52 protein-coding genes, 2 tRNA genes and 1 pseudogene (1 of these 55 running past the window's edge) are annotated in these 55,739 nt (G+C 72.7%); 20 read left to right on the forward strand and 35 right to left on the reverse strand.

Annotated elements, in window-relative coordinates; genetic code table 11:
- Positions 1–132 precede the first annotated feature (132 nt).
- The 8 genes from ABD419_RS17385 to ABD419_RS17420 all read right to left on the reverse strand — a co-directional run bounded on the left by ABD419_RS17385 (position 133) and on the right by ABD419_RS17420 (position 9,298).
- Positions 133–666 (reverse strand): RNA polymerase sigma factor, encoded by a 534-nt coding sequence (locus ABD419_RS17385; RefSeq protein ID WP_344488682.1) that lies wholly within the window; start codon positions 664–666, stop codon positions 133–135.
- 91 nt (positions 667–757) lie between these two features.
- A complete protein-coding gene (locus ABD419_RS17390) occupies positions 758–1,525 on the reverse strand; it encodes an isoprenyl transferase (RefSeq protein WP_344488685.1) in 768 nt (255 codons plus the stop codon).
- A 63-nt stretch (positions 1,526–1,588) separates the two neighbouring features.
- Positions 1,589–3,460 (reverse strand): phosphoenolpyruvate carboxykinase (GTP), encoded by a 1,872-nt coding sequence (locus ABD419_RS17395; protein WP_425556101.1) that lies wholly within the window; start codon positions 3,458–3,460, stop codon positions 1,589–1,591.
- A gap of 580 nt (positions 3,461–4,040) precedes the next feature.
- Positions 4,041–4,595, reverse strand: a complete 555-nt coding sequence (locus ABD419_RS17400; RefSeq protein WP_344488688.1) for a hypothetical protein — start codon at positions 4,593–4,595, stop codon at positions 4,041–4,043.
- 93 nt (positions 4,596–4,688) lie between these two features.
- Positions 4,689–5,375, reverse strand: a complete 687-nt coding sequence (locus ABD419_RS17405; protein ID WP_344488691.1) for a hypothetical protein — start codon at positions 5,373–5,375, stop codon at positions 4,689–4,691.
- A gap of 8 nt (positions 5,376–5,383) precedes the next feature.
- Complete coding sequence (locus ABD419_RS17410; RefSeq protein WP_344488694.1) at positions 5,384–8,221, reverse strand: FtsK/SpoIIIE domain-containing protein; 2,838 nt, start codon at positions 8,219–8,221, stop codon at positions 5,384–5,386.
- Between the two features lie 2 nt (positions 8,222–8,223).
- Positions 8,224–9,018 (reverse strand): hypothetical protein, encoded by a 795-nt coding sequence (locus tag ABD419_RS17415; protein ID WP_344488697.1) that lies wholly within the window; start codon positions 9,016–9,018, stop codon positions 8,224–8,226.
- 13 nt (positions 9,019–9,031) lie between these two features.
- Positions 9,032–9,298 carry a hypothetical protein gene (locus ABD419_RS17420; protein ID WP_219926995.1) on the reverse strand — a complete coding sequence of 89 codons (267 nt, stop codon included), beginning with the start codon at positions 9,296–9,298 and terminating at the stop codon, positions 9,032–9,034.
- Positions 9,299–9,533: 235 nt separating this feature from the next.
- Here ABD419_RS17420 and phoH2 point away from each other — a divergent pair, with 235 nt between their 5' ends.
- The 3 genes from phoH2 (at position 9,534) to ABD419_RS17435 (ending at position 12,322) form a co-directional block, all read left to right on the forward strand.
- The gene (gene phoH2 / locus ABD419_RS17425) at positions 9,534–10,817 is read left to right on the forward strand and encodes an RNA 5'-3' helicase PhoH2 (protein WP_344488706.1); all 1,284 of its coding nucleotides are present in this window, start codon (positions 9,534–9,536) and stop codon (positions 10,815–10,817) included.
- A gap of 69 nt (positions 10,818–10,886) precedes the next feature.
- On the forward strand, positions 10,887–11,570 hold the full coding sequence (locus ABD419_RS17430) for an aggregation-promoting factor C-terminal-like domain-containing protein (RefSeq protein ID WP_344488709.1): 684 nt from the start codon (positions 10,887–10,889) through the stop codon (positions 11,568–11,570).
- A gap of 80 nt (positions 11,571–11,650) precedes the next feature.
- Entirely contained in the window at positions 11,651–12,322 is a 672-nt protein-coding gene (locus ABD419_RS17435; RefSeq protein WP_344488712.1) for an aggregation-promoting factor C-terminal-like domain-containing protein, read from the forward strand.
- 78 nt (positions 12,323–12,400) lie between these two features.
- On the opposite strand, the pseudogene ABD419_RS24990 reads toward ABD419_RS17435, so the two are convergent.
- Positions 12,401–12,976, reverse strand: a pseudogene (locus tag ABD419_RS24990) (DUF998 domain-containing protein); the annotation flags it as partial.
- A 143-nt stretch (positions 12,977–13,119) separates the two neighbouring features.
- Here ABD419_RS24990 and ABD419_RS17445 point away from each other — a divergent pair.
- From ABD419_RS17445 to ABD419_RS17460, 4 genes are all read left to right on the forward strand, one after another.
- Positions 13,120–14,886: a thioredoxin domain-containing protein gene (locus ABD419_RS17445; RefSeq protein WP_344488718.1), complete on the forward strand. Its 1,767-nt coding sequence runs from the start codon at positions 13,120–13,122 to the stop codon at positions 14,884–14,886.
- Between the two features lie 88 nt (positions 14,887–14,974).
- Complete coding sequence (locus ABD419_RS17450; protein ID WP_344488721.1) at positions 14,975–16,660, forward strand: ABC transporter transmembrane domain-containing protein; 1,686 nt, start codon at positions 14,975–14,977, stop codon at positions 16,658–16,660.
- On the forward strand, positions 16,660–18,408 hold the full coding sequence (locus ABD419_RS17455) for an ABC transporter ATP-binding protein (RefSeq protein WP_344488724.1): 1,749 nt from the start codon (positions 16,660–16,662) through the stop codon (positions 18,406–18,408). Before ABD419_RS17450 ends, ABD419_RS17455 begins: the two co-directional genes overlap by 1 nt.
- A 124-nt stretch (positions 18,409–18,532) precedes the next feature.
- Positions 18,533–19,432, forward strand: coding sequence for an alpha/beta fold hydrolase (locus tag ABD419_RS17460; RefSeq protein ID WP_344488727.1), 900 nt, complete (start codon positions 18,533–18,535; stop codon positions 19,430–19,432).
- A 50-nt stretch (positions 19,433–19,482) separates the two neighbouring features.
- On the opposite strand, the gene ABD419_RS17465 is transcribed toward ABD419_RS17460, so the two are convergent.
- The 4 genes from ABD419_RS17465 to ABD419_RS17480 form a co-directional block, all read right to left on the reverse strand.
- Positions 19,483–19,555, reverse strand: a tRNA-Ala gene (locus ABD419_RS17465).
- 66 nt (positions 19,556–19,621) lie between these two features.
- A complete protein-coding gene (locus ABD419_RS17470) occupies positions 19,622–21,172 on the reverse strand; it encodes a dolichyl-phosphate-mannose--protein mannosyltransferase (protein ID WP_344488730.1) in 1,551 nt (516 codons plus the stop codon).
- 22 nt (positions 21,173–21,194) lie between these two features.
- Positions 21,195–23,336: a transglycosylase domain-containing protein gene (locus ABD419_RS17475; protein ID WP_344488733.1), complete on the reverse strand. Its 2,142-nt coding sequence runs from the start codon at positions 23,334–23,336 to the stop codon at positions 21,195–21,197.
- 240 nt (positions 23,337–23,576) lie between these two features.
- Positions 23,577–24,344 (reverse strand): hypothetical protein, encoded by a 768-nt coding sequence (locus ABD419_RS17480; RefSeq protein ID WP_344488737.1) that lies wholly within the window; start codon positions 24,342–24,344, stop codon positions 23,577–23,579.
- Between the two features lie 155 nt (positions 24,345–24,499).
- Here ABD419_RS17480 and metG point away from each other — a divergent pair, with 155 nt between their 5' ends.
- Complete coding sequence (metG, locus tag ABD419_RS17485) at positions 24,500–26,290, forward strand: methionine--tRNA ligase (protein WP_344488740.1); 1,791 nt, start codon at positions 24,500–24,502, stop codon at positions 26,288–26,290.
- 56 nt (positions 26,291–26,346) lie between these two features.
- On the opposite strand, the gene ABD419_RS17490 is transcribed toward metG, so the two are convergent.
- Positions 26,347–27,462, reverse strand: a complete 1,116-nt coding sequence (locus ABD419_RS17490; RefSeq protein ID WP_344488742.1) for a hypothetical protein — start codon at positions 27,460–27,462, stop codon at positions 26,347–26,349.
- 340 nt (positions 27,463–27,802) lie between these two features.
- On the opposite strand from ABD419_RS17490, the gene ABD419_RS17495 reads away from it, so the two are divergent.
- Complete coding sequence (locus ABD419_RS17495) at positions 27,803–28,660, forward strand: TatD family hydrolase (RefSeq protein WP_344488744.1); 858 nt, start codon at positions 27,803–27,805, stop codon at positions 28,658–28,660.
- Positions 28,661–28,730: 70 nt separating this feature from the next.
- Here the strand turns inward: ABD419_RS17495 and ABD419_RS17500 are convergent, their stop codons facing one another.
- Complete coding sequence (locus tag ABD419_RS17500; protein WP_344488746.1) at positions 28,731–30,431, reverse strand: copper resistance CopC/CopD family protein; 1,701 nt, start codon at positions 30,429–30,431, stop codon at positions 28,731–28,733.
- Positions 30,432–30,500: 69 nt separating this feature from the next.
- Here ABD419_RS17500 and ABD419_RS17505 point away from each other — a divergent pair, with 69 nt between their 5' ends.
- Positions 30,501–31,244, forward strand: a complete 744-nt coding sequence (locus ABD419_RS17505; RefSeq protein ID WP_344488748.1) for a DsbA family protein — start codon at positions 30,501–30,503, stop codon at positions 31,242–31,244.
- A gap of 60 nt (positions 31,245–31,304) precedes the next feature.
- Here the strand turns inward: ABD419_RS17505 and ABD419_RS17510 are convergent, their stop codons facing one another.
- The 4 genes from ABD419_RS17510 to ABD419_RS17525 are packed head-to-tail and all read right to left on the reverse strand — an operon-like array spanning position 31,305 to position 33,892.
- Positions 31,305–32,057: an energy-coupling factor ABC transporter ATP-binding protein gene (locus ABD419_RS17510; protein ID WP_425556102.1), complete on the reverse strand. Its 753-nt coding sequence runs from the start codon at positions 32,055–32,057 to the stop codon at positions 31,305–31,307.
- Complete coding sequence (gene cbiQ, locus ABD419_RS17515; RefSeq protein ID WP_344488754.1) at positions 32,054–32,815, reverse strand: cobalt ECF transporter T component CbiQ; 762 nt, start codon at positions 32,813–32,815, stop codon at positions 32,054–32,056. The genes ABD419_RS17510 and cbiQ overlap by 4 nt, the downstream gene beginning before the upstream one ends.
- Before the next feature lie 22 nt (positions 32,816–32,837).
- Positions 32,838–33,182, reverse strand: coding sequence for a PDGLE domain-containing protein (locus ABD419_RS17520; RefSeq protein ID WP_344488757.1), 345 nt, complete (start codon positions 33,180–33,182; stop codon positions 32,838–32,840).
- Positions 33,179–33,892, reverse strand: coding sequence for an energy-coupling factor ABC transporter permease (locus ABD419_RS17525; RefSeq protein ID WP_344488759.1), 714 nt, complete (start codon positions 33,890–33,892; stop codon positions 33,179–33,181). Before ABD419_RS17525 ends, ABD419_RS17520 begins: the two co-directional genes overlap by 4 nt.
- 231 nt (positions 33,893–34,123) lie before the next feature.
- On the opposite strand from ABD419_RS17525, the gene bcp reads away from it, so the two are divergent.
- Complete coding sequence (gene bcp, locus ABD419_RS17530) at positions 34,124–34,597, forward strand: thioredoxin-dependent thiol peroxidase (protein WP_344488762.1); 474 nt, start codon at positions 34,124–34,126, stop codon at positions 34,595–34,597.
- 46 nt (positions 34,598–34,643) lie between these two features.
- On the opposite strand, the gene ABD419_RS17535 is transcribed toward bcp, so the two are convergent.
- From ABD419_RS17535 to ABD419_RS17575, 9 genes are all read right to left on the reverse strand, one after another.
- A complete protein-coding gene (locus ABD419_RS17535) occupies positions 34,644–35,177 on the reverse strand; it encodes a hypothetical protein (RefSeq protein ID WP_344488765.1) in 534 nt (177 codons plus the stop codon).
- An 11-nt stretch (positions 35,178–35,188) separates the two neighbouring features.
- Complete coding sequence (locus tag ABD419_RS17540) at positions 35,189–36,394, reverse strand: ABC transporter permease (protein ID WP_344488768.1); 1,206 nt, start codon at positions 36,392–36,394, stop codon at positions 35,189–35,191.
- The gene (locus ABD419_RS17545; RefSeq protein WP_344488771.1) at positions 36,391–37,089 is read right to left on the reverse strand and encodes an ABC transporter ATP-binding protein; all 699 of its coding nucleotides are present in this window, start codon (positions 37,087–37,089) and stop codon (positions 36,391–36,393) included. The genes ABD419_RS17540 and ABD419_RS17545 overlap by 4 nt, the downstream gene beginning before the upstream one ends.
- The gene (locus ABD419_RS17550) at positions 37,089–38,243 is read right to left on the reverse strand and encodes an efflux RND transporter periplasmic adaptor subunit (protein WP_344488774.1); all 1,155 of its coding nucleotides are present in this window, start codon (positions 38,241–38,243) and stop codon (positions 37,089–37,091) included. The genes ABD419_RS17545 and ABD419_RS17550 overlap by 1 nt, the downstream gene beginning before the upstream one ends.
- Positions 38,244–38,445: 202 nt before the next feature.
- Positions 38,446–39,888, reverse strand: a complete 1,443-nt coding sequence (locus ABD419_RS17555) for a sensor histidine kinase (protein ID WP_425556111.1) — start codon at positions 39,886–39,888, stop codon at positions 38,446–38,448.
- Between the two features lie 41 nt (positions 39,889–39,929).
- A complete protein-coding gene (locus ABD419_RS17560) occupies positions 39,930–40,637 on the reverse strand; it encodes a response regulator transcription factor (RefSeq protein WP_344488780.1) in 708 nt (235 codons plus the stop codon).
- Positions 40,638–40,724: 87 nt separating this feature from the next.
- Complete coding sequence (locus ABD419_RS17565) at positions 40,725–41,798, reverse strand: efflux RND transporter periplasmic adaptor subunit (RefSeq protein WP_344488783.1); 1,074 nt, start codon at positions 41,796–41,798, stop codon at positions 40,725–40,727.
- Between the two features lie 45 nt (positions 41,799–41,843).
- Positions 41,844–42,053: a hypothetical protein gene (locus tag ABD419_RS17570; protein ID WP_344488786.1), complete on the reverse strand. Its 210-nt coding sequence runs from the start codon at positions 42,051–42,053 to the stop codon at positions 41,844–41,846.
- A gap of 69 nt (positions 42,054–42,122) precedes the next feature.
- On the reverse strand, positions 42,123–43,529 hold the full coding sequence (locus ABD419_RS17575; RefSeq protein ID WP_344488789.1) for an aminotransferase-like domain-containing protein: 1,407 nt from the start codon (positions 43,527–43,529) through the stop codon (positions 42,123–42,125).
- Between ABD419_RS17575 and ABD419_RS17580 the strand changes: the two genes are divergently transcribed.
- The gene (locus ABD419_RS17580) at positions 43,528–44,445 is read left to right on the forward strand and encodes a DMT family transporter (protein WP_344488792.1); all 918 of its coding nucleotides are present in this window, start codon (positions 43,528–43,530) and stop codon (positions 44,443–44,445) included. The two genes, ABD419_RS17575 and ABD419_RS17580, sit on opposite strands and share 2 nt — an antisense overlap.
- A 45-nt stretch (positions 44,446–44,490) precedes the next feature.
- Here the strand turns inward: ABD419_RS17580 and ABD419_RS17585 are convergent, their stop codons facing one another.
- Together ABD419_RS17585 and ABD419_RS17590 are read right to left on the reverse strand one after the other, a co-directional pair.
- On the reverse strand, positions 44,491–45,150 hold the full coding sequence (locus ABD419_RS17585; protein WP_344488795.1) for a hypothetical protein: 660 nt from the start codon (positions 45,148–45,150) through the stop codon (positions 44,491–44,493).
- Between the two features lie 250 nt (positions 45,151–45,400).
- Positions 45,401–45,482: transfer RNA gene (locus ABD419_RS17590), tRNA-Leu, on the reverse strand.
- A gap of 111 nt (positions 45,483–45,593) precedes the next feature.
- Between ABD419_RS17590 and rph the strand changes: the two genes are divergently transcribed.
- Positions 45,594–46,325: a ribonuclease PH gene (gene rph, locus ABD419_RS17595; RefSeq protein WP_344488798.1), complete on the forward strand. Its 732-nt coding sequence runs from the start codon at positions 45,594–45,596 to the stop codon at positions 46,323–46,325.
- Positions 46,322–46,906, forward strand: coding sequence for an RdgB/HAM1 family non-canonical purine NTP pyrophosphatase (gene rdgB, locus ABD419_RS17600; protein WP_344488801.1), 585 nt, complete (start codon positions 46,322–46,324; stop codon positions 46,904–46,906). The genes rph and rdgB overlap by 4 nt, the downstream gene beginning before the upstream one ends.
- Before the next feature lie 57 nt (positions 46,907–46,963).
- On the opposite strand, the gene ABD419_RS17605 is transcribed toward rdgB, so the two are convergent.
- Positions 46,964–47,416, reverse strand: coding sequence for a peroxiredoxin (locus ABD419_RS17605; RefSeq protein ID WP_344488804.1), 453 nt, complete (start codon positions 47,414–47,416; stop codon positions 46,964–46,966).
- A 192-nt stretch (positions 47,417–47,608) separates the two neighbouring features.
- Here ABD419_RS17605 and ABD419_RS17610 point away from each other — a divergent pair, with 192 nt between their 5' ends.
- The gene (locus ABD419_RS17610) at positions 47,609–48,745 is read left to right on the forward strand and encodes a lytic polysaccharide monooxygenase (RefSeq protein WP_344488807.1); all 1,137 of its coding nucleotides are present in this window, start codon (positions 47,609–47,611) and stop codon (positions 48,743–48,745) included.
- A gap of 134 nt (positions 48,746–48,879) precedes the next feature.
- Positions 48,880–49,764 (forward strand): CHAD domain-containing protein, encoded by an 885-nt coding sequence (locus tag ABD419_RS17615; RefSeq protein WP_344488810.1) that lies wholly within the window; start codon positions 48,880–48,882, stop codon positions 49,762–49,764.
- 52 nt (positions 49,765–49,816) lie between these two features.
- Here ABD419_RS17615 and ABD419_RS17620 read toward each other — a convergent pair whose 3' ends face one another.
- The 3 genes from ABD419_RS17620 to ABD419_RS17630 are packed head-to-tail and all read right to left on the reverse strand — an operon-like array spanning position 49,817 to position 52,478.
- A complete protein-coding gene (locus ABD419_RS17620; protein WP_344488813.1) occupies positions 49,817–51,463 on the reverse strand; it encodes a DUF885 domain-containing protein in 1,647 nt (548 codons plus the stop codon).
- A 50-nt stretch (positions 51,464–51,513) separates the two neighbouring features.
- A complete protein-coding gene (locus ABD419_RS17625; protein ID WP_344488816.1) occupies positions 51,514–52,005 on the reverse strand; it encodes an NADH-quinone oxidoreductase subunit J in 492 nt (163 codons plus the stop codon).
- Positions 52,002–52,478, reverse strand: a complete 477-nt coding sequence (locus tag ABD419_RS17630; protein WP_344488819.1) for a 4Fe-4S binding protein — start codon at positions 52,476–52,478, stop codon at positions 52,002–52,004. Before ABD419_RS17630 ends, ABD419_RS17625 begins: the two co-directional genes overlap by 4 nt.
- Positions 52,479–52,684: 206 nt before the next feature.
- Between ABD419_RS17630 and ABD419_RS17635 the strand changes: the two genes are divergently transcribed.
- Together ABD419_RS17635 and ABD419_RS17640 are read left to right on the forward strand one after the other, a co-directional pair.
- Positions 52,685–53,161: a hypothetical protein gene (locus tag ABD419_RS17635; RefSeq protein ID WP_344488822.1), complete on the forward strand. Its 477-nt coding sequence runs from the start codon at positions 52,685–52,687 to the stop codon at positions 53,159–53,161.
- Complete coding sequence (locus tag ABD419_RS17640; protein ID WP_344488825.1) at positions 53,162–53,923, forward strand: class F sortase; 762 nt, start codon at positions 53,162–53,164, stop codon at positions 53,921–53,923.
- On the opposite strand, the gene ABD419_RS17645 is transcribed toward ABD419_RS17640, so the two are convergent.
- Positions 53,920–54,261, reverse strand: coding sequence for a hypothetical protein (locus tag ABD419_RS17645; protein ID WP_344488828.1), 342 nt, complete (start codon positions 54,259–54,261; stop codon positions 53,920–53,922). The two genes, ABD419_RS17640 and ABD419_RS17645, sit on opposite strands and share 4 nt — an antisense overlap.
- Before the next feature lie 359 nt (positions 54,262–54,620).
- On the opposite strand from ABD419_RS17645, the gene ABD419_RS17650 reads away from it, so the two are divergent.
- The gene (locus ABD419_RS17650; protein WP_344488831.1) at positions 54,621–55,466 is read left to right on the forward strand and encodes a helix-turn-helix domain-containing protein; all 846 of its coding nucleotides are present in this window, start codon (positions 54,621–54,623) and stop codon (positions 55,464–55,466) included.
- 37 nt (positions 55,467–55,503) lie between these two features.
- Positions 55,504–55,739, forward strand: partial view of a DUF397 domain-containing protein gene (locus ABD419_RS17655; protein ID WP_344489202.1) — the 5' portion only. The gene runs 46 nt beyond the window's last position; 236 of the gene's 282 nt are visible here — the first part of the coding sequence; its start codon is at positions 55,504–55,506; its stop codon lies off the right edge, out of view.

Here is a 55,739-nt window from a genome sequence, read left to right on the forward strand (position 1 = left end):
CGGCGACGGCGGTGCGTGCGGCGCGGCGGCGCTTCGCCCTGCGCCACAGCGGGCCGGTGCCGGCGCCGCGGACTTCGGCGGTGGTCTGGTCGGTGTAGTCGGCGAACACGGTCGCCACGGGGTCGGGGGTGTTCACGGCTGCTCCTTCGGGTCTTCGATGCGGAGGCGCTCGGCGAGGGCGGCCCTGCCTCGGGCGAGCCAGGTGCGGACGGTCGACTCGGCGACCCGCTCCTGGTCGGCGATCTCCGCGGCGGTGAGGCCCGCGATGTAGTGGAGGACGATCGCCTTGCGGTGGCGCTCGCCGAGTTCGGCCAGCGCGCGTTCGAGGTCGACGCGGTCGGGCTGGGGCCCTTCGACGTCGGCGATGCGCTGGCGGCGCAGGAAGCGCTTGGCGAAGGCGCCGCGGCGCAGCCGGGAGGTGGCGAGGTTCCAGGCGACGCGGCGGACCCACGTCGCCGGGTTCTCGTAGGCGCTCACGGTCTTCCAGCGGGTGAGCGCTCGGGTGAACGCCTCGGCGGTGATGTCCTCGGCTTCGGCGTGGTCGCCGGTGTAGGCGCGGATCTGCGCGGTGATCTGCCCGATGTTGCGGGCGTAGAAGGCGTCGAACTCGGCCCGGCGGTCGGGGGCCGCGCGCGCTCTGGTGGTCGTGACGGTGACCGCGTCCATGGGGCTCCTCGGTGCGGGGGGTGGGGTCGTTCACCCTTCACACGAACGAGGGGCCCGGGGCGTCCCACCCGGGCCGGGGTTTTCTCGGGGGCTACTTGCCGTAGCGGCGGTCGCGGGTCGCGAAGGAGCGGACGGCGCGGAGGAAGTCGACGCGGCGGAAGTCGGGCCAGTTGGAGTCGCAGAAGTAGAACTCGGAGTACGCCGACTGCCACAGCAGGAACCCGGAGATGCGCTGCTCGCCGGAGGTGCGGATGACGAGGTCGGGGTCGGGCTGCCCGGTCATGTAGAGGTGGCGGGCGATGGAGTCGGCGTCGAGCGCCTCGGCGGCCTCTTCGAGGCCGGCGCCGGCGGCGGCCTGCTCGAGCATGAAGGAGCGGACGGCGTCGGCGATCTCGCGCTGGCCGCCGTAGCAGACGGCGAGGTTGACCTGCATGCCGCGTTTGTCGGCGGTGCGCTGCTGGGCGCGTTTGAGGGCGGCCTGGTGGTCCTCGGGGAGGAGGTCGAGGGCGCCGACCATGCGCAGCTGCCAGGGCTGGTCGTCGTCGGCGAGTTCGCCGGCGAGTTCGTCGATGATGTCGAGGAGGGGGTCGAGCTGGTCCTTGGGCCGGGTGAGGTTCTCGGTGGAGAGCAGCCAGATGGTCACGTGCTCGACGCCGAGTTCGTCGCACCAGCCGAGGAACCGCTCGATGTGCTTGGCGCCGGCGCGGTGGCCGTCGTTGGGGTCGGTCAGGCCCATGTCGCGGGCCCAGCGCCGGTTGCCGTCGACCATGACGCCGATGTGCCTGGGCAGCGGCTGGCCGGTCAGCTCGCGTGCGAGCCGACGCTCGTATATCCGGTAAAGCAGGTTCGAGATCGCCACAACCGGCAATTGTAGGCCGGGGCCCTGCGGGCCCCGGCCCTGCCTACTGCCGGTGACGCCTGGTCACCGCCCGTCGAGGCGCTGCTTGAGGGCGTCGAGCTCGGCCCACAGGACGGTGGGGAGGCGGTCGCCGAAGCGCGCGAACCAGCTTTCGACGAGCGGGACCTCCTCGGCCCACTCGGCGGGGTCGACCTCGAGGGCGGCCCGGAGGTCCGCTTCGGCGAGGTCGAGGCCGTCGACGTCGAGGGCCGCGGGGGTCGGGCAGTACCCGATCGGGGTCTCGACGGCCTCGGCGCGGCCTTCGAGGCGTTCGACGACCCATTTGAGGACGCGGGAGTTCTCGCCGAAGCCGGGCCACAGGAAGCGGCCGTCGTCACCGCGGCGGAACCAGTTGACGTAGAACACCTGCGGCATGAGGGCCTCGTCGGTGGCGGACTTGCCCATCTCGATCCAGTGGCCGAAGTAGTCGGCGGCGTTGTAGCCGATGAACGGCAGCATCGCCATCGGGTCGCGGCGGACGACGCCGACCTTGCCGGTGGCGGCGGCGGTGGTCTCGGACGAGAGGGTGGCGCCCATGTACACGCCGTGGACCCAGTCGCGGGCCTGGGTGACGAGCGGGACGGTGGTGGCGCGGCGGCCGCCGAAGAGGATCGCGTCGATCGGGACGCCGCGCGGGTCGTCGTACTGGTCGGCGAGGACCGGGCACTGCTTGATCGGCGTGCAGAAGCGGCTGTTGGGGTGGCTGGAGGGCTCCTCGGAGTCCGGGGTCCAGTCGCGGCCCTTCCAGTCGGTCAGGTGGTCGGGGGCCTCGCCCATGCCCTCCCACCAGACGTCGCCGTCGTCGGTGAGGGCGACGTTGGTGAAGAGGGTGTGGCCCTTCGCGATGGTGCGCATGGCGTTCGGGTTGGTGTGGTAGTCGGTGCCGGGGGCGACGCCGAAGAACCCGTACTCGGGGTTGGAGGCCCACAGGCGGCCGTCCTCGCCGAAGCGGAGCCAGGCGATGTCGTCGCCGAGGGTCTCGACCTTCCATCCGGGGACGGTGGGTTCGAGCATGGCGAGGTTGGTCTTGCCGCAGGCGCTGGGGAACGCGCCGGTCACGTGGTAGACCTTCCCTTTGGGGCTGGTCAGGCGCAGGATGAGCATGTGCTCGGCCATCCAGCCCTCGTCGCGGCCCATGGCGGAGGCGATGCGGAGGGCGTAGCACTTCTTCCCGAGGAGGGAGTTGCCGCCGTAGCCGGACCCGAAGGACCAGATCTCGCGGTCGCCGGGGAAGTGGGAGATGTACTTGGTCTCGTTGCAGGGCCACGGGACGTCGGCCTGGCCGGGGGCGAGCGGCGCGCCGACGGAGTGGAGGCACTTGACGAAGTCGGCGGTGCTGCCCATGCGCTCGAGGACCGGCGTGCCCATGCGGGTCATGATGTGCATGGAGGCGGCGACGTACGCGGAGTCGGTGAGCTCGACGCCGAACATGGGCCGCTCGGCGTCGAGGGAGCCCATGCAGAAGGGGACGACGTACATGGTGCGCCCGCGCATGGAGCCGCGGTAGAGGCCGGTCATGGTCTCGCGCATGTAGTCGGGCGCGGTCCAGTTGTTGGTGGGGCCGGCGTCCTCGGGGTCCTCGGAGCAGATGAAGGTGCGCTCCTCGACGCGGGCGACGTCGCCCGGGTCGGTGCGGGCGAGGTACGAGTCGGGCTTGGCCGGGACCGGGACGAGGGTCCCGAAGGCGACGAGCTCGGCGGTCAGGCGCTTCCACTCGGCCGGGGAGCCGTCGCACCACACGATCTGGTCGGGGTTCGTCAGCTCGGCGACCTCGCCGACCCAGGCGAGCAGGCGGTGGTGGCGGGTCGGCGGGTCGGTGAGTCCGACGGCGGGGTCGTCGGCGGTGGCGGCCGCGGGTGCGGCGGCGGTGACGCCGGTGGCGACTTCGATGCTCACGGTGGCTCCTTCGGTCGGCTGCTGGGCACGGACGCGGGCGCTCCGGCCGGGGCCGGTCCTTCGGACGCTACGGGAACCCGCGCGAACGCGCAGGAACTCGTGCGTGATTGAACGGCTGTTGAACAGGCGTTCCGTCTAGCGGTTCCCCGATGCTGCGCATTCAAGCTCGGAACAATCACAACTACTTGCACTTTCTGCGTCACCGCGCAGCATCGATCATCCGAGCGCGAATTTGACCGTTGCTCTCAACTAATGCGATCGATTTCGATCATGGAACGAGCGCGTTAGATCGTTGTCGCAAAACGGTTACCGGCGCATGGCAGACCGTTTTACCGTGAATCGCCCCACAGCGGGGCGTCTTGGGCGAAGATGCACAGGCAGCAACACAGCGACGAACCGTTGGAGACGCCGATGGCGCACCGTGAACCGGAACCGCAGCCGGGCCGCACGAAGACCGGGGTCGTCGCCTTCTCGGTCGCGATCGTGGTCGTGATGGCGATCGTGCTGGTCTACTTCCTGCTGCGGTGAGCACACGCCGCGGGCGGAGGCGCGCTGCGCCTCCGCCCGTGATCGATCGTGCTCAGACCGAGGGGCCCCGCCGGCGCAGCTCGTCGACGCTGACCATCGCCTCGCGCAGCTCCTTCAGCCAGTCCTCGGCGTGCTGCTCGACCAGGCGCACGCACCACGCGAGCGCGTCCTGGCGCGACGCGGCCACGCCCGAGCCCACGAGCGTGTCGAGGACGAGCCGCTCGGGCTGGCGCAGCCGGGTCGTCACCGGCAGGGACTGGTGGGTGAAGACCATCGTGGTGGACCCGCAGCGCGCGCCCCACGACGCCTGCCGGTGGTAGCGGTACTGGAGCTGCTGCGCGATCTGGACCCGCATGTCGCGCGTCGCCTCCCGGAACCGCGAGATCCGGCCCTCCTCGGTGGCGGCGCGGTCGGACTCGGTCGCGTCCCCCGGGTGGTCCGGCGTCGGCAGCGGGCAGATGATGATCATCTCGTCGCGGTCGACGGTGACGTCGGGCATCCCGGCGATCCAGCCGTCGGGGACGATCCCGAAGATCCAGGCCGGGGCGTCGTCAGTGGACGGCAGCGGGCCGTAGTGCCACGAGCCGGTGTCGTCGATGGCGGCCATTGACGGGTCTCCTCACGTTTCAGGAACGCTCCAGGTGTACCCCATCGAGTCAAGCAGCGCCAGCCGAGGGCCGCAAGCGCCGCCCCGGGGCCGTCACAGCCCGCGCATGAAGAAGCCCGCGAGCGCGCACACCGCGAACACCGCGGCCCCCACGCACGCGAGGGTCTGACCGGGCCGCGGACGCACCCGGTACTGCCACGACAGCCACACCCCCAGCACGATCGGACCGGTCGCGATGCCCAGGAACAGGGTCAGCGCCGCAAGCGCCTGCCGGACCGCGGTGTCGTCCGCGCGCAGCACCCCCAGCGCGATCGCGACCGCCAGCGCGCCCGTGGCCGCGCCGATCGCGGCGGCGGTCGCCTCGGTGTGGCGGGGCGCCTCGATCGGCAGTTCACCCTGCCGGGCGAGCGCGAGCAGCCGCCCGGACCGCTCCAGGCGGGCCCGCACGCGCTCGGTGTCGGGATCGGGATCCGGTGCTCCCGCAGGGGGAGTCGGCCCGGTGCGGCGGTGCCCGACGAAGTCGCCGAGGGACCGCCACAGGATCGCGACGGCCTTGTCGGTCTCGGCCACGAGCGTCGCGGCGGCCACCGAGGAGCGGTTGGCCTCGTCGCGGGAGGTCCGCGCGGACTCGACGGCGTCGGCGAGCTTCGCGGACTCGTCGCGGTAGGCGGTGTCGGCGGCGCGGATCTCGGCGTCGGCGTCGGCGCGGTCCTTCAGGTAAGCGGCGACGGCGCTGGCGTAGCCGCCGGTGGCGCGGTCGGTGGTGGCGCTGTCGGTCATGGCGCTCCTCATGGCAGGTCGAGCACGGCCGACGGGTTCGGCAGCAGCGCGGTCGTCCGGTACGGGATGACGACCTGCGGGACCCGGTGCCGGGCGCGGTCGAAGTAGAGGCCGCGGCGCGCGCGCGGGTACCAGGCGGGGCCGCCGCTGGCGGGCGAGAGCGGCGCGAGCTCGGGGCCCTGCACGTCGAGGGCGAGCCAGGCGTCGACGGCGTCGAAGCGGGCCGAGAAGCCGCCGAGGTCCTCGCGCAGGCGCGGTACGGACCGCCACCAGCCGAGGGTGTGGAGGTGGCGTTCGGGGCCGTCGATGAGCATGGCGCGCAGCCGGGCGGTCCCGGGTGCGTCGAGGCGCGCGGACCCGGCGTCGACGGCGTGGATGAGGTTGAGGCGGAGCATCCCGTCGCAGCGGGACTCCCAGTCCTTGCAAGCTGAGTCGAGGTCGTCGTGCCAGTCGACCTCGGCGCCCTCGGTCTCCAGGGCCGCGGCGAGCGCGAGCGCGGAGGCGGCGGCGTCGGGTTCGAGGCAGCAGATGTCGACGCCGATGCGCTGGCCCCGTTCGTGGGCGCCGCGCGCGGCGGTGAGCGCGGCGGAGGCGAGGATGTCGGCGGCCTCGCCGGTGCGGGTGCCGAGGATCGCGAGGTTGCGGCCGGGGGCGCGGTGGAGGGCGAGTTCGGCGCCGCGGGAGGCGACGTCGATGGTCTGGCCCAGGAACGCGGTGTCGGGCGCGGGGACGGCGTTGGTGAGGTCGGGGACGTGGTCGCCGTCGAAGAGCGCGGGCGGTTCGTTGTCGCTGCCGCGGGCCTCCCAGAGGCGCTGCTGGAGGGGTTCCCAGGCGTCGGCGTGGCCGGCGTTGGGCACGGCGACGATGCGGTTGGCGCCGGTGTGGCCGGACTCGTCGTTGACGACGGCGTGGAAGCGGGCGACGGTGTCGGCGGCGTGGTTGGACTCGGCGAGGACCCTGCGGGCCTTGGGGAGCGCGATGCGGAGCGTGAACTGGGCGACGAGGCTGGGGCGGCCCCAGAGGGCCTCGATGCCGGCGATGTCCTGCGAGGCGAGGACGAGGTGGATGCCCTGGCTGCGGCCGCGGCGGGCGAGGTCCTCGAGGAGCTGCACGGCTTCGTCGGTGACGGCGTCGCGGGCTTCGAGGAGGACCTGGAACTCGTCGACGACGGCGACGATGCGCGGCCAGTGGCCGTCGGGGTCGGCGTCGCGGAGCTCTTCGAGCTTGGTGGCCTCGTGGGCCTTGGCGGCCTCGGCGCGGCGGCGCAGCTCGTCCTTGAGGTGGCGCAGGAGCGCGAGGCCGAACTCGCGGTCGTCGTTGATGTTGACGCCGACGAGGCGCACGTGCGGGAGCCAGGTGGGGTCGCGGCGCCCGGAGGCGAAGCGCGCGAAGGAGACGCCCTCCTTGAAGTCGAGGAGGTACAGCGCGAGCTCGTCGGGGCTGTAGTTGGAGGCGAGCCCGGCGATCCAGGCGTAGAGGAGGTTGGTCTTGCCGGAGCCGGAGGGGCCGCCGACGAGCGCGTGGGGCGGGTTGTCGCCGAGGGCGAGCCTGGCGACCTCGCCGGCGGCGGTCTCGCCGATGGCGGCCTGGAGCCCGGTGGCGGAGGAGGCGTTCCACAGCCGCTGCGGGAGCAGGTCGACCAGGCGCGCGGGTTCCCTTCCGGCGCGGTGCTTCTCGGCGATGAGCTTGGCGGCCTTGGTGACGATGGCGGCGGGCGGCGGCGGGTCGAGTTCGATCGGCGCGCCGGGGAGCGCGGTCGCGCCGGTGGCGGTGAGGCGCGGCAGGTCGGCGGGTCCGGCGTCGTCGTCGCCGACGATGACGAGGTGCACGCCGGCGGCGACGCCGGTGCGGCGCAGCCGGGCGAGCTGGGCCTGGTCGTGGGCGGGCCAGGCGGCGAGGTCGGCGTTGAGGAGGACGAGGACGCGCCAGGGCTCGGGCCGGCGCCCGGTGGCGGCGGCGAGCGCGGCGAGCGACTCGTGCTCGCCGGCGAGCACGTCGGCGTTGACGCGGCGCACGGTCTCCACGAGGGAGTCGAGCTCCTCGCGGAGCCCGGAGGGCCCGACGAAGGACAGCAGCCCGGCCTTCCCGAGCGCGGCGAACGCCGAGAGCGAGCCGCCGAGGTGCTCGGGGTCGTACATGTGCAGCCGCACGAGCCCGGCCGGCACGGCCCCGACCGCGCGCAGCAGCAGGCCCGGGAGCGCATGGGCCGCTTCGGTGTCGATGCGCAGGTGCGACCGGTCGAGCAGCGGCATGAGCGCAGGGAGTGAGGTCTCGGTCACTGAGGGTCCTGGATTGTCACACCCCCCTGCCACAATGGACGAGCCGGCTGATGCAGTCGCGGCCCCCGGAGGGATCCCTCCGGCGGCGGCGAGGTCATCGCCACGCTCGACCGGAGCGCGCCCGGTCGAGGCGGTATCCGGCATGGCGGTGGAGGTGGTGGGTGGGGTGGGGGGGAGGGAGGGCCCCCGGAGCGGCGCGGCGCTGTTGGCGATGCGGCCGACCCGCAGCAGCGGCGCGTGTCCGCGCCCGAGTCCCGACTCCGGCCGCCATTCGCTCCACAGTGCCCCGGCGGCCGCGGGTGCGGCGTCGGCGGCGGCTTGGAGTGCCGCGCGGTGGCCGCCTTCGACGGCCGCGGACTTGCGCGCCTCGAGCGTGGCGATCATCTTCTCGTGGATGTTGCGCAACTGCGTCTGCTTGCGACTCGCGTCGCCGATGACCTGCTCGGCGCGGCCGCGCTCGGTCTCGGCCCGCTCGGCGGTGCGCTCGGCGAGGAGGCGGGCCTCGCCGCGGGCGCGGGCGAGCTCGTCGCCCATGGCCGCCACCAGTCGTCTGCGCCAGCTGCTCATGGTCAGGCCCTCCGCTCGGTCTTCGGGTGCTCGTCTTGCGGGCCCTGCCGGGGCAGGCGGTGCATGGCGGCGACCAGCACGGGGCCGATCGCGGCGGTGCGGGCCGCGTCCTCGCCGGTGCCGACGCCGAGCGTGCACGCGGAGGCGAGCGCCTCGGCCACGTGGAGCGGCTCGGCCTTCGGCACGAGCGCGCGGACCTTGGCGACGCACTTGTCGCGCAGGACCGGAACGTCGCTCGCGTTCGGGTTGCGGCCCAGGTGCTCCGCGGCGAGGCTGCGCACCAGCGGCCACGCGAGGCCGGGCAGCTTCACGCCGGTCTCGGGCCCGGCGTCGCGCAGGCGCTTGCAGTAGGCGTCGGCGTTCCCCTCCCCCGCGGCCTTGAGCAGCTCGTTGAAGAGGCGGGTGGGCGGGACCTTCTCGGGTTCGGCGTCGCCGCTGCGGTCGCACAGCTCGTTGACGCGGTCGGTCCACCACCGGCGGGGATCCACAGGGGGCGGTGCGGCGGCGGGGACGCCGGCGGCCGGCGCGGTCGCGGCGGCGGGCCCCGTGCCGGCGCCGATGGCCGCGAGGTAGTCGTCGAGGGCCTCGGCGACCTCGCCGAGGCGGAGGCGGGCCGCGTCGAGGCGCTCGCGGGCGGCGCCGAGCTTGTGGAGGCCCACTTCGGCGTTGGACTCGCGCGAGGCCTCCTTCAGTTCGGTCTGCGCGGCCTCGAAGTGGGCGTCGGCGGCGTCGAACGCGGGGAGGGGGAGATCGGCGGCGAGGGCCTTGAGGCTCCCGGCGAGGGCGGCGACGTCCACAGGGGTCTCCGTTCTAGAGGGTCGCGGCGTACGCCTCGGCCTGCTCGGCCGCGGCGAAGGTCGCGGCCAGGGACTGCTCCAGCTCCGCGGCGGCCTGCGCGAGCGCGGCCTGCGCGGTGGCGACGGAGTCGTGGCCGGACCCGGCCGTGACGGCGGTCAGGCCGCCTTGGGCCGCTTCGATGTTCTGGCTGGCGGCGGTGATGGCGGCCTGCCCGTCGCGGACCTGCTGGAGGGCGGCGGCGATGGCGGACTTGAGTTCGGCGACGCTCACGGTGGACACGAGCCCATTCTCGCGGAGATCCCGCCCACTTTCCGTGATGATGTCGCAACCCGGCGTGTCTGGTTTGTCGGATTCCCGACTGTCCAGTGACAACCAGTGTTGCTTTCGATGCATTTTTATGTGGCGGAGTGACGTACCTCCCAACTACAGTGTGAGTACCAACAGGGCTGAACCGATTGCGGTTCGCAGGCTTCACCGAGGCCAGCCCCCATACATCGACACCCGGGAGGCGACCGTGCCAGTGCAACGCACTTACGTCCTCGACACTTCGGTTCTGCTGTCAGACCCAGGAGCGTTCTCACGGTTCGACGAACACCACGTGGTCATCCCGCTCGTCGTAGTCAGCGAGCTTGAGGCCAAACGCCACCACCCCGAGCTGGGCTGGTTCGCCCGGGAGTGCCTCAGGCGCCTCGACGAACTCCGCATCAAGCACGGTCGTCTCGATCAGCCCATCGACATCGGGGACCACGGCGGTTCCATCCGGGTCGAGCTCAACCACGTGGACACCTCCGGTCTTCCGGCCGGGTTCGCCGTGGACACGAACGACTCTCGCATCATCGCCGTCACCCGGGCCCTCGGGCTCGAGGGCGCCGACGCCGTCCTCGTCACCAAGGACATGCCGCTGCGGGTCAAGGCCTCCGCGGTCGGCATCCCCACCGAGGAGTTCCGGCACGGCCAGGCCGTCGACCCGACCTGGTCGGGCATGGCGGAGGTGTCCGTGTCCGACGAGGTCATCGACGCCCTCTTCGACGGCGGCGACGTCGACCTCCCGCACGACCTGGAGCTGCCCTGCCACACCGGGCTGGTGCTCACCGGCGCCAGCTCGAAGGCGCTGGGCCGCGTCACCGTCGACAAGAAGATCCGCCTGATCCGCGGCCGCGAGGCCTTCGGGATCCACGGCCGCTCGGCCGAGCAGCGCGTCGCCATCGACCTGCTGCTGGACCCCGAGATCGGGATCGTCTCGCTCGGCGGCAAGGCCGGCACCGGCAAGTCCGCGATGGCGCTGTGCGCGGGCCTGGAGCAGGCGCTGGAGCGCGAGGTCTTCAAGAAGGTCATCGTGTTCCGTCCCCTGTACGCGGTCGGCGGCCAGCAGCTCGGGTACCTGCCCGGGTCCGAGAACGAGAAGATGAGCCCGTGGGGCCAGGCGGTGTTCGACACCCTCGGAGCCGTCACCGACGACAACGTCATCAACGAGGTGGTCGAGCGCGGGATGCTCGAGGTCCTGCCGCTCACGCACATCCGCGGCCGCAGCCTCCACGACGCGTTCGTCATCGTCGACGAGGCGCAGTCCCTGGAGCGCGGCGTCCTGCTCACGGTGCTCTCACGCATCGGTCAGGGCTCCAAAGTGGTCCTCACCCACGACGTCGCCCAGCGCGACAACCTGCGGGTGGGCCGCTTCGACGGGGTCGCCAGCGTCATCGACGTGCTCAAGGGCCACCCACTCTTCGCGCACGTGACGCTTACGCGCAGTGAGCGTTCGGAGATCGCGGAGATGGTCACCAACCTGCTGGAAGGCTGACCGGCCAGCTCTGGCATGCTGTGTCCCGGGCGTCTGTCCACAGACGCCCGGGACACAGGAGTAGAGCGAATGATCCCACTGCTGACCCGCTACGGCGCGAAAGTCGCCGCCGTGCTCGTCCTGGCATTGGGGGCCGTCATAGCCGTCAACGCCGTGACCGACGACCCATCCGAGCAGGACGCCCAGCATCCCAGTCAGGCCGCCGCCGAGCAGCAGGCCGACGCCGAGGAGGCGTACGAGGAAGTCCGCTACCTGCACGTCAACTACATCGCCGAGACCGCCGGCGCCGACGTCAGCGTCAAGGCCGACGCGCTCGCCGACTTCGCGGCGGACCGGGCCGAGAGCCTGAACAGCGCCCAGGAGGACGCCGACCAGGCGGAGGCCGAAGCGGAGGCCGAGGCCGAGGCGAACACCAACCCGACGTCGGTCGACGTCCCGTCGGACTGCTCCGACTACTCCGGGAACAAGGCCACCGGCTGCGCCATGGCGCTCGAGCGCGGCTTCGACCTCGAGCAGGTCGGGTGCCTCGTGGCCCTGTGGAACCGCGAGTCCGGTTGGAACGAGTACGCGGCCAACGGGATCGGCGCCTACGGCATCCCGCAGGCCCTGCCCGGCGACAAGATGGCCAGCGAGGGCTCCGACTGGGAGACCAACCCGGTCACCCAGATCAGCTGGGGCCTCGGGTACATCGAGGGCCGCTACGGCACGCCGTGCGAGGCGTGGAACCACTCCGAAGAAGTCGGCTGGTACTAGACACGGGGAACGGGGCGGGCGCTCAGGCGCCCGCCCCGTTCCGTCCCTCCCCCTGTTCTCCCCTCCCCCAGGAGCCCCCTTTGATCCCCAAGCTGACCCGCCATGCCGCCCGGATCGCCGCGGTGGTCGTGCTCGCCCTCGGGGCCGTGATCGCGGTGATCGCCGCGACGGACCGGCCCTCGGACGAGGACGCGAAGCATCCGAGCAACGCCGCGGCCGAGCAGCAGGCCGATGCGCAGGACGCGTTCGACGAGGCGCGCGGGCACCATCTGGACTACATCGCGGCGACCGCGGGCGCGGACGTGACGGTGAAGGCCGCGGCGGTGTCGGAGTACGCGGCGGACAGGGCGCAGGGCCTGGACGACGCCCAGGAGGACGCCGACCAGGCCGCCGAGGAGGCCGCGATGCACACGAATCCGACGTCAGTCGACATTCCGTCCAGTTGCGACGAGTTCTCCGGGAACCGGGCCACGGGGTGTGCGATCACCCTGGACCGGGGGTTCGACCTGGAGCAGTTCGCGTGTCTGGAGCTGCTGTGGAGCAAGGAGTCCGGCTGGAACGAGCTCGCCGAGAACTCGATCGGCGCCTACGGCATCCCGCAGGCCTACCCGGGGTCGAAGATGGTCAGCGAGGGGGACGACTGGGAGACCAACCCCGTCACGCAGATCCGCTGGGGCCTGGGCTACATCGAGGGCAAGTACGGGACGCCCTGCGACGCCTGGGCGTACTCCGAGGCCGAGGGGTTCTACTGAGCGGGTCTTGAGGTAGCCGCCGATGACAACGAGGGCGACGATGCCGGAGGCGATGGTGAGGCGCTGGAGGAGGCCGCCCATCTCCAGCCACGGCGGGCGGGGGACGCCCCACCACTCCAGGACGTACGGCAGCGACGTGAACGTGAGGACCGCGACGGAGAACCAGGCGCAGCCGATGACGGTGTTCGCGCGGCGGGCCCGGTCGGGCTCGGTGCGGCGGAGCCAGCGGCCGAAGACGATGCCGAGGATCGCCATGATGCAGAAGGCCACGAACGCGGCGTAGCGGTGCACGTAGTGGTGCATGGTGAAGTCGGTGACCCCGTCGCGGTCGGAGGGGACGATCGCGACGACGGCGATGGCGGCGGCCCACGCGAAGAGCGACCACGAGAGCCACGGCGGCGCTCCGACGTTCCGGGCCTGGAGCCCGTAGGCGGCCGCGCCGAGGGAGAACAGACCGAGCGCGACCGGCAGGAGCCAGCCGAGCGGGGTGTACAGGTGGATGCTGATGACCTTGTAGAGCGGGTTGAGTCCGGAGGTGGCGTGGAGGACGACCATGGCGACGAGGCCGGCGAGCATCGACGCGTTCCCGAATCCCACGAATCCACTGGGGACCGACACTGCGGCCCGGTTCGCTGCGGGGGCAAAAGAAACCATGTAGAAAAGGATCGCGATTTCCGGGTCCGGAATCAGTCACGCGGACACCCGAATCCCTCCCCCCGCCAGCACCCGGGGCGAGGTAGCGCCTGCCCTACCGCGGACCCTCCCCCGGCGGTGCGCGGGTGTGCGAGGCTTGCGGCATGAACGAGTTGGCCGGAGCGCTGTCCCCGTACCTTCGCCAGCACGCCGGGAACCCGGTGGCGTGGCGCCAGTGGGGGCCGGGGGCGCTCGCCGACGCCGCGGCGCGGGACGTGCCGCTGCTGATCTCGATCGGGTACTCGACGTGCCACTGGTGCCACGTGATGGCCCACGAGTCGTTCGAGGACCGGACGGTGGCGGCCGCGATCAACGACCGGTTCGTCGCCGTCAAGGTCGACCGGGAGGAGCGCCCGGACCTGGACGCGGTGTACATGCAGGCGACGATGGCGATCACGGGGCAGGGCGGCTGGCCGATGACGGTGTTCGCGTTCCCGGACGGGACGCCGTTCTTCGCGGGCACGTACTTTCCGAAGGCGCACTTCCTGCGGCTGCTCGACGCGGTCCACGAGGCCTGGGGCGGCCAGCGCGAGGAGCTGCGGCACCAGGGCGCGGCGATCGTGGAGGCGAGCGCGAAGGGCGGGCCGGCGTTCGCCGACGTGACGGTGGCGTGCCCGCTGGACGGGCCGTGCCCGCCGGCGCCGCCGATCCGCGAGTCGCTGCTCGACCGGGCCGCGGATTCGATCCTGGCGTCGGCGGACACCGTGCACGGCGGGTTCGGTTCGGCGCCGAAGTTCCCGGGGGTGCCGTCGCTGCGGTTCCTGCTGGACGCGTACGTGCGCACCGGCGACGAGCGGCTGCTGGGCCATGTGCGGCTGACGGCGGAACGGATGGCGCGCGGCGGGATCTACGACCAGCTCGAAGGCGGGTTCGCGCGGTACAGCGTCGACGCGGCGTGGACGGTGCCGCACTTCGAGAAGATGCTGTACGACAACGCCGAGCTGCTGTGGCTGTACGCGCGCCTCGCCGGCGAGGGCGAGCTGTTCGCGCGGGTCGCCGACGAGACGGCGGCGTTCCTGCTGGAGCGGTTCACGACGCCGGAGGGCGGGTTCGCGGCGGCGTTCGACGCCGACACCGACGGCGTGGAGGGCCGCACGTACGTGTGGACGTTCGCGGAGCTGGAGGCCGCGCTCGGCGAGGACGCCGTGTTCGCGGCGGAGGCGTTCGGGGTCGACCCGGCGCGCCCGAACTTCGAGCACGACGCGAACGTGCTGGAGCTGCCGGCCGACCCGGCCGACGGGGCCCGCTTCGCGGCGGTGCGGCACCGGCTGCTGGAGGCGCGGCGGCGCCGGGCCCAGCCCGCGCGCGACGACAAGGTGGTGGCGGCGTGGAACGGGCTCGCCATCGGCGCGCTCGCGGAGTACGCGTCGCGCACCGGGCACCGGGACTCGCTGCTGGCGGCCGAGCGGGCCGCGGCGTTCCTCGCGGAGCGGCACCTGGGCGCGGACGGGCGGCTCGCGCGGGCCTCGCTGGGCGGGGAGGTGTCGGAGGCGCCGGGCGTCCTGGAGGACTACGCGGCGGTCGCGCTGGGGTTCCTGCGGCTGGGTGGCGAGTGGACCGACCGGGCCCGGGCGCTGCTGGAGCAGGTGCGGGCGCACTTCGGCGACGGTCTCGGGGGCTTCTTCGACACGGCCGCCGACGCGGAGCGGCTCGTGTCGCGCCCCGCGGACGTGCACGACGGGCCGACCGCGTCGGGCTGGGCGCTGGCGGCGGCCGCGCTCCTGGAGGCGTACGAGGCGACCGGCGACGAGACGTACAAGGACGACGCGTGGCGGGCGATCGCGCGGGCGGAGCCGGTCATGGGCGGGAACCCGCGGTTCACCGCCGGGCTTCATGCGGCGGCGGAGGCGCTGGTCAGGGCCCAGCGGTAGCGGTCGGCCGATTGGGCCGGGAATCACAGCCGCTCCCACCGGAATTCGCCTTGCCGGTCGACTAGCGGCCCGCATACGTTTGAGCGTTGTGAAGCCCAACCCGCTGCGGCCCCCGAGGCTGTCCCCGGACGACATCCCCGCCGACCCGTGGCGGTACCTGCTGTTCATCGCGAAGGAGCAGCGCGGGCCGGTCGCGCTCGGGTTCGTGCTCTTGAGCGTCTCGGGCGCGGCGTGGGTGCTGCTGCCGTGGACGATCTCGCAGATCATCGACGAGGTGCTCGTGGCGGGCACCGCCGAGCCGCTGCTGCCGTGGGGCCTCGCCCTGGGCGGGGTGGCGATCGCGTCGTCGTGGGTGTTCGTGGCCGGGTACCGGGCGCTGTTCATGGCGGAGTCGCGGGCCCGCGTGCGGACCGTGGAGAACCTGACCGACCACCTGAACCGGGCCGGCACCGGCGTGCGCGGCGCGGTCTCCCCCGGTGAGATGGTGAACCTGTCCACGCAGGACGCCCACAAGACGGGGTCGTTCGTCTTCCAGCTGGGCTTCGGTTGGATGGGTGTGGTCCAGATGGTCCTGGGCGCGGTCCTGCTGTGGGACGCGAGTCCGGCGCTGGGGCTGGTCCTGCTCGGCGGCGTCGTGGTCATCGGCTTCGTCGTCGGCCCGGTCCTGGGCCGCCTCCAGCACCACCAGATCGCCTACCGGGCCTCGGTCGCCACGCTCACCGGGCAGGCGTCCGACGTCGTCGGGGGCCTGCGGGTGCTCCGCGGCGTCGGCGGCGAGGAGCAGTTCTCGCGCCGCTACCGGGACGCCTCGACGGACCTGCGGGACGCCGGGTACGGCGTCGCCACCGCGGACTCGTGGGTCCAGGGTCTGCGCACCAGCCTGCCGCTCGCGCTCATCGCCGCCGTCACCTGGGTCGGCGCGCGCCTCGCCCTGGACGGGTCGATCTCGATCGGCGAGCTGTCGGCCGCGTTCGGCGTGACCGCGCTCGTCGCCCAGCATTCGGGCGCGATGATCGGCATGGCGCAGGCCGTCATCGCCGCGCAGGTCGCCTCCCGGCGGCTCACCGCGTTCTTCGCGACCCGCAGCGACATCGCCGACGAGGGCGCCGGCCGCGGCGCCGCCGGGCCGCTGCGCGACCCCGAGTCCGGGCTCGCGATCGAGCCCGGGCGCCTCACCGTGGTCGTCAGCGCCGAGGCGAAGCCCGCCGAGGCCGCCGTGGAGCGCCTCGCGCGGTACCGCGAGTCCGGCGCCGAATGGGGCGGCGACCGCCTCGACGCGCTGGCGCTCGACGAGGTCCGCGAACGGGTCCTCCTCCTGCGCGAGGACTATTTGTTCGCCCAGTCCCTGGGCGAGACCCTCCGTGTCGACGGGGACCGCGCGCTCGCGGCGATCGCGGCCGCCGGCGCGGGCGACGTCCTCTCCAGCCTCGGGTCCACGCTCGACGGCGAGATCACCAACGGTGGCCGGAACCTCTCCGGCGGCCAGCGCCAGCGCCTGCGCCTCGCGCGGGCTCTCGCCGCCGACGCGGAGGTCCTCCTCGCGGTCGAGCCGACCAGCGCCGTCGACGCGCACACCGAGAACCTCATCGCCGAGCGCGTGGCGGCGGCCCGCGCGGGGCGCACCACCGCGGTCGTGTCCGCGTCGCCGCTGTGGCTGGCCCGCGCCGACCGGGTCGCGTGGATGGTGGACGGCAAGGTCCACGCCGTCGGCTCGCACGCCGCGCTGTCGGCGCACGGCGAGTACCGGTCCCTCACGTCCAGGCAGGAGTCCTGATGAGCGCCTTCGACAACGCCCGCCTGCCGGTCGCCGACCGGGCGGCGATGACGGAGGCGATCAAGCGCCTCGTCGCCGCCGACCGGCGCTCGTTCGCCGCGGTCCTGGTCCTCTACGTGGCGGCCGCGGGCGCCGGGGCGGCCCTGCCGGTGATGCTCGGCTCGGTCATCGACGGCATCGGCACGGGGTGGACGGCGACGCGCGTCGACCTCATATGCGGGGCGATCGTCGCGTGCGTGGTGCTGCAGCTGGTGCTCATGCGCACCGGCCGGCGGCTGGGGTACCGGCTGGGCGAGCGGGCCGCGGCGCGGCTGCGCGAGTCGTTCGTCGACCGGGTGCTGCGGCTGCCGCTGGGCACCGTGGAGCGGGCCGGCACGGGCGACCTCGCGACGCGCACCTCCGGTGACGTCGGCGCGGTCGCGGAGCTGCTGCGCAAGACCGCGCCCGAGGTCGCCGTGGCGATGATCGAGGGCGTGGTCATCATCGTGGCGGCGTTCGTGGTGGACTGGCGGCTCGGGCTGCTGTTCCTGGCGGGCATGCCGATGCTGTTCGTGGCGGGGCGGCGGTACCTGCGCCTGGCGAGCCCGGTGTTCCTGAGCGAGCGGGCGGCGATGAGCGAGATCGCGGAGACGGCGACGGCGTCGGCCTCGGGGGCGACGACGGTGGCGGCGTACCGGATGCAGGGCGAGCGGCGCGACGCCGGCTACGCGCGGGCGGCGACGCACATGGACCGGCTCAAGGGCATCATCCGGCTGCAGACGTGGTTCTTCCCGGCGACGGACCTGACGTTCCTGACGCCCGCCGTGGTGGTCACCGTGGTGGGCGGCCTGTGGTACCTGGAGGGGTGGGTCTCGGTCGGGGAGGTCGTGGCGGTCGCGATGCTGACGCTGCGCCTCGACGGGCCGGTGTTCCGGTCCATGATGTCGCTCAGCGAGTTCCAGATGGGCGGGGCGGCGATGGCGCGCGTCGAGGGCGTGCACCTGATGCCCGACGAGGTCCGCGACGCGGCGCCCGCGGGCGCGGAGGTGCGCCTCGACGACGTGGTGTTCGGGTACGGCGACGGCCCCGACGTGCTGCACCGGTTGAGCCTGCACCCGCGGCGCGGCGAGCGCCTCGTGGTCGTCGGCCCCTCGGGGGCGGGGAAGTCCACGATCGCGCGCCTGGTGGCCGGGATCGACCGGCCGCGGTCGGGCGCGGTGACGCTCGGCGGCGTGCCGGTCGCGGACGTGCCGCTGGAGGTGCTGCGCCGCAAGGTCGTCCTGGTGACGCAGGAGCACTACGTGTTCACGGCGACGCTGCGGGAGAACCTGAACCTGGCCGCGCCGGAGGCGAGCGACGGGGCGCTGCTCGACGCGCTCGCCCTGGTCGACGCCCGGTGGGCGGCCGACCTGCCGGAGGGCCTGGACACGATGCTCGGCGAGGAGTTCCACGGGCTGAACCTGGCGGAGTCGCAGCAGCTCGCGCTCGCGCGCGTGATCCTCGCGGACCCGGACGTGGTGATCTTGGACGAGGCGACCGCGGGGATCGATCCGGGCAGCGCGGGGAACGTGGAGGCGTCCCTCGCGGCGGCTCTCCACGGCCGCACCGTGATCGCGATCGCGCACCAGCTGCAGGCGGCCGAGTCGGCCGACCGGATCGCGGTCGTGCAGGACGGCCGCGTCGCCGAGGAGGGCGCGCACGCGGACCTGCTGGAGGCGGGCGGCGTCTACGCGGGCCTGTACCGGGCGTGGAAGGGCGTCGCGGCCTGATCCCACCTGTTCGAGGGATATGCGCGCAGCAACGCTACAAAATACCAGAAATTCGCATTTGCGACACTAAGGTGGTCTCCCGTACCTGCGGCGCCCTTGCCGCGCATCTGGAACGGGAGCCACCATGCCGCGCACTGCCTTCCCCCCGCACGTCCGCAAGCACCGCTGGGCGGGCTACACGTACTGGTCGCGGATGTCCTGCGCCGAGGCCCCGCGCCTGGACCCGGTCGTGCTCATCGGCGGTGCGCTGCACCGCAAGGAGGACTGGGGCCGCGTCGAGCAGGGGATGCTCGCGGTCGCCGACGTCCTGTGCCCGGACCTGCCGGGGTGGGGCGAGGCGGACCTCCTCCCGCCGTACCTGGGCCCGGACGTCCCGGTGGAGGCCCTGGTGCGCCTCCTCGACGACCTCGGCATCGAGCGGGTCAACGTGTTCGCGGGCTCGTACGGGTCCTCGGTGGGGTACCGGCTCGCGCAGACCCACCCGGACCGGGTGGCCCGCATGGTCCTGGCGGGCACCATGGGCGGCATCCCGCTCGAGTCCCGCCCGATGATGCGCGCCGCCGTGGCCCTGGCCGAGTCGGGTCCGCGCGAGCGCTTCGGCCCGGCCGCGATCGAGGCGCTCATGAGCCCCGAGCCGGACATCGCCGGGAAGGCCGTGGTGCGCCGCATCATGTCGATGCGGTTCGGCTCGGCCGACGACGCCGACCTCGCGAAGTTCATCGCCAACACGCACCGGCTGCTGTCGCGCCAGCTCATCGACCCGTCGATCCCGCCCGCGGCCCCGATGCTCTTCACCACCGGCGAGCACGACAACCTCACCCCGCCCGCGCTCTGCCGCGACCTCGCGTTCACGTGCCCGGAGTCCTGGTACGTCGAGTTCGCCCGCGCCGACCACCTCATCCACCTGGAGCGCCCGGCCCAGCTGGTCGACCTCATGACCCGCTTCTTCTCCCTGGAGGAGCTCGGCGACCTCCCCTACGCCACCGCGGTCGAGGACCTCCGCCGCGTCCCGGTCCCCGTCTAGCGCAACGCAAAAGGGCCGGTCTCCCTCTCGGGAGACCGGCCCTCGGCCTGTGGAGCTTAGGGGATTCGAACCCCTGACCTTTTCATTGCGAACGAAACGCGCTACCAACTGCGCCAAAGCCCCTTGCGGCGACAAGATTAGCACGGCCGGGAACGGGGCCCGCAAGGGAGTTGTGTGGGGCGGGTCTCGTCAGATCCAGGAGTCGAGCCACATGCGGGCCTGCCACTCCTCGCGGGGGAGGGCCTCGCCGGTGTAGATCGGCCAGAAGTAGGCGAAGCAGAGGACGACGACGGCGACGAAGGCCCCCGCGATGAGCGCGCCGGTGAGGCGGCGCTCGGGGGACGCGAGGGAGGTGCCGCCGCGGCGGTGGCGGCCGACGATGAGGCCGAGCGCCCAGGTGACCGCGCCGATGAAGAAGGGGACGGCGGGGGCGGTGTAGAAGAAGAACATCGTCCGCTCGGGGTAGAAGAACCACGGGAGGAGGCCCGCGCCGATCCCGGTGAGCAGGAACCAGGCCCGCCAGTCGCGCTTGGCAACCGCCCACACGAGGAGCGCGAGCGTCGCGGGCACGAACGTCCACCACAGCAGCGGCGTGCCGAGCAGGAGCACCTCGGCGGCGCAGTCGGCGGCGCCGCAGTTCACGTCGCCGCTCCAGTAGAAGACCACGGGCCGGAGGTTGAGGAGCCAATCCCACGGCCACGACTGGTAGGCGTGCTCGGACGAGAGGCCCTCGTGGAACTGGAGGACGCTCAGGTGGTACTCCCACCAGTTCACGAGCGCGCCGACGACGGGCGGCTCGGGCTCGCCCTGGTCGGCGAGCCAGTGCCGGTAGGAGCCGGTGTCGTTGAGGAACCAGCCGGTCCACGACAGGAGGTACACGCCGACGGCGAGGAGCCCGAACCACAGGTTCTGGCCGAACTCGTAGATGACGGTGTCGCGGAAGGGCTTGCGGGCGCCCGCGTCGGCGCGCAGGCGCCAGTCCCACACGATGTAGAGCACGATCACGGCGATGATGTACCACAGCGCGGACCACTTGGTCCCCATGGCGAGCCCGAGGAGGACCGCGCACGCGATGCGCCACCACGGCATGCCGAGCCGGGGGCGGCGGCGCCGGGCGTCGAGGCCGGCGTCGAGCGCGGCGAGCCAGCCCGCGCGGCGCCAGTCGCGGTCGCGGACCGCGCAGTACATGGCCGCGAGCAGGAGCGTCGCGATGAAGATGTCGAGCAGCGACGTCCGCGAGAGCACGAAGTGGCTGCCCTCGACGGCGAGGAGGAGCCCCGCGGTGCCGCCCAGGAGCGTCGAGCCGGTGAGGCGGCGCATGAGCCGGATGAGGATCGCGACGCCGGCGACGCCCGCGGCGGCCGCGGCGATGCGCCAGCCGACCTCGTCGTAGCCGAACGCGATCTCTCCGAGGCTGATGAGCCACTTGCCGAACGGCGGGTGCGCGACGTACGCCGACCCCGTCGTGCCCGCGTCCCACTCGACGCCGTGCGACAGCATCGAGTGCGCGTCCTGCGCGTAGTAGACCTCGTCGAAGATGAGGCCCTTGGGGTGGTTCAGGCCGATCAGGCGCAGGACCGCGGCGACCCCGGTGACCGCGAGGGTCACCCAGAGGGCGCGTCGCGAGTCCTCCGGGAGGGTGCTCCGGAGGCGCGCGCGGACGGCGGGGAGGGGACCGGCGGGCGGGGCCGGCCGCCAGGCGGCGGGCGGCTCCACGGGCCGGACTGCGGTGGCGCTCACCGGGCCGAGTCTAGAGTGACCCTCAGTGCACCAGATCCTTCGGGGGCGTGAACTCGCCCTCGCCGTTGATCTCCCACTGGGCGGCGAGGATGTCGCCGACCGCGTTCGCGGGCTTGCCGAGGTTGGCGTCGCCGACGAAGTTCTGCGGGCTGTCGGGGTCGGCGACGAACGCGGCCGCGGCGGCGTTCGGCGTGAAGCCCACGAACCAGTTGGTGGAGTTCGAGTCGGTGGTGCCGGTCTTGCCCGCGACGGGCCCGTCGACCTTGGCGCTGACCTGCTCGGCGGTGCCCCACGTGCAGTTCCCGGCGGCGGCGCCGTACCCGGTCGGGCAGCGGGCCGCGTCGACCGCGGCGCGGGCCACCTCGACGCTGATCGCCTGGGTGCACTCGCTGTCGAACGCGATGACCCCGCCCGAGTTCGTGATCGCCGAGGTCACCGGCGTCGGCGTGCAGTACACGCCGTCGGCCGGGAGCGCCGCGTACGCGGCGGCCATGTCGAGCGGCGTGGTCTGGGTGACGCCGAGGACGAACGGCCCGTACGTGTCCGGGTAGTTCTCGACGTGGCTCAGGTCCAGCGGGTTGCGGAACTTGATGCCGAGGCGCTCGGCCACGTCGATGGCCTTCTCGACCCCGACGCGCTCGGCGAGCTGCACAAAGTACGTGTTCACCGACTCGCCGAAGCCCGTCCACATGTTGTAGTCGCCGACCTCGGAGGCCGAGGCGTTCTTCGGGCACCAGTAGTCCCCGCAGGCCGCCTCGCCGTCGCCGACGACGTACTCCGACGTGTACTGGTACGGCGAGTAGATCGTGGTGTCCAGCGGCATCCCGTCCTCGAGCGCCGCGAGCATCGTGAACATCTTGAACGAGGAGCCCGCCTGGTACCCGGCGACGTCCGAGTTCCCGCTGAGCAGCGGGTTCGTGGTGTTCGGGTAGGAGCCCTTGTACTCGTCGTTCGCGGTGTTGGGCCCGTTGTCGGACACGTCGTTGGAGTAGTTCCGGTTGACGGCCATGACCTCGATCGCGCCGGTGCCGGGCTCGACGACCACCGAGCCGAGCGCGTACTCCGAGCCGGTCTCGATCTGGTTCTCGATCGCCTCCTGCGAGGCGTCCTGGAGCTCGGTGTTCAGCGTCGAGGTGATCTGGTAGCCGCCGCGGTACAGGCGGGCCTTGCGGACCTCCTCGGACTCGCCGAAGTCCTCCTGCTGCTCCCACCACTTCTCAAAGTAGTCCACGAAGAAGCCGTAGTCGGAGTCGATCGCGCCGCCGGAGGTGTTGTTCGCGTTCTGCGGGTTCAGGTTCAGGTCCTCGTCGCGCGCCGCGGACCCCTCCTCGGAGGTGAGGTACCCGACGTCGACCATCCGGTTGATCACGTGGTTGCGGCGGACCTTCGCGGCCTCGGACGAGCCGTTGATCGGGTCGTACTGGCTCGGGGACTGCACGAGGCCCACCAGCATCGCCGACTCGGCCGTCGTCAGGTCCGCGGGGACCTTCCCGTAGTACACCTGGGCGGCCGCGCCGATGCCGTACGCGCCGTTGCCGAAGTACACCGTGTTCAGGTAGTTCGTGAGGATGTCCTCCTTGGACATCTCCTCTTCGAGGGCCAGCGCGTACCCCATCTCCTTGACCTTGCGGTCGATGGTGACCTCGCTGGCGGACGCGACCTCCTCGGGGGTGGTCGCGGTGTAGGAGAGCACCTGGCGCACGTACTGCATGGTGATCGTCGAGGCGCCCTCGGAGGTGCCGCCGTCGGCGAGGTTCGTGACCAGGGCGCGCATGACGCCTTCGGGGTCGACCCCGTTGTGCTCGAAGAAGTTCGAGTCCTCGGTGGCGACGAGCGCCTGGATCACCGACTCGGGGATCTGGTCGTACTCGAGCTGGACCCGGTACTGGTCGCCGAACGTCGCGATGACCGTCTCGCCGTCCGACGCGAAGAGCGTGGACGACTCGGGCGCGGGCGGCAGGGTGAGCTCGTCGGGCAGGTCGAGGACCGCCTCGGAGCCGACCTTGGCCAGGCCGCCGATGCCGCTGGTCACCGGCAGGAACGCCAGGCCGACCACGAGGCCGAACGCGACCGCCACCGGCACGAGCGCGAACATGGCGCGACGCTGCACGGCGGTGATGGGTCCGAACCAGGTCTGCGCCACCGGTTTCGAAGAATCACTCACGCTTGTCTCCCGAGGAGCCCCGCAACGGGGAAGGAACGGTCATTTCAGTTGGACGCGGCGAACGCGCCGACTCAGGCGGAGTTCCGGGGGCGCCACAACTCTACGACGCGCCGAGGGGGCGGTGTTGACGCAGTCCGTCCGGGTGGGGGCGATTACAGCTCGTCCGGGCGTTCCGCGCGCCGCCCGCGGCGATCATGCACCGGCTGCTACCGGGTCGGGACGGACCGCGGGTGCGGCCGTTCACCACGCGAAGGCGAGGGCGGCGGCCAGGACGGCGCCGGCGAAGGCCCAGCACAGGCCGATCGCGCCCGAGCGGCCGTCGTAGAGGCGGGTCGCGCCGGAGGCGCCGACGAGCGCGAACGCCGCGACCATGAACAGCACCAGGGCGGGCGCCCAGCGGAGCAGGAGCCCGCCGGCGCCGCCGACGTAGGCGTTGTGGGCGTCGGGGCCGGTGGCGCGCGCGGGCAGCTCGGCGCCGACGTCGGCGGCGGTGGCGTCGCCGGTGAGCGAGAGGGGCCGGGACCAGCCGGCGTCGGCGGTGAACACGCCGGTGCACGAGGGCGCGAAGCCCTCCTGGCAGGAGGTGACCGCGACGGTGCCGTCCTCGGCGTGGCCGACGCTGATCCACAGGGCGGGGGCGGCGGCCCACGCGAAGAACATGAGGAGGCAGGCGCAGACGAGGACGCCGAGGAGCGCGGGGCCGAGGCGCTTGGGCTCGCGGCGGCGCTGGGGGCGGGCGGGGCGGGCGGGGCGGCGGCGCTCGGTCTCGGCGGCGCGCTCCCAGACGGCCCGGATCGCGGCCATGCCCTCGGACTGGGAGCCGAGCGGGCTGCGCTGGGCGACGGCCCGGGGCGGCTCGCCGCCCGCGGGGTCCCAGTCGGCGGGCCCGGCGGGCCCGTGCTCGACCGCACCGTAGGCGGCCGGGAGCTCGGGCACGGGGGCGGGGCGGCCGGGCTCGTAGCCGGCGGGCTGGGGCTGGGGATCTGCCGCGCGGTGTGTTCCAGACATACCGGTTATTGCATCACCGAATCGCCGAAGCCGGGCGCAATCGCGCAGGGATAGTGTGTCGGCGTCAGCCGACGGAGTGGTGACCGGCCGTGACCTGGCAGTCGACGCGGTCGGAGGGTGCTCGTCCAGATGGCAGGACGGATACCATGGGGCGCATGACTCACGTACTGACCGCGCTGGCCTGGCCCTACGCCAACGGCCCCCGGCACATCGGACATGTAGCGGGATTCGGGGTCCCCGCCGACGTCTTCGCCCGCTACATGCGCATGCGCGGTCACGACGTGCTCATGGTCTCCGGGACCGACGAGCACGGCACCCCGATCCTGGTGCAGGCCGACTCGGAGGGGCTCAAGCCCGCGGAGGCCGCGGCGAAGTACAACCGGATCATCGTCGAGGACCTGGACGCGCTGGGCCTGTCGTACGACCTGTTCACGCGGACCACGACCGGGAACCACTACAAGACCGTGCAGGAGCTGTTCTCGACGCTCTACGGCAACGGCTACATCCTGCAGAAGAAGACCCTCGGCGCGATCAGCCCGTCGACGGGCCGCACGCTGCCGGACCGGTACATCGAGGGCACGTGCCCGCACTGCGGGTTCGACTCGGCGCGGGGCGACCAGTGCGACAACTGCGGGCGCCAGCTCGACCCGGTCGACCTGATCGACCCGAAGTCGCGCATCAACGGCGAGACCCCGAAGTTCGTGGAGGAGGACCACTTCTTCCTCGACCTGCCGGCGTTCGCCGACGCGCTGAACGCGTGGCTCGACACCCGCACGGGGTGGCGCACGAACGTCGTGCGGTTCACCAAGAACCTTCTCGACGACCTCCAGCCGCGCCCGATCTCGCGCGACCTGGACTGGGGCGTGCCGATCCCGCTCGACGGCTGGGTCGACCGCAAGGACAAGCGCCTGTACGTGTGGTTCGACGCGGTCATCGGGTACCTGAGCGCCACCATCGAGTGGGCGCGGCGCTCGGGCGACCCGGACGCGTGGAAGCGCTGGTGGCAGGACCCCGAGGCGGTCTCGTACTACTTCATGGGCAAGGACAACATCGTCTTCCACTCCGAGATCTGGCCGGCGATGCTGCTGGGCGCGAACGGCGAGGGCGCGAAGGGCGGCGAGCCGGGCGCGCTCGGGACGCTGAACCTGCCGACCGAGGTCGTGTCCTCGGAGTTCCTGACGATGGAGGGCAAGCAGTTCTCGTCGTCGCGGCGCGTGGTGATCTACGTGCGGGACTTCCTGGAGCGGTACTCCCCCGACGCGCTGCGGTACTACATCTGCGCGGCCGGACCGGAGAACCAGGACTCGGACTTCACGTGGGCGGAGTTCCTGCGCCGCAACAACGACGAGCTCGTCGCCGGCTGGGGCAACCTGGTGAACCGGTCGATCGCGATGGCCGCGAAGAACTTCGGCGCGGTCCCCGAGCCGGGCGAGCTGGAGGAGGTCGACCGGGAGCTGCTGGCGGCCACCGCGGCGTCGTTCGAGTCCGTCGGCGGCCTCATCGGGCAGAACAAGGTCCGGGCCGCGATCGGCGAGGCCATGAAGACCGTCGCCGCCGCGAACAAGTACCTCGCGGACACCGCGCCGTGGAAGATGAAGGAGGACCCGAAGCGCCAGGGCACGGTCCTGTTCACCGTCCTGCAGGCCGTCTCGGACCTGAAGACCGTGATGAGCCCGTTCCTGCCGCACTCCTCGCAGCGCGTGCACGAGCTCCTCGGCGGCGAGGGCGTGTTCGCGCCGATGCCGCACATCGAGGAGGTCGGCGACCTCGACGGGGGCGGCGCGACCGACGGCCCGTACCCGGTCCTCACCGGCGACTACTCGGACGTCCCGAAGTGGGAGTCCGTGCCGCTGGTCCCGGGCACGGCCCTGGACAAGCCCGTCCCGGTGTTCGCCAAGCTCGACCCGTCGATCGTCGACGAGGAGATCGCGCGGCTCGACTCGTAAGGCGTGAACGCAGCGGCCCCCGGCGATCCGCCGGGGGCCGCTGCGCGTTCGAGCCTTCAGACCGCGGGCGCCAGTTCGGCGCGGCTGACCCACTTCTCGTAGACGCCGCGGCGGACCGCCTCGGCGCCGGTGCGCGACAGGACGTCGGGGCTGGGCCGCGAGAGCCGGAAGCGGGCCCACTCCTCGTCGGCGTCGACGAGGGACCCGGGGACGCCGTTCCAGACCGCGCGGGCGGCCTCGCGCAGGACGCGGCGCACCCGGTGGGCGCGGCCGGTCTCGACCCCGGATATCGGCACGGCGGCGGCGTGGACGGGCGTCCACTGCTGGCCGCCGTACCGGAACAGCTCGGCCTCGGTGCCGCTCTCGTTGTAGCCCAGGAGGGACGCGCCGTCGGGGAGCGGCAGGTCGGTGAGGTCGGCGGTGACGTGCTCGGGCAGCAGGTGCGCGGAGGAGATCGCGAAGCCGGTGCCGAGGACGGGCGCGCCGCGCCGGTCCGACGACGGCATCGCCGTCAGGCCCTCGTAGTCGGGGGCGACCGGCGCCTGGTAGTCCGCGGGGTCGGCGACGGCCCAGCGGAGCGCGAAGACCCACGGCTCGCCGTGGTCGGACTCGCCGCCGAGCACCGACCGCGACGCCGGGGTGCGCAGGTGCGCGGTGTCCCTGCGGCGGTAGCAGAACCCGCCGGGGACGGCCGCGGTCTCCATGAGGCGGGCGATCTGCGCGGCGGTGACGGGCCGCTCCATGAGGTCGCCGGGGGCGAGCGGCGCGGAGCACCGGACGCGGTCGAGCAGGACGCGCGCGGCCGGCTCCAGGTGCGGGGTCTGGGTGAGGCGCCGCACGTACGCGAGGTCGATCCCGGGGGCGAGGGGCACCGTCAGGGCGTGCTCGTCGGCGACGGTGACGGGGACGCCGTCGCGCAGGATCTCGCTGGCGTGCGCGAACGCCCGGTACGGGTACTCGCTGCCGGCGCGGGGGTCGGGGAGGAAGTCGGGGCGCGGGAGCGCGGAGAACAGCTCCCAGGCGGCCCCGTCGGCGTAGGCGGCGCCGGGGAACCGCTCGCCCTGCCATTCGACGGTGTGTGTCCGGAGGTGCGTCGGTTCGGCCGGGACGGCGGGGCGGCGTTGCTGGAGCGCTGCGGCGCGGTTGCGGCGGGACGCGAGGTCGCGGGTCATGTGCGGCTCGATTCGTCTGCGCGGGTGCGACGGCGGTGTCGCCTGGTGTTCGTGGCGGTGGGCCTGCGGCCGGTTGACGGGGCTGCACGCCAACGTAAGCGCGCCCTGTCAGGCGCGCATGTCCGGAAAATGAAGAAGGTGTTACGGGCCGTCCGCGGCGCAGTTCGCGGGCCGGAGGCATCGACGGCCGTCGCTAAGATGCGCGGAAACCATCCCGAGCCCCCACCCACCCACGAGGGGACCGTAGCCGCCAGCATTGCCGAGGGGTCCGACAAGAACCGGGCCCGCGGCGCACATGTCACCCGAACGGGTGCGGCGTGATCCGTGGCATGGTTGGGGCGTGTACCGATCCGAACCCGCGCCGGCGCCCGAGCCGCTCCCGTTCCCCGTCGCCGACAGCCACACCCACCTCGACCTCGTCGACACCTTCGGCGCCGACGAGGAGCTCCCGGTCCCCGCCCCCGACGCGCCCGAGGTCCGCGCCCGCCTCGACGAGGCCGAGGCCGCGGGGGTCGCACGCGTGGTGCAGGTCGGCACCGACGTCGCGTCCTCGCGCTGGGCCGCCGGCCTCGCCGCCGCCGACCCGCGCGTGCTCGCCGCCGCCGCGCTGCACCCGAACGACGCGCCGCGCCTCGCCGACCTCGACGCGGCGCTCGCCGAGATCGACGCGCTCGCGGCGCTGCCGCGCACGGCCGCCCTCGGGGAGACCGGCCTCGACTACTTCCGCACCGACGAGGGCGGCCGGGCCGCGCAGCAGCGCTCGTTCCGCGCGCACATCGCGATCGCGAAGGAGCGCGGCAAGGCCCTGGTCATCCACGACCGGGACGCCCACGAGGACGTCCTGTCGATCCTCGAAGCCGACGGCGCGCCCGACCGGGTCGTGCTCCACTGCTTCTCCGGCGACGCCGCGTTCGCGAAGGAGTGCGCGCGGCGCGGGTTCTTCATGAGCTTCGCCGGGAACGTGACGTTCAAGAACGCGCAGCACCTGCGCGACGCCGTCGCGGTGGCTCCGCCGGAGCTGGTCCTGGTCGAGACCGACGCGCCGTTCATGGCGCCGGTCCCGGTGCGCGGGCACCGGAACCACCCGGCGCTGACGAACTACACGGCCCGGTACCTCGCCGACTACCTGGAGCGCGACCTCGCGGCGTGGTGCGAGCGGCTCTGGAGGAACACCGAGGCGGCGTTCGGCGAGTGGTAGGCGGGGGCCGGACCCCCGGCCCGGAACCTGCCGCTCCGACCCGCTCGCGAACCGGAACCTGACGTTCCGCTCAGGACACGTCGACTTCGGCCACGGCCGTGGCGGTGGTCCCGGCGGCGTCGGTGAGGGTGAACGTGAAGACCCACCGGCCCGCCTCGCCGAGGTTCGCCTCGCCCGCGAGGATGCCGGTGCGCAGCTCGATGAGCCGCAGCTCCTCGGGCTCCTCGCCTTCGAGGCCGTAGACCGCCTCCCACTCGACGGCCGCGAACGCGGCGCCTTCGAGGTCGTCGGCGAGGATGCGGACGCTGTTCGCCCCGGGGCGGCCCGGTTCGAGCACGAGCTGCGCCGTGTAGACGTCGGTGGTCACCAGCACGGCCGTCTCCGTCGAGGCGTTCTGGGTGGTCTCGGCGTCGAGCAGCGCGGTCTTGGCGGGCACGGCCTGCACGAGCACCGCGACGGCGCCGAGCACCGCCGCGAGGAACACGGTCTCCACGCCGGCCATGAGCCGCAGGCGCCTGCGGCCCTCGGCGCCGCGCACGAGCGCGCGCCGGGTGAGCAGGCCGATGGCGACGAGCGCGATGAGCAGCCCGGACTTGAGGAGCACCAGGCGCCCGTACTGCGTCTGCGTCAGCGCCTCGACCGAGTCGATGTGCAGCAGCGACGAGGCGATCCCGGCGACGATGAGGTTCGCGAGGAGCCACGGCACCAGGGCGATCCACAGGTCCGCGGTGCGGTCGGGGATCTCGGCGTCCTTGCGGAACGCCAGCAGGAGCAGCGCGAACACGCCGCCGCCCCAGGCGAGCGCGGTCACGAGGTGGACCCAGTCGGCGACGAACGCGACGACGACCGGGTCGGAGGCCATCGGGTGGCCGGCGAGCGGCCAGGTCGCGCCGAGCGCGAGCCCGGCCGCGGCGAGGCCGGCGGTGACGGGCCGCCCCGGCTCCTCGGGGCTGGTGACGACCGCGCGCATGAGCGGCAGCGCGAGCAGCACCAGCAGGAGCCGCAGGAGCGCGGCGAGGCCGATGTTCGACTGCATGACCGACTGGAGCCCGGCGGCGTCGAGGTCGGAGACGCCGGTGCCGGTCTCGTACGCGGCCTGGAGCGGGAGGCCGAGGACGGCGGTCATGGCGACGACGGCGAGGCCGAGGGCGACGAGCCGCGCGGCGGCCTCGCGGGGCCGTGCCCCGGCGACCAGGAGGATGCCGGCGCCGAGGGCGAGTGCCAAGGCGGCGTAGCCGAACCAGCGGTTGCCGTACAGGAGCGCCTGCACGAACGGGTCGGTCCCGGCGGCGGTGAGCGCCTCGGCGCCGGGGGCCTCGGTCTCGGTGACGACGGAGTACGTGAAGGTGCCGGAGACGGGGTGCCCGTCGTCGGAGACGACGCGGTATCCGACCAGGTAGGTGCCTTCGAGGTCGGCGTCGACGGCGATGGTGACCGTGGTGCCGTCCTCGCTGCGGACCACTTCGGTGTCGGCTCGGTCACCATCGGGAGCCACGACGCCGGTGCCCGCGTCTACGGGGGTGACTGGTTCGTTGAACTCGACGACGACTTCGCTCGGGGCCGCGTCCAGGACCGCTCCGGAACCGGGGCTGGTCTCGGTGGCGGCCGCGTGCGCCGAGGCCCCCGAGGCCCACAGCACCCCGATGAGGGCCGCCGCGAGCGACGACCAGGCGAAGCGGGCGGCGAGCCGCCGACCGGGGGCCGCGCCGCGCCGGGCGGTGCGTGGGCTCCGGGCGGTGGGGCGGCGCTGGGTGGTCAGGCGGTACGGCATCGCCGCTGAGCGTACTCGAAACCGCTTCGTGAATCGAGTGTTGGACCGGAGAAAGGCTGAGCGAGGCACATGGGCTCATCAGATCGGAAGACCGAGCGCAGGAAGGCCGCCGAGGCCCTCCGGAAGCAGCAGGCGGCGGAGGCGCGGCGCCGCAAGATCCTCCTGTGGGTCTCGATCGGCGCCGCGGTGGTGCTGATCGGCGGCCTCCTGGGGTGGGGCGTCTGGTACAACAGCCAGGGCGACGACTACGAGGTGAACGAGCCGACCGCGGCCGTCACCGACACGTTCGGGGTCGAGGTCGGCGACGGCCCGGTCCAGGTCGACCTGTTCATCGACTACATGTGCCCGGCGTGCAACCAGTTCGAGTCGGCCTACGCGGCGAGCATCCAGTCCTGGGTCGACGCCGGCTCGGTGACCGTGGTCTACCACCCGATCACCATCCTCGACCGGCTCTCCTCGGGCACCCAGTACTCCACGCGCGCCGCGGCGGCCGCGGTGTGCGCCGCCGACGCGGGCCAGCAGCAGTTCCTCGACTACACGACGGCGCTGTACGAGAACCAGCCCGCCGAGAACTCGACGGGCCTGACCGACCAGGAGCTCATCGCGATCGGCACCGACGACGTCGGCCTCGACGCGACCTGGCAGGCGTGCGTCGAGGACGGCACCTACAAGGGCTGGGTCCAGGACGGCACCGCGTGGGCGACCGGCGACGGCGGGATCCAGGGCACCCCGACCGCGAAGATCGACGGCACCGCCGTCGAGGACAACTCGCAGTTCGCGGAACTGGTCGAGGCCGCGATCGCCGCCGCCTGACCGAGCCGATGTGACAGGGGCGCAGCCGTTTCCGGCTGCGCCCCTCGTGGTGTGCCCCGGTCAGCGCCGCAGCGCGGCCAGAGCGGTCTCCAGGGAGAAGCCGAAGGGCAGTTCGAGCCGGTGCCGGTCGAGGAGCGCGGCGTCGGCGAGGATCTCGGCGGTCGGCGCGTCGGCGGCGACGCGGCCGGCGTCGAGGATCACGGCCCGCTCGCACAGCTGGAGGGCGTACGGCAGGTCGTGGGTGACGAGCAGGAGCGTCGGCGCGGTCCGGTGGAGGATCGCGGCGAGGTCGCGGCGGCTCGCGGGGTCGAGGTTCGCCGACGGCTCGTCGCAGACGACGACGTCGGGCCGCATGGCGAGGACCCCGGCGAGCGCGGCGCGGCGCTGCTGGCCGACCGAGAGGTGGTGCGGGGGCCGGTCGGCGAGGTCCGCGAGGTCGACGTCCCGCAGCGCGGCCGCGACCCGTTCGGCGAGTTCGGATCCGCGCAGGCCGAGGTTCGCGGGGCCGAAGCCGACGTCGTCGGCGACCGTGGGCATGAACAGCTGGTCGTCGGGGCTCTGGAAGACGATGCCGACGCGGCGGCGGATCTCGGCGAGGGTCTTGCGCTCGACCGCCACGCCGCCGACGGACACGTCGCCCGCGGTGGCGGTGAGGAGCCCGGCGAGGTGGAGCATGAGCGTGGTCTTGCCGGCGCCGTTGGGGCCGAGGATCGCGACGCGCTCGCCCTCCTCGACGCGGAGGTCGACGCCGTTGAGGGCCCGGTGGCCGTCCGGGTACGCGTGCGTGAGTCCGCGGATCTCGAGGGCGCTCACAGGGCCGCCGCCGTCCACGCGGCGACCGCGACGGCGACCGCGGGGACGGCCATGGCGGCCGTCCACTGACGGGCGCTCGCGGGCGCGGGCCCGACCTCGAGCGGGAGCCGCCCGGTGTAGCCGCGGGCGGCCATGGCCTGCCAGACCCGTTCGCCGCGTTCGAAGGAGCGGATGAAGACGGTGCCGAGGCTGCGGGCGAGGGCCCCGGCCTGCCACAGGAACCGCGGGTCGTCGCCGCGGGCGAGGCGCGCCAGCCGCATCTGGGTCACCTCCGCGACGGTCAAGTGCGCGTAGCGGATCGCGAACGCGGTGATCTGGAGCAGGAGCTCGGGGCATTTGAGCCGCGAGAGCCCGGCGAGGACGCCCGCGACGGGCGTGGTCGCGGCGAGGAGCAGCGCGGCCCACACGCCGAGGGTGGCCTTCGCGAGGAGGTTCCAGCCGGCCCACAGGCCCGGTTCGGAGACGGTGAGGAATCCGAGGTGGACGGCGGGGCCGTCGACCATGAACGGGAACGCGAGCGCGAGGACCAGGAACGGGGACTCGACGAGGCTCCGCGTGAGCACCCAGAGGGCGGGGACGCGGGCGAGCGCGAACAGCCCCGCGAGGACGGCGGCGTGGACCCCGAAGGCCCACACCGCCTCTCGCGGGGTGGCGGCGATCGCGCAGGTGAAGGCGACGAGGCCGACGATCTTCACCTGCGGGCGCAGCCGGTGCAGCGGGGAGTCACCGGGCCGGTGGAGGCCGTCGACGGCGTTCACGCGCGCTCCTCCCTCGGGTTCGTCACGCCCGCGCGTCGTTCGCGGGGGTCTTCTTGCCGCGGGCGAGCAGCCAGAAGAGGCCGGTGGCGACGGCGAGGGTGAGGAGGACGCCGAGGACGCCGGCGAGGGACGCGCCGAGGACCTCGTTGTCGAGGAACGACATGCCGTAGTCGGCGAAGGCGCCGCCGATCTCGTGGTCGCCCGCGGCCTGGAGGACGCAGGCGCCGCCGGTGATCTCTCCGTCGGCGGTGTCGCAGCCGGTGAGGAGCACCGATTCGAGGCCGTCGGGGGAGGCGGAGGCGAACAGGGACACGACGCCGGCGAGGACGAGCGTGACGACGGTGCCGGCGATCAGGAACTTCTTCATGCGGCGTCCTTCAGGGTGTCGGCGGGGGCCGCGGCGCGGGCGAGCGGGGTGCCGCGGAGGGCGTGGACGAGGTCGGGGCGGGCGACGGCGACCGCGGTGACGGCCCCGGCGGTGATGACGGCCTCGCCGATGCCGACGAGCACGTGGGTGCCGAGGATCGCGGCGGCCATGGCCCCGAGGGACTGGCCGACCTCTTCGCCGCCGAGCCAGAACTGGAGCACGAACCCGGCGGAGGCGGCGACGACGCTGACGATCGCGGCGGCGAAGACGGCGACGCCGAGGCCCCAGCGGGTGCGCGGGAGGACCTTGAGCGCCAGCGCGAGCACGCCGTACGCGGTGAAGGTGGCGATGAGCGCCATGTTGACGACGTTCAGGCCGAGTGCGGTGACGGCGCCGTCGGCGAACAGGAGGGCCTGGATCGCGATGACGACGGTGACGCAGAGGGCGCCGAGCCAGGGGCCGAGGAGCGCGGCGGCGAGGGCGCCGCCGAGGAGGTGCCCGGAGACGCCGGCGGCGATCGGGAAGTTGAGCATCTGGGCGGCGAAGATGAACGCGGTCGCGAGGCCGGCGAGCGGGACGAGCCGCTCGTCCAGGCCGCGCCGGGCGGCGACGGTGCACCAGCCGACGGCGAGCACGGCGATGAGGGCGAAGATCAGCGACGTGGGGCCGTCGATGACGTCGGTCGGGATGTGCAGCGCGAGGTCTACCACGGGCGGCGCGCCTTCCTTATGTGTCCGGGGGGAGTTTTCGGCGGCCGCCCTGCCGGATGCAGGGCGCCCACGCTGGAATCAACAACCCACATCGGGCTATTGCAATTATTTTGCAATAGGGCGGCGCCGATCGTCAACCCGAACGGCGCTATTTGGGACGCGCCGTTCGAACAGGGAGCGTCGAGCGTGCTCCCAGGGGATTGTCAGGGACGGAAGGTAGGGTTGCGACCTGTGAACGTACGACTTCAGGCCGGGGAGACGGCACCGGATTTCACGCTCGCCACGGACACCGGCGACACGGTGACCCTGTCGAGCCTTCAGGGCCGCAAGGTGATCCTGTACGCGTACCCGCGGGCGATGACCCCGGGCTGCACGAAGGAGGCCTGCGATTTCCGCGACAGCCTCGCGAGCCTCCAGGCCGCCGGGTACGCGGTGCTGGGCATCTCCCCCGACGAACCGGAGGAGCTCGCGAAGTTCGTCGAGCGCGACGGCCTGACCTTCCCGCTGCTGTCCGACCCCGAGCACAAGGTGCTCGAGGAGTACGGCGCATGGGGCGAGAAGAAGAACTACGGCCGCACGATCACGGGCGTCATCCGGTCGACCTTCGTCATCGACGAGCAGGGCGACATCGAGGCGGCGCAGTACAACGTGAAGGCCACGGGCCACGTCGCGCGGTTGAAGAAGCAGCTCGGCCTCGAGGACTAGCCGCAGGCGGCCGCCCCTGCCGGGCCGGCCGCCTGCGTCGTCTCCGCTACTCCGCGGCGGCGGTCCGCTCGACCGCGTCGGCCGTCACCGTGCCGTCGTCGGCGGTCTCGCCGGTGACGGTGACCGTGTCGCCCGCGGCGAGGCCGCTCAGGTCGATCGCCTCGCTGGAGGTGACCGCGGTGTCGTCGCCCGTGATCACGGTGACCTCGGTGCCGTCCTCGGTGGTGATGGTGACCGTGGCCCCGTCGACGGCGGTGACGGTGCCGGTGGTCTCCTGGCCGCCGAAGCCGCCGGGCATGCCGCCGCCGGGGAAGCCGCCTTCGGCCATGGCGCTCATGTCGGGCATCCCGCCGGTGTCGGCGGTCCCCGTCCCGGCGTCGGCGCCCCACTGCTGCTGGACCGCGACGCCGCCGGCGAAACCGCCGGCGACGAGCACCGCGGCCGCGATCCACTTGGTGGCCTTGTTCGTCCAGGGCCGGCGCTTCGCGAGCGCCTGCTCCAGGTCGTCGGGCATCGGCGCGATCTCGGGCGGGTCGTCGTCCTTGACCGCCTTGAGCAGCACGGTGTCGCTCTTGGCCATGCGGGTCTCCTTCATTCGTAGCGGAGGGCGTCGATGGGGCGCAGCTTCGCGGCGCGCGAGGCGGGGTAGCCGCCGAAGAACAGGCCGATGCCGACCGAGACCCCGAGGGCCAGGAGCACCGTGCCGGGGACGATGACCGTCTCGTATCCGGCGATCGTCACCGAGGACGCGAGGTAGGCGAGGCCCACGCCGAGGCCGCCGCCGAGCAGGCTCAGCGCGGTCGCCTCGATGAGGAACTGGGTGAGGATGGCGCGGCGGGGCGCGCCGAGGGCCTTGCGGATGCCGATCTCGCGGGTCCGCTCGGTGACCGAGACCATCATGATGTTGGTGATGCCGATGCCGCCCACCAGGAGGCTGATGCCGGCGACGGCGCCGAGCAGGAGCGTGAACGTCTCGGCGGTGTCGGCCTGGGTCTCCAGGAGCTCGGCGGCGTTCGTGATCGAGTAGGGCGCGGTCTCGTCGGCCTGGACGCGCATGAGCCCGTCGAGGACGGCGGCGGTCTCCGCTTCGGCGGCGTCGACGGTGTCGGAGCCGGTGGACTGCACCAGGATCTGCGACAGGGCGCCGTAGCCGGTGAGGGTGCGCTGCACGGCGGTCAGCGGTGCCACGACGAGGTCGTTGTCGTCGCCGAACCCGGTCGAGGAACTCTGCTCCTCCAGGACGCCGACGACCGTGTAGACCGCGCCGCCGAGGCGGACCTCCTCCCCCACCGGGTCGTCGCCGCCGAACAGCTCGTCGGCGACGGTGGACCCGACGACCGCGACGCGCGCGCCCGCCGCCACGTCGGACGCGGTGATCCCGGTGCCTTCGGCCACGTCGAAGTTCGCGGCCTCCAGGTAGTCCTCGTCGGAGCCGACGACCGAGCCGACGTCGTACTCCGCGCCGTCCCACACGGCCGTCGCGGTCGTGGTCGCGACGGGCGAGACCGCGGCGACGTCGGGGGTCAGCTCGGAGGCGTCGAGGCCTTCGGCGATCTCGGCGGTCAGGTCGGTGAACCGCACCTGCGTCCCCTGCGAGCCGGAGGCGGTCACGGTGAGCGTGTTGGTGCCGAGCGCCTCGATGGACTCCTCGACCTCCTGCTGGGAGGCGGTGCCGACGCCGACGAGGAGGATCACCGAGGCGACGCCGATGAGCACGCCGAGGACGGTGAGCGAGGAGCGGAGCTTGTTCGCGGCCACGCCGCGCAGCGCGAAGCGCAGGATCTCGGCGGCGCTCATCGGGTCGCCTCCAGGCGGGCGGTGTCGGAGACGACGTCGCCGTCCCGCAGGCGGATGACGCGCCCGGCGCGCTCGGCGACCTCGTCCTCGTGCGTGATGAGGATGATCGTGCGCCCGGACTCGTGGAGCCGGTCGAACAGGTCGAGGATGTCGGCGGTGGAGCGGGAGTCGAGGTTGCCGGTCGGCTCGTCGGCGAGCAGGAGCGAGGGCGCGGTGACCAGGGCCCTCGCGACGGCGACGCGCTGCTGCTGGCCGCCGGAGAGCTGGTTCGGCTTGTGCCCGGCCCGGTCGGCGAGCCCGACCTGGGCGAGCGCGGCCGCGACCCGCCGGCGCCGGTCGGTCCGCGAGACCCTCGCGTAGGCGAGCGGCAGTTCGACGTTCGCGGCGGCGGTGGTGCGCGGGATGAGGTTGAACGCCTGGAAGACGAACCCGATCCGCCTGCTGCGCACCAGGGACTGGGCGCCCTCGTCGAGCCCGGCGACGTCGACGCCGTCGAGCCGGTACGAACCCGAGGTGGGCTGGTCGAGGAGTCCGAGGATGTGCATGAGCGTGGACTTGCCGGAGCCGGAGGTGCCCATGACGGCGACGTACTCGCCCTGCTCGACGGCGAGGGAGACGCCGCGGAGCGCGTGGACGGCGGTCTCGCCGTGCCCGTAGACCTTCGCGACGCGGTCGAGCGCGATGACGGTGCCCATCAGCTGCCTCCCGGGAAGCCGCCGCCACCGCCGCCGGGGAAGCCCCCGCCGCCGCCGGCCGGGAACTCGCCGCCGCCGGGGAACTGCATCTCGGTGCCGGCGTCCTCCTCGTCGGTGACGACGAGCGCGACCGTGTCGCCCTCGGCGAGGCCGGAGGCGATCTCCACGGTGCTGTCGCCTTCGAGGCCGATCTGCACGGTGGTCTCGGTCTGGGCCCCGTCGTCGCCGATCACCGTGACGGTGCCGGTGTCGCCGGAGACGTCCACGGCCGCAGCGGGAACGGTGAGCACGTCGGCGGCCTCCTCGACGGTGATCGCCACCGTGACGGTCTGCCCCAGGCGGACCTGGTCGGGCAGTTCGTCGAGCGCGAGCGTCACGTCGTAGGTCGCGACGTTCCCGGTGGTCCCGGCGGTCGGCGCGACCGCGGTCAGCTCGGCGCCGGAGGTCGCGTCGATCGCGTTCCAGGTGACGGTGCCGGTCTGGCCGACCGCGACGTCGGCGGCGTCGGCCTCGGCGACCGCGGCGGTGACGCGCAGGTCGGCGAGGTCGGCGATCTGGATGAACCCGCTGGAGGAGGAGTCGGCGGTCTCGGCCGAACCGCCGGTCCCGCCGGAGGACCCGGCGCTCGCGCCCACGGTCCCGTTCACGGCGATCACGGTGCCGGCGGCCGGGGCGGTGAGCACGGTCCCGTCGACGGCGTCCTCCGCGTCCGCCACCGCCGCTTCGGCCTCGTCGACCGCGTCCTCGGCGGCCTCGGTCTCGGCGTCGGTCTCGGCCCGGTCGAGACTCTCCTCGGCGGCGTCGAGGTTCTCCTCGGCGAGGTCGAGGTCCCGCTGCGCGTCGGCGTCGTCCACGGTCGCCAGCGTCTGTCCTTTCTCGACGGTGTCGCCGACGGCCACCTCGATCGCGGTCACGGTTCCGGAGGTCTCGAATTCGGCGGTGGCGGTGGTGGCGGCCGTGACCGTGCCGTCGGCGGCGACGGTGCGGGTGACGGTGCCGGTGGAGGCGGTCGCGGTGGAGGCGACCTGGGCGGTCCCGGCGTCCTCGGCCGTCGCGGCGTCGCCGCGCAGCAGCAGGTAGGACCCGCCCGCGCCGGCCGCGAGCACGAGCGCGAGCCCGCCGTTGACCAGCAGGGAAGGAGGTGGCTTTCGCATGCTGCGATGCTCGCGGCCGCGGCTCGGCGACAGGACCCGGTCAGCTCAAAGGAGGCTCACAGTGGCACGGGCCGGAGAGCGGCGGCGGTCGGTCATCCGCTCGCGAGGCGGCGGGGTCCGTGCGCACCGGTGTCGTGCACGCGGACCCGGCGGGCCCGCGGGACGGACCGAGGACGCCGGACGGCCCGGTCGGCTTGAGGGCCTACGACTTCGGCAGGAGCACCCGGAACGTCGCGCCGCCGCCGGGCGTGCGCGACAGCCGCACGCATCCGCCGTGGCCGGTGACGATCGCCGCCACGATCGACAGGCCCAGGCCCGAGCCGCCCTCGGCGCCGCGCACGCGGCCCTGGTCGACCCGGTAGAGCCGCTCGAACACGGCCTCGGCGTGCTCGGGGTCGACGCCGGGCCCGGTGTCGGCGACCTCGACCACGGCCGCCGGCAGCGCCGGCAGCTCGCCGACCTGTGCGAGGCACGGCGGCCCCGGGCTGTGGCTCCAGCCGATGCGGACGGCGATCCGCGCGTTCCCCGGCGTGTGCCGCAGCGCGTTCGCCACGAGGTTCGTGAGGACCTGCAGCAGGCGCGGCTCGTCGCCGGTGATGTCGACGGCGTCGAGGAACTCGTCCGCGCCGCCCGCCAGGGCCTCCAGGGCGATGAAGCGGCCGGGCGCGCGGATGTGCGCGTCGCCCACCACGTCGGCGGCGACGCCGAGCAGGTCCACGGGGCCGCGCTGGAGCGGCCGCTGCCGGTCGAGCGCGGCCAGGAGCATGAGGTCGTCCAGGAGCAGGCCCATGCGCCGCGACTCGGCCTCGATGCGCCCGATCGTCTCGTCCATGACGGCCCCCGGCGGCACCCCGCCGCGGCGGTACAGCTGCGCGAAGCCCTTGATCGAGGTCAGCGGGGTCCGCAGCTCGTGCGAGGCGTCGGCGAGGAACTGCCGCAGCCGCGCCTCCGACGCCGCGCTGTCGTCCAGAGCGGACTGGATGCGCCCCAGCATCGTGTTGAGCGCCTGGCCGAGGCGCCCGGTCTCGGTGTGCGGATCGGTGTCGGTGACGCGCTCGTCCATGCGGCCCTCCGCGATCGCCGCCGCGGTGGCCTCCATCCGGTCGAGCGGCCGCAGCCCCAGGCGCGCGACCCAGAACGCGCTCACCGCGAGCAGGAGCAGGATCGCCAGGACCACGCCGCCGCCGATGAGCAGCAGCGACTCCGTCGCCGCGCCGACGTACTCCGACGACAGCGCGTACACGACGTACCCGTCGAAGTCGTCGGCCTCCTCCACCAGCACCCGCCAGGAGTTCCCGTCCTCATCATGCACAGTGGACGGTCCGTCCGTGCGGGAGGCCAGGTCTCCCAGTTCGGTCAGCTCGGCGGCGTCCTCGCCGATGGCCCGCTCCAGCTCCCCGTCCGCCCCGTACAGGTACACGCGGGGACTGTCGGGCAGGCCCGACTGCGGCCCCGGCGGCTCGAAGTCGTCCGGCACGTCCTGGTCGAACCCGCCTTCGCGCGGCTGGTTCTGCCGCACCATCTCCGAGGCCGTGGTCAACTGCGAGTCGATCCGGTCGATGAGGACGTTCTGCAGCAGGGCCGTCGCGATGAGGATCGCAGCCGCCAGCGCGAGCGCGCACAGCGCCACGATCGTCGACGCCATGCGGGAGCGGACGGTCCAGTGCCGCCAGCGGCGGGGCCGGATCACCGCCCCCTCGGCTGCCGGAGGGCGTAGCCGAAGCCGCGCACGGTCTGGATGAGCGGCGGCTCGATCACGTCGATCTTCTTGCGCAGGTAGTAGACGTAGGACTCGACGATGCGGCCGTTGCCGCCGAAGTCGTAGTTCCAGACGCGGTCGAGGATCTGCGTCTTCGAGACGACCTTGCCCGCGTTGACCATGAGGTAGCGCAGGAGCTTGAACTCGGTGGGCGACAGCTCGATCGGGTTCCCAGCGCGGCGGACCTCGTGGACGGTCTCGTCGAGTTCGAGGTCGGCGTAGCGCAGGACGCGGTCCTCGGCGGGCGCGGGGGCCTTGGCGCGGCGCAGGATCGCCTGGATGCGGAGGACGACCTCCTCGAGGTCGAAGGGCTTGGTCACGTAGTCGTCGCCGCCGACGGTGAGGCCGGTGACGCGGTCGCGCACGGCGTCGCGGGCGGTGAGGAAGAGGACCGGGAGGTCGCGCTCGGCCCGGAGGCGCTTGGCGACCTCGAAGCCGTCCATGTCCGGGAGCATGACGTCGAGGATGACGAGGTCGGGCTCGAACCTCCCGGCGGCGCGCAGCGCCTCGCCGGCGTCGCGGGCGACCTCGACCTCGAATCCGGTCAGGCGCAGTGTCGCCGACAGGAGCGCCGCGATGTTCTCCTCGTCGTCGACGACGAGGACGCGGTCCTTGTGCTCAGGCGCTTCGCTCACCAGGGCTCCTTCTCTCAGTGCCCTGAATGCCTATCGCCGCAGGCCGTGGCCTTGCTGGGAGGAACCTCAAAGACACGTCAGAGTCGGTCAGCCGAGGCTGACCGCCTCGCCTTCGGCGAGCCCGGAGGCGACGGCGACGCCGTCGTCGCCGCGCAGGCCGAGGACGACCTCGCGGGTCTCGGTGGTGCCGTCGTCGCGGACGACGACGGCGGTGGCGGTGTCGCCGTCGATGTCCCGGAGGGCCGCGGCGGGCACCCAGAGGCTGTCGGGGGCGGACTCGAGGACGACCGTGACGGTCGCCGTCGACCCGGCCAGGGCGTCCTCTGGGGCTTCGGCGAGGGCGATCGCGACGCCGTAGGTGACGAGGCCGTCAGTGTCGGTGCCGACGAGGTCGATGGCGCCGACCTGCGCGTCGACGGCGTCCTCGTCGCCGAACGCGACCGTGACGGCCTGGCCGGCGGTGAGCGCGGCGGCGTCGGCCTCGGCGAACTCGGCCTCGACGGTGACGGAGGAGAGGTCGGCGAACTCGATGAGGGCGGTCCCGGCGGCGAGGACGGTGCCGGCGCTGGCGGAGACGGACATGACGGTGCCGTCGGCGGGGGCGGTGACGACGGTGGCGTCGAGGGCGGCCTGCGCGTCGTCGAGGTCGGCTTCGGCCTGGTTGAGGCGCTGCTGGGCGGTGAGGATCGCGTCGGTGCCGGTGCCGGCGGCGCAGGAGGAGGCGGTGGTCTGGCCGGAGCCGCCGGGGACAGCGGCGGTCTCGGCGGCTTCGCATGCGTCCGCTTCGGCCGCATCGTCTTCGGCGTCGTCGAGGTCGTCCTGGGCTTCGTCGCGGGCGGTCTCGGCCTCGTCGACGGCTTCGGCGGCCTCGGTGTCGTCCGCGGTGGCGAGGACGTCGCCTGCCGCGACCTCGTCGCCCGCGGCGACGGTCACGTCGGTGATCTCGGCTTCGGTGTCGAAGCCGAGGGACCAGGTGCGGGCGGCCGCGACGGTCCCGGTGGCGGAGGCGGTGAGCGAGACGTCGCCGCGGGCGACCTCGACGGTGTCGGCGGCGGGAACGGGCGCGGTGTCGCCGAGGAGCAGGTAGGCGGCGGTGCCGCCGGCCGCGAGGGCGAGGGCCGCGGCCGCGGCCGCGATCACCGTGGTCTTGACAGATCCCATGCGCGAAGCTTCGGCGGGCCCGCTCCGGGGTCGGTCAACCGGACCTCAGAGGCGACTCAGAACCCGGGGGCCCACGGTCCCGTCGATCTCGGCGAGGCGCCGCACGGCGTCCTCGCCGCCCTGCCGCAGCACGCGTTCGCGGGCCCGGCGGTAGGTGTCGAGCAGGGCGGCCTGCTCCTCCAGCGGCAGCATCGCCGACCGCTGCACGGCGGCGGCCAGCGCCGCGACCCGGTCGACCTCATCGGCAGCATTCATGCTCCGAACCTCCGCGACCCAGTGGGCCGCAGGGCGAACGGAAGGTGAACGCAGTTCCACGGGGCGGCCTCAATCGGCGCGGAGGGCGCGGCCGATGGTGCGGGCGGCGTCGGGGAACGCGCCGGGATTGGGGCCGGAGTAGTTGAGGCGCAGGTAGGCGCCGGTGGGTTCGGCGGGGAACCACTCGTCGCCGGGGACGACGAGGACGCCGTCGGCCTCGCAGGCGCGGGCGAGCGCGGGCAGGTCCGTGGCGTCGGGGAGGCGGGCCCAGAGGTTCAGCCCCCCTTGGGGGATCGCTTCGAGGTGGACCTGCGGGGCGTGCTCGGCGAGGCCGGCGGCCATGAGGTCGCGGCGGGCGGCGAGCTGGTGGCGGAGTCCTTTGAGGTGGGTGCGCCAGGCGGGCTGGGTGACGACGTCGGCGGCGACGGCCTGGAGGATGCCGCTGACGTACATGGACTCGGCCTGGGCGTCGGCGAGGATGCGGTCGCGGGCGGGGCCGCGGGCGATGACGGCGGCGACGCGGACGGCGGTGGAGACGCTCTTGGTGAGGGAGCGGACGTAGACGACGTGGCCGCCGTCGTCGAGGGCGGCGACGGGCCGGGCGTCGGCGGTGATGCCGAACTCGTGGGCCCAGTCGTCCTCGATGAGGAACGCGCCGTGGTCGCGGACGACGTCGAGGACGCGTTCGGCGAGGCCGGTGCTCCAGCGGACGCCGGTGGGGTTGGCGAAGTTCGGCTGGGCGTAGAACGCGCGGGCGCCGGTGCGTTCGAAGGCCTCGGCGAGGACGTCGGGGTCGGGGCCGTCGGGGCCGACGGGCACGGGGACGAGGTCGACGTGCTCCCTCGCGGCGGCGACGATCGCACCCCAGAACGTGGGCGACTCGACCAGGAGCGGGCGGCCGGGGCCGACGAGAACGCGGAACAGGGAGCTGAGGCCGGTCTGGCTGCCGGGGACGACGATGACGTCGCTGGGCGCGGGCGGGGAGACGCCGGCGGGCGCGGTCTCGCCGAGTTCGGCGGCGAACCAGTGCTGGAGTTCGGGCAGACCGGCGGCGGGCGGGCGGCTCATCGCGGCGTCGCCGCGGGCGGCGCGGGTGAACGCGGCGCGGACGAGGCGTTCGGGGAGCAGTTCCCGGTCGGGGTAGCCGGAGTGGAGCGCGATGACGTCGTTCGGGGCGGTCTTGAGCGCGGTCGGCAGGCGCGGGACGCGGGCCGGGGGCGCGCCGAGCGCGGCGGTCTGCCACCGGTAATCGCTGGGGCGGGCGGTGCGCACGGCCCGCGTGAACGTGCCGACGCCGGGCCGGCTCTCCAGCAGCCCTTGGGAGGCGAGGGTCCGCAGCGCCTTCTGCACGGTGACCGGGCTGGCGGCGAAGTCGGCGACGAGCTCCCTGGTCGACGGCAGCCTGGTGCCGGGCGCGGCGCGGGCGATGCGGTCGCGCAGTGCCGCCGCGATCCGCTCACTGCTATCGTTGAACATGAGAGACAACAGTAGCGCTACTGTACTCGCGGCGCCACCGCTATCCCACACCCGCACCGGCCTGTGGTGGGGCCTGCTCGGCGTCGTCGCGTTCTCGTTCACCCTGCCGCTCACCAGGATCGCCGTCGACGGCATGTCCCCGCTGTTCATCGGCGCGGGCCGCGCGGTCATCGCCGCGGTGCTCGCGGCCGGGGCCCTCGCGCTCACCCGGCAGCGGTTCCCCGCCCGCGCGCAGTGGCGGCGCCTGGTGCTCGTGGCGGCGGGCGTCGTCGCCGGCTTCGGCCTGCTGACCTCGTTCGCCCTGGAGCACACGTCCGCGAGCCACGGCGCGGTCGTCATCGCGCTGCTGCCCGCGGCCACCGCCGCGACCACGGTGCTCCGCACCCGCGAGCACCCGCCGCGGCGCTTCTGGCTCGCGGCCGGCGCGGGCGCCGTAGCCGCGGTCGCGTTCGCGGCCTTGGGGAACGGCGGCCTGGGCCGCCTCGGCTGGCCCGACCTCCTGCTCTTCGCCGCCGTCGCGGCGGCCGCGGTCGGCTACACCGAGGGCGGCCTCCTGGCCCGCGAACTCGGTGCGTGGCAGACGATCTCGTGGGCCCTCGTCCTCGGCGCCCCCGTCATGACCGCCGCGACCGCCTACGCCCTCGCGCAGGAGCCCCTGTCCGCCACGCCGATCGAGTGGGGCGCGTTCGCGTACCTCTCCGCCGTGAGCATGTTCCTCGGCTTCTTCGCCTGGTACCGCGGCCTCGCCCTGGGCCCCATGGCCCAGGTCAGCCAGGTCCAGCTCGTGCAGCCGGTCATGACGATCGCCTGGTCCGCGCTCCTGCTCGGCGAGCCCCTCGGCCTGCCGACCCTCCTGGGCGGCCTCGCCGTCGTCGCCTGCGCCGCCCTCGCCGTCAGATCCCGTCTGCAGCGATGAGCACGGCCCCCGCGCGGTGCGCGGGGGCCGTGGTCTCACGTGTCGCTAGTCGTTCTCGAGCGCGTGCCAGACCGGCGCGGTGTCGAAGTCGGCCACGAAGTTCGTGATCTCCTTCGCGGACGGCAGCTCGCCGCCTTCGCCCTCGCCCCACCAGGTCCAGCCGACGGAGCCGTCGGGGAAGAAGGCCGCGGCCTCGATGTAGGTCCCGTCGGTCGTGTAGGCGACCACGGTCCCGTCCCTGAGCTCCTTCTCCTTGCACTTGGTGTCGCTCTCGCTGCAGTGCAGGAGGTAGTGGCCGTCGTGGTCGCCGCCGTCGGTGAGGTCCTGGATCCCGGGGGTGATCCCGCCGGGCAGGTAGAGCGCGGTCTCGAGGCCCTCGCCGGAGCCGTCGACGTAGAAGTCCGCGCGGAACTTGCGCTGCACGGGCGTCTCGTTGTCGCCGTCGATGTAGTAGTTCTGGAGCCGGATCGACTCGTGCCCGATCGAGAAGGTCCGGTCCTCGAAGTGCTCGGCCAGCAGGTCCTCGGTGTCGGCGTGGGCCTGCGCGGTGAACTCGTCCTGGACGAAGTCCCACTTCTCGGAGTACTCCCAGCCCTCCTCCGGGATCTCGGCCCCCTGCGCCGACGCGGCGGCGGCGGGGAGGAACACGGCGGCGGCCGCGGCGGCGGCGACGGCGGTGCGCTTGGCGGTGCTTGCAGCAGACATGAAGATCACCTTTTCGGTAGAACCATTCGCTTGCCACCTTTGTAGTTCGTTACCACTCAGAAGTAAACGAACATGTGCAATACATCCTTTTTTCTCTGCCGAAAGCAACCCATCCGGCCACAATGGCGTCAAGTTGCTTACGCGCGGAGACGCCCACCGGGTTGCCTCGACGGGTCCGGTTTCAGTGGAGGGGCGGTCGACCGGGAACGTCCGGGCACGCCGGCGGCCGGGTTCCGGGAAGGATTCGATGTGCGCGAGGTGGGACTTGAACCCACACGTCCGAGGACACAGGAACCTAAATCCTGCGCGTCTGCCAGTTCCGCCACTCGCGCGTCCGGGCGTCGGGCCGTCCGGGACGGGACCGGGCGGCCTGGGTGCCGATGCTCTCATTTGAGCAGCAACTAGTGTGTCACACGCCTGTACGCTGCCGTAGGCTGGTGCGGATGACTCGACCTGACAAGCGCGCGGCCGACGAGCTGCGCCCCGTGAAGTTCACCCGCTCCTGGACCGACCACCCGGAAGGGTCGGTCCTCGTCGAATTCGGCCGCACCCGCGTGCTCTGCACCGCGACGGTGACGCCGGGCGTCCCCCGCTGGCGCCGCGGTTCGGGCGAGGGGTGGGTGACGGCCGAGTACTCGATGCTCCCCCGCTCCACCCACTCGCGGTCCGACCGCGAGTCGATCCGCGGCAAGATCGGCGGACGCACCCATGAGATCTCCCGCCTGATCGGCCGCTCGCTCCGGGCGTGCATCGACTTCAAGGCCCTCGGCGAGAACACCATCACCCTCGACTGCGACGTCCTCCAGGCCGACGGCGGCACCCGCACCGCGTCGATCACCGGGGCGTACGTCGCGCTGCACGACGCGGTCGACTGGCTCAAGGAGCAGAAGATCGCCCGCAAGCCCGACAAGATCCTCACCACCTCGGTGTCGGCGATCAGCGTCGGCGTCGTGAACGGCGTGCCCGTCCTCGACCTCCCCTACGAGGAGGACGTCGCCGCGTCGGTCGACATGAACGTCGTGTGCACCGGCGAGGGCGACTTCGTCGAGGTGCAGGGCACCGGCGAGGAGGCGGTCTTCAACCGCGCCGAGCTCGACCAGCTCCTGGACCTGGCCCTCAAGGGCTGCAAGGAGCTCGCCGGCCTCCAGGCCCGAACCCTGCTCAGCGCCCCGTGAGGGTGCTCCTGGCGACCCGCAACGCGGGCAAGGTCGACGAGCTGCGCCAGATCCTGGCCGAGGCCGCCCCGGGCGTCGAGCTCGTCGGACTCGACGCGGTCGAGGCGTACCCCGAGACTCCCGAGACCGAGCTGACCTTCGCGGGGAACGCCCTGCTGAAGGCCCGCGACGGCGTCGCGCACACCGGCCTGGCGACGATCGCGGACGACTCCGGCCTGGCCGTGGACGCCCTGAACGGCATGCCCGGCGTGCTCTCGGCCCGCTGGGCCGGGGCGAGGAAGGACGACGAGGCGAACAACGCGCTGCTCCTCGACCAGCTCGGAGACGTCCCCGACGACCAGAGGACGGCGCAGTTCGTGTGCGCGGCCGCGATCGTGTGGCCCGACGGGCGCGAGCTCGTCGTGCACGGCGAGATGCCCGGCCGCGTGATCCGCGGCCCCCGCGGCGCGAACGGGTTCGGCTACGACCCGCTCTTCGTGCCCGACGGCCACGACCGCACCAGCGCCGAGCTGAGCGCGGCCGAGAAGAACGCGATCTCCCACCGCGGCAAGGCGTTCAGGGAACTCGCGGCGAAGATCTGACCCGCGGCCGCGGCAGCGCGGCGGCGAGGGACCGGGGCGGCCTGCGGGCCGCCCCGCTCATCTCCCGGCCCGGACCAGCTCCAGCGCCTTGTCGGCGTGGGCGCGCATGTTCAGCTCGCTCTTGACGACGCCGAGGACCTCGCGGCCGGCGCCGATGACGAACGTCTTGCGCTTGGTGGGCGCGATGGTGATCCTGCGCCGGACCCCGAACGCCTCGGCGACCTCCCCGTCGGCGTCGGACAGGAGCGGGTACCCCAGCGAGTGCTTCCGGGAGAACGCGGCCTGGCGGTCGACGGCGTCGGTCGAGATGCCCACCGGGGTCGCCCCGAGCGCGCCGAACTCGGCGGCCAGGTCCCGGAAGTGGCAGGCCTCGGCGGTGCAGCCCGCCGACATGGCGAGCGGGTAGAAGAACAGCACGACCGGCCCGTCGGCGACGAGGTCGTCGAGGCTGCGCGGCTCCCCCGTCTCGTCGGGGAGGGTGAATGCCGGGGCGGTGTCTCCGATGTCCATGGAGCCCAGTCTATCCGCGGGCCGGGTGCCGGACGCCCGCCCGACCGGCCCGGGCGGGGCCGATTGCGCAACGCCCCTTAATATAGATACACTCGAATATAGTAATTCGCGTCAGCAGCAGTCCACAAGATCGCGCGCGGGCTCGCAGGGCCTGGTTGGGAGCGCTCCATACACCGGCAAGGGAGTAACTCCATGTCCACCACCGCCACGGCGGCACTCGGCGGCAGACGCCGCCGCATCGCCGTCGTCATGTCGATGGTCCTGGCCGCGGTAGCGGCCCTGACGATATCGACGCTGTTCACCAAGAGCGACGCCGAGGCCCACGGGGCGACCGTGTTCCCCGGGTCGCGCCAGTACCTGTGCTACTTCGACGCGGTCAGCGCCACCGGCGCCCTCGACCCGTACAACGAGGCCTGCCAGGCGGCCCTCGACCAGGGCGGCGCCACGCCGTTCTACAACTGGTTCGGCAACCTCGACTCCAACGGCGCGGGCAAGACCGTCGGGTACATCCCCGACGGCCAGATCTGCAACGGCGGCGGCCGCGGCCCGTACGACTTCTCCGCGTTCAACGACCCCGGCAACTGGCCCAAGACCCACGTGACCGCCGGCGACACCGTCCAGTGGCGCTACAACAACTGGGCCCACCACCCCGGCAAGTTCGACCTGTACATCACCAAGGACGGGTGGGACCCCTCGCAGCCGCTGGCCTGGGACGACCTCGAGAAGTTCCAGACCTTCACCAACCCGGCCTCCAACGGCGGGCCCGGCAGCAACGACCACTACTACTACGCGAACCTGACGCTGCCGCAGAAGTCCGGCTACCACATGGTCTTCACGCACTGGGTGCGCTCGGACTCCAACGAGAACTTCTACGCCTGCTCCGACGTCGTCTTCGACGGCGGCAACGGCGAGGTCTCCGGCATCCGCCCGGGCGCCGACCTGCCGGGCAACGACGGCGGCGTCGTCGACCCGACCGACGACCCGACCAGCGACGGCCCCACCAGCCCCGGGACCGGGAACCCGACCGGCGCCTGCACGGCGACCGCCTCGGTCTCCTCCTGGAACGGCGGGGCGACGGTGAACATCACCGTCAAGAACAACGGCACCACGCCGGTGAGCAACTGGATGATCCACTGGCTCTGGGCCCCGAACTCGGGGGTCGTCGTCAGGGACTACTGGAGCTCGACGATCACGTCGATGGCCGACATGCAGATGGCCGGACCGGCCGCCTGGAACGGCACCATCGGCGCGAACGGATCGGTGAACTTCGGCTTCAACGTCACGGGCAACCTGACGACGATGCCGGCGATGGAGTGCATCCCCGGATGACAGCCGCGTGATCGCTCCAGGTGACGTCCGCACGGCAGGAACCTGAACGATCGTCGAAATATCGCCGCTTCGGCTCCTCCCTCCGGGGACCCGCTGGAATACTCAGAGCAGCAGGTCTTCCGGGGGGAGGAGCCATGTCAGCAGCCGCAGCGGCGCCCATGAGAGCCGCGTCCGAGCCCATGACGGCGTCCACACGTGCGGGCGCCGTCGTCCAGTCCTACATCTCGGCCCAGGTCGACGCGCTCAACCGCGCGATCGCGGCCACCGAGCGGCACGCGCCCGGCTCCGCCGGGGCCGTCCGCGCCGTCATCCACCGCCTCCGCACCGCGATCCGCGGCTACGAGCACCTCTTCACCGAGACGCCGCACGGGGGACCGCAGCTCGACCAGCTGCTCGCCGCCCTCAAGCACACCGAGGACCTCGAACGCCTCCGCGTGCACTTCGCCGACCGCTTCGACCAGCTCGGCCTCACGGTCGCCGAGTACCCGAAGTGGTACGGCGCCCTCGACGAGGAGGTCCGGGAGTCCTACCGGCAGATCGAGCGGGTCCACTCCCAGGCGTGGGTCGCGGCTCTGCTCGGGCAGGTCCGCATGTTCGCCGAGCACGCGCGGTTCACCCGCGACGGCGACAAGCCCGCGTCCTCGCTCATGGCGGTCCTCTCCCGGTCGAAGGCCCACCTGCTCGACACCTACGCCAAGACGAGCCACTCGACCGACCTCGTCGCGGCCCGGGACCAGACCCGGATCGCGGCCCGGGAGACGCACTTCCTCGCCGAGGCCGCCGAGCCCGCGCTGCCGCGGGTGGCCGAGGACGTCGTCGCGCCCGTGTCCGGTCTCGGCCATCTCCTGGTCCAGTACCGGCAGTCGGTCGTCGCCCGCAACTGGCTCCTGCGACTCCCCGGCGCGGACCGCGCCGACCGGCTCACCGCGAGCCTCGCCGACCTGGAGAAGGAGCACCTGCGCCAGCTCGGCGAGCAGATCGACGCCGCGACGGCCGACATGTCCGAGCGCTGGAACTGACCCGGGCACGACGACGGCGGGCGCCCTTCCGGGCGCCCGCCGTGTCGCATTCCTACTGTCCGCGCAGGACCGACGCGAGGTTGTCGAGGCCGATCGGGCCCAGGTTCAGGGCCGCGGTGTGCCACGCCTTCAGGTCGAAGTCCGCGCCGGCGGCGGCCTTCGCCTCGTCGCGGGCGGCGACCCAGGCGCGCTCGCCGAGCTTGTAGCAGATCGCCTGGCCCGGCCAGCCCGCGTACCGCACGATCTCCGGGTGGGCGCGGTGCGCGGCGATGCGGCCGCGGTTGGTGAGCACGTCGAGGGCGACGTCGAAGTCCCAGCGCTCGCCGTGGCGCGCGGCCTCGGCGGCGGGCAGCGGCAGGTCGAGGTGCCAGCCGATGTCGATGACGACGCGGGCGGCGCGCAGCGCCGAGCCCTTGAGCATCCCGAGGCGGGTGCCCTTCTCGGTGAACCAGCCCAGGTCGTCGGAGAGTCGCTCGGCGTACAGCGCCCAGCCCTCGGCGTGGCCCGAGACCGAGCCGAAGACCTTCGCGAAGCGCGAGATGCCGTCGCCGGCGACCTTCGCCTGCCCGATCTGGAGGTGGTGGCCGGGCACGCCCTCGTGGAAGACCGTGGTCAGCTCGGCCCAGGTGCGGAACCGCTCGCGGTCGGCGACGGGCCACCAGGTGCGGCCCGGGCGGGACAGGTCCTCGCTGGGGCCGGTGTAGTACGCCGACCCGGCCGAGGAGCCGTGCACGAGCTGCACGTCGAGGTTGAGCAGCTCGGGGGCGATGTCGAAGTGGACGCCGTCGAGCGCGTCGAGCGCGCCGCGGTGCTTCGCCTGGAGCCACGCGAGGTACTCCTCGGCGGTCTCGACGGCCTCGGTCTCGTCGAGGTGCGCGATGACCTCGCCCAGTCCGGCGCCGGGGAGGATGCGCTCGGCCTCGGCCTCCATCTCGTCCTCGATGCGGTGCAGCTCGTCCCACGCCCACACGTAGGCGTCGTGCGGGTCGAGGACCGCGCCGAGCGTGGCCCGCGCGGCGAGCAGGTACCGCTCCTCGCCGACGCCGTCGTTCGGCACGGCGTGCGGGGCGTACGCGTCCTCCAGGTATTCGGCGGCGGCGGCGAACGCGGCGTACGCGGCGTCGGCGGCCTCGCGGAGGTCCCCGGCCTGCGAGCCGTCCCCGTACGCGTCCAGGTGCTTGTCGAACACGCGGGACTCGGCGTTGCGGCGGGCCTGCTTCGCGCCTTCGAGGGCCTGGCGGAGCGCCACGGTCTCCCCGGCCTCGATGCCGGCATTCATGGTCTGGCGCCAGGTCGCGAGCATCTCGGGGACCGCGCGCATGCGCGCGACGTTGAGCCGCCAGTCGCCCTCGGTCTCGCGGGGCGCGAGGTCGATGTAGCCGACGAGGCTCTGGAGCAGGCCGTAGGGGACCCGCAGGGCCCGGCGCCACTCGCCCGCGTCGTGGCGGTCGACGAAGACCTGGAGGCGCTCGGCCATGTGCAGCCGGGCGAGGTCGTCGGCGGGGCCGGTGGACTCAAGGGCGTTGAGGCGCGCGAGGGTGTCGCGGTAGAGCTTCGCGCGCTGGGCCTCGGCGTCGGGGCCGAAGTCGGTGGCGACGCCGAAGTCGCCCTTGATGCCGACGGAGCCGGCGAACATGGGGTCGAGCTGCGCGTACGAGGTGATGTACTCGTCGGCGAGAGCGAAAATCGGTGAGGTCATGCCGCTTAGCTTACCGCGCGGCTAGGAAACGTTTGTTTCAAGATCCGCGGTCACCGTGACCTGGTCGAGACCGCCACGGCGCCGACGAGCGCGGCCAGCAGGAGCAGCGACAGCACCTCGAACGGCAGCACCCACTCGGCGAACACCGCCTCCCCCATCGCGGCCGCGTCCCCGGTGCCCCGCACCTCGACGCGGGTCCACCCGAACGCCCCGGCCACGACGGCCCCGAGCCCGAGCCCGACCCCGCCGGCGACGACCGCGCCGGGCCAGCGCGCCCGGTCGAGGTCGCCCGACGGGTCGGTGGGGGCCTTGGTGAGCATGGTCGCGAACAGCAGGAGCACCACGATCGCGCCCACGTAGACGAGCACGAGCACCCATGCGAGGAACTCGGCGGCGAGCACGAGCGCGGCCCCGGCGATCCCGGCGAACGCGACGGCGAGCCACAGTCCGGCCCGCACGATCCGGTCGGTGGTGACCACGGCGAGCCCGGCGCCGAGCGCGAGGAGCCCGAACGCGGCCAGCAGCGCGTCGGCGAGGGTCACGCCGGCCCCTCGGGCGCGGCCGCCTCGGGGAGCGCCGACGGCGGCACGTTCCCGAGCCACTCCCCCAGGTGCTCCTTGTCGTGGAGCAGGTCGCGGATGTCGCCTTCGGCGTACGCGAAGTCGGGCGCCCAGAAGAGGGCGTCGAAGGGGCACACGTCGACGCAGATCCCGCAGTACATGCACAGCGAGAAGTCGATGTCGAACCGGTCGAGGACGTTGACCTGGCGGGGCCGGGCGGCGCCCTCCGCTTCGACGGTCTCCTTGTGGGAGTCGATGTAGATGCACCAGTCGGGGCACTCGCGGGCGCACAGCATGCAGGAGGTGCAGTTGCCCTCGTGGAGGGCGATGACGCCGCGGGTGCGCGCGGGGAGTTCGGGCTCGTGCTCGGGGTACTGGCGGGTGACGGCGCGGCGCGCGGCGGTGCGCGCGGTCGCGGCGAGACCGCTGACCAGACCGCTCCCGGGAAGCCTCATGTCCTCATCGTGGCAGACGGCAGCGGAGTTTTCCAGACCCGACAAGCGGTTCGGCGAACCGGCCTGTCCGATAGCCGACTCACCCGGGCCACTCCCGTTTTCCCATGAAACCCCCTGCACCACTGGTGGCAGCCATTACCGTGAGCCTTTGACACGTCACGTCGATCCGGGTCGGTCCCGGCGACGATCGGGGAGGAACCGTGCCCATGCGAATGACGCAGCCCGTCAGGGGGATGCTCGCGGCGATCGCGCTCAGCGCGGCCGTCGTCCTGTCCAGCGCCGCTCCGGCGAACGCGGCCATCACCATCACGCTCTCGCAGACGACGGGCACGCAGGGGACGCTGGTCGGCGTCATGGCCTCGAACTGCGACCAGGACGCGACCGGCGACGTCGAGGGCACGAACGTCAGCTTCAAGCTGCCCAAGAACAACAACAACGCCACCGGGACCTTCACCGTCTCCAAGGAGATGAAGCCCGCCTCGTACACGATCTCGGTGACCTGCGGTTCGGACACCGCCACTGCGAAATTCACGGTGACCTCGGGAGCCGCCCCCGCGACCGGCGGCGGCTCGACCGCCTCCGGCGCGGCGACGGTCGCCCTGTGGTCGGGCGCGGGCGTCGTCCTCGCTGCGGCGGCGGGCATGTGGCTGCTGAAGCGGCGCGGCGGCGTGACGACCGCCTGAATGGACGACGACGGGTCCCTCGGGGCCGACGAGACCGAGGCCGACAGGCCGATCCACCGGCCGGAACCCGCGTTCCGGCCGGTGGCCGCCGTCGTGCTCTCGATGCTCCTCGCCGGGGGCCTGGGCCTCATGCTCGGCTCCGTCACCCCGGTCCCCTCGCTCCGCTGGCCGGAGTTCCACAGCCCCTTCGACGACGACCCGTTCCTGGTGGCCGACCCCGCGGGCGGCGACTGGCTCGACCGGTCCGAGCCGACCCGCGTCGACATCGACCGCCTCGACGTGCACGCGCCGCTCACCGCGCTCGGCCTGGACTACCGCGGGAACTTCGAGGTCCCGAAGATGTGGCGCCCCCACGAGGCCGGCTGGTTCGAGCCGGGCCCGACCCCGGGCGAGTTCGGCCCCACCGTCCTCATGGGACATGTCGACACCGACCGCAGCGGCCCGGCCGTCTTCTACGGCGTCAAGCGCCTCGAGGAGGGCGACGAGGTCGAGGTGACCCGCGAGGACGGCATCGTCGTCGTCTACACGGTCACCGGCGTCGAGTCCTTCCCCAAGCAGCGCCTGCCTTACGAGGACGTCTTCGGCGTCGAGCCCGAACCGGTCCTGCGCCTCATCACCTGCGGCGGCGAGTTCGACCGCGGCACCGGCGACTACACCGAGAACGTGGTGGTCTTCGCCGAGTACACGAGCCACCGCAAGGCCACCCCGAAGGACCTCGACCGCCCCCTGAACGGCCGCGACGACTTCAAGGACCGCGACTAGCGCGCGATGGCCCTCGCGCGCGCCTCGATGCCGGGGCTGAGCCGGTCCCCGTCCCAGGCGGGGCGCCACACGGTGGGGCCGCCGGCGGGTTCGGTGAAGTGGGCGACCAGTGTGGGCTCCCGTCCGAACCCCTCGTCGTAGCGGATGCGATGGAGCGACAGCTCCCCCGTGGACCGCTCGACGGAGAACCGGACCTTGGCGCGCATCCCGATGCCGATACTGAACTCCCCCAGGTAGAGCCAGGGGAACTCCGGCATCTCGGCGATCAGGGCGGCGCCGTCGGGGGTCGGCCTCGGGTCGGAGGGCGCTGCAGCGGGGGCTATGGTCAGAAGATCCATGAGAGTCAACCTCTCGTGAGGTGAGGCGGCCTGCTGACATCTGTCCGAGGATTTTCCAGTGGGCCGCCGCCTGTGCGACCTATGCGGTTGTGCCGGTAGGCGACGGGCCTTGAACGGCCCGCGCCTTCGCCGTCGAAGGAGCGGGCCGGGGCCGTACGTGCGCTGCACCGAGCGGTCCCCGTTCCACCGACCGACCGGACTGCGAGTCAGCAGCGTTCTCGTTCGACCGGTTGAGACGTCTGCGGCATATCGCCCGTGATCAATATGTTACATGCAAGCCCGTCTCCATGCAACTTGCATGTCGAGCAATGGAGTGACAGATCTTTGCCTTAACGCGGTCTGCGTGGAATACTCATCGCATGTACGAGCTGCGCAGCCCTACGGTCAAGCGCCGCCGCATCGCAAAGGAGCTCACCCACCTCCGGGAGCAGGCGGGGCTGACCCGCAGTGCCGCCGCGAAGGCCCTCGACATGAGTCCGGGCAACCTGGGGCGCATCGAGAACCGCGAGATCACCGCCAGGCCCGTCGTGGTCCGCGCCGCCCTGTCCCTCTACGGCGTGACGGGCGAGGAGGCCGAGGCGCTCATCGAACTCGCGCGGGGCGCGGCCGAACGCGGGTGGTGGCAGAAGATCAAGGTCCTGCCCGACTGGTTCGGGTTCTATGTGGGCCTCGAAGAGGAGGCCACCTCGATCGCGACCTACGAGTCCGAAGTGGTCCCCGGCCTGTTCCAGACCGCCGACTACGCGCGCGAGCTCTTCCGCCTCACCACGACCGAGGACGCCGAGATCGAGCAGAAGGTCGAGGCCCGGCTCCAGCGCCAGAGGATCCTCACCCGCGAGAGCCCCGTCCGGGTCCACGCGGTCGTGAACGAGGCCGTGCTGCTCCGTCCGGTCGGAACGAGCTCGCAATTCAAGGCGCAGCTCGAACACCTGATCCAAATCAGCGAACTTCCGAACGTCGAACTGCAGGTTCTGCCCTTTTCATCGGGGGGGCACCCCGCGATGACCGGACCGTTTGTGCTACTTAAGTTCCCTGACGCTATCGATGGGCCGATCGTCTATCTCGACAACTTCACACAAGGCCAGGTTATCGAAGAGACCGAACAGGTCGAATCATACGAAGATGCCCATATTAGGCTACAAAACCTATCGAAATCCCCCAGCGAGTCCCTAGCACGAATCAGGGACGCGCTGGGCTCTTTTTGACATTTTCTCCATGAGCCAGACATCAAAGGTGTTGACCATGCTCTCTTCGCTTCAATGGCGCAAGTCCAGCCGCAGTGCAGGCAACGGAAACTGCGTCGAAGCAGCCCCGACCGCAGGCGCGGTCGCGGTGCGGGACTCGAAGCTCCCCACCGAAGGCGACTTCCCGCACCTGCTCCTGGACACCAGCACCTGGACGGGACTGGTCAGTGCGATCAAGTCCGGTGAACTGGCGTTACCTCCGCACTACGAGCAAGGGCCGCCCGTCGGGCGGCC

This window comes from Glycomyces endophyticus (genome assembly GCF_039531525.1).
In the GTDB taxonomy this organism is placed as follows: Bacteria; Actinomycetota; Actinomycetes; order Mycobacteriales; family Micromonosporaceae; genus Glycomyces; species Glycomyces endophyticus.

Coding starts and splice junctions, on each gene's coding strand:
- ABD419_RS17385 (WP_344488682.1), bottom strand. CDS start 666: ATGGACGCGGTCACCGTCACGACCACCAGAGCGCGCGCGGCCCCCGAC.
- ABD419_RS17400 (WP_344488688.1), bottom strand. CDS start 4,595: ATGGCCGCCATCGACGACACCGGCTCGTGGCACTACGGCCCGCTGCCG.
- ABD419_RS17405 (WP_344488691.1), bottom strand. CDS start 5,375: ATGACCGACAGCGCCACCACCGACCGCGCCACCGGCGGCTACGCCAGC.
- ABD419_RS17410 (WP_344488694.1), bottom strand. CDS start 8,221: ATGAGCAGCTGGCGCAGACGACTGGTGGCGGCCATGGGCGACGAGCTC.
- ABD419_RS17430 (WP_344488709.1), top strand. CDS start 10,887: ATGATCCCACTGCTGACCCGCTACGGCGCGAAAGTCGCCGCCGTGCTC.
- ABD419_RS17445 (WP_344488718.1), top strand. CDS start 13,120: ATGAACGAGTTGGCCGGAGCGCTGTCCCCGTACCTTCGCCAGCACGCC.
- ABD419_RS17455 (WP_344488724.1), top strand. CDS start 16,660: ATGAGCGCCTTCGACAACGCCCGCCTGCCGGTCGCCGACCGGGCGGCG.
- ABD419_RS17460 (WP_344488727.1), top strand. CDS start 18,533: ATGCCGCGCACTGCCTTCCCCCCGCACGTCCGCAAGCACCGCTGGGCG.
- ABD419_RS17480 (WP_344488737.1), bottom strand. CDS start 24,344: ATGTCTGGAACACACCGCGCGGCAGATCCCCAGCCCCAGCCCGCCGGC.
- metG (WP_344488740.1), top strand. CDS start 24,500: ATGACTCACGTACTGACCGCGCTGGCCTGGCCCTACGCCAACGGCCCC.
- ABD419_RS17490 (WP_344488742.1), bottom strand. CDS start 27,462: ATGACCCGCGACCTCGCGTCCCGCCGCAACCGCGCCGCAGCGCTCCAG.
- ABD419_RS17500 (WP_344488746.1), bottom strand. CDS start 30,431: ATGCCGTACCGCCTGACCACCCAGCGCCGCCCCACCGCCCGGAGCCCA.
- ABD419_RS17505 (WP_344488748.1), top strand. CDS start 30,501: ATGGGCTCATCAGATCGGAAGACCGAGCGCAGGAAGGCCGCCGAGGCC.
- ABD419_RS17520 (WP_344488757.1), bottom strand. CDS start 33,182: ATGAAGAAGTTCCTGATCGCCGGCACCGTCGTCACGCTCGTCCTCGCC.
- ABD419_RS17535 (WP_344488765.1), bottom strand. CDS start 35,177: ATGGCCAAGAGCGACACCGTGCTGCTCAAGGCGGTCAAGGACGACGAC.
- ABD419_RS17540 (WP_344488768.1), bottom strand. CDS start 36,394: ATGAGCGCCGCCGAGATCCTGCGCTTCGCGCTGCGCGGCGTGGCCGCG.
- ABD419_RS17545 (WP_344488771.1), bottom strand. CDS start 37,089: ATGGGCACCGTCATCGCGCTCGACCGCGTCGCGAAGGTCTACGGGCAC.
- ABD419_RS17550 (WP_344488774.1), bottom strand. CDS start 38,243: ATGCGAAAGCCACCTCCTTCCCTGCTGGTCAACGGCGGGCTCGCGCTC.
- ABD419_RS17555 (WP_425556111.1), bottom strand. CDS start 39,888: ATGGCGTCGACGATCGTGGCGCTGTGCGCGCTCGCGCTGGCGGCTGCG.
- ABD419_RS17565 (WP_344488783.1), bottom strand. CDS start 41,798: ATGGGATCTGTCAAGACCACGGTGATCGCGGCCGCGGCCGCGGCCCTC.
- ABD419_RS17570 (WP_344488786.1), bottom strand. CDS start 42,053: ATGAATGCTGCCGATGAGGTCGACCGGGTCGCGGCGCTGGCCGCCGCC.
- ABD419_RS17580 (WP_344488792.1), top strand. CDS start 43,528: ATGAGAGACAACAGTAGCGCTACTGTACTCGCGGCGCCACCGCTATCC.
- ABD419_RS17575 (WP_344488789.1), bottom strand. CDS start 43,529: ATGTTCAACGATAGCAGTGAGCGGATCGCGGCGGCACTGCGCGACCGC.
- ABD419_RS17585 (WP_344488795.1), bottom strand. CDS start 45,150: ATGTCTGCTGCAAGCACCGCCAAGCGCACCGCCGTCGCCGCCGCCGCG.
- rph (WP_344488798.1), top strand. CDS start 45,594: ATGACTCGACCTGACAAGCGCGCGGCCGACGAGCTGCGCCCCGTGAAG.
- ABD419_RS17605 (WP_344488804.1), bottom strand. CDS start 47,416: ATGGACATCGGAGACACCGCCCCGGCATTCACCCTCCCCGACGAGACG.
- ABD419_RS17610 (WP_344488807.1), top strand. CDS start 47,609: ATGTCCACCACCGCCACGGCGGCACTCGGCGGCAGACGCCGCCGCATC.
- ABD419_RS17615 (WP_344488810.1), top strand. CDS start 48,880: ATGTCAGCAGCCGCAGCGGCGCCCATGAGAGCCGCGTCCGAGCCCATG.
- ABD419_RS17620 (WP_344488813.1), bottom strand. CDS start 51,463: ATGACCTCACCGATTTTCGCTCTCGCCGACGAGTACATCACCTCGTAC.
- ABD419_RS17630 (WP_344488819.1), bottom strand. CDS start 52,478: ATGAGGCTTCCCGGGAGCGGTCTGGTCAGCGGTCTCGCCGCGACCGCG.
- ABD419_RS17635 (WP_344488822.1), top strand. CDS start 52,685: ATGCGAATGACGCAGCCCGTCAGGGGGATGCTCGCGGCGATCGCGCTC.
- ABD419_RS17640 (WP_344488825.1), top strand. CDS start 53,162: ATGGACGACGACGGGTCCCTCGGGGCCGACGAGACCGAGGCCGACAGG.
- ABD419_RS17645 (WP_344488828.1), bottom strand. CDS start 54,261: ATGGATCTTCTGACCATAGCCCCCGCTGCAGCGCCCTCCGACCCGAGG.
- ABD419_RS17650 (WP_344488831.1), top strand. CDS start 54,621: ATGTACGAGCTGCGCAGCCCTACGGTCAAGCGCCGCCGCATCGCAAAG.